The following is a 57,671-nucleotide window of genomic DNA, read 5'->3' as shown; positions in this document are numbered from 1 at the left end:
CAGCCGCTGCGCGAGTACGCTGAACGCGCCTATCTCGACTATTCCATGTATGTGGTGCTGGACCGCGCCCTGCCGTTCATCGGCGACGGGCTCAAGCCGGTGCAGCGCCGCATCATCTATTCGATGAGCGAACTGGGGCTCAGCGCCTCGGCCAAGCCCAAGAAATCCGCACGCACCGTCGGTGACGTGATCGGTAAGTACCACCCGCACGGCGACAGCGCCTGCTATGAAGCGCTGGTGCTGATGGCGCAGCCGTTCTCGTACCGCTATCCGCTGATCGAGGGCCAGGGCAACTTCGGCTCCAGCGACGACCCCAAGTCGTTCGCGGCCATGCGTTACACCGAATCCAAGCTCACCCCGATCGCCGAAGTGCTGCTGGGCGAGCTGGGCCAGGGCACCGTGGACTGGACGCCCAACTTCGACGGCACCCTGGAAGAACCCAGCTGGATGCCGGCGCGCCTGCCGCACCTGCTGCTCAACGGCACCACCGGCATCGCCGTGGGCATGGCCACCGACGTTCCGCCGCACAACCTCAATGAAATCGTCAGCGCGCTGCTGCACCTGATCGACGACCCGGACGCCACCATCGCCGAATTGTGCGAGCACGTGAAGGGCCCGGACTACCCGACCAGCGCCGAGATCATCACCCCGGCAGCGGACCTGCGGAACATCTACGAAACCGGCTACGGCAGCATCCGTGCCCGCGCTACCTTCATCAAGGAAGGCAGCAACATCGTGGTCACCGCGCTGCCGCACCAGGTCTCGCCATCCAAGGTGATCGAGCAGATCGCCGCACAGATGCGCGCCAAGAAGCTGCCGTGGCTGGAAGACATCCGCGACGAATCCGATCACGCCAACCCGGTGCGCGTGGTGTTGATGCCGCGCTCCAACCGCGTCGATGCCGACCAGTTGATGGGCCACCTGTTTGCCATCACCGACCTGGAGCGCAGCTTCCGCGTCAACCTCAACGTCATCGGCCTGGACGGGCGTCCGCAGGTCAAGAACCTGAAGATGCTGCTCAGCGAATGGCTGCGCTTCCGTCAGGACACCGTTACCCGTCGCCTCAACCATCGCCTGCAGAAGGTCGAGCGCCGCCTGCACCTGTTGGAAGGCTTGCTGGTGGCGTTCCTCAACCTGGATGAAGTGATCCGCATCATCCGCACCGAGGACGATGCCAAGGGTGCGTTGATCGCACGCTTCGAGCTGAGCGAAGACCAGGCCGATTACATCCTCGACACCAAGCTGAAACAGCTGGCGCGCCTGGAAGAAATGAAGATCCGTGGCGAGCAGGATGAGCTGGCCAAGGAGCGCGACAAGATTCTGTCTATCCTGCAGAGCACCGCCAAGTTGAAGAAGCTGGTCAGGGACGAGCTGCAGGCCGACGCCAAGAAGTTCGGCGACGAGCGCCGCTCGCCGCTGGTGCAGCGTGGCGCCGCACAGGCCATCGACGAAACCGAACTGGTCGCCAGCGAACCGATGACCGTGGTGTTGTCGGAGAAGGGTTGGGTGCGTGCCGCCAAGGGCCACGACGTGGACGGTTCCACCCTCTCCTACCGCGACGGCGACCGCCTGCTTGCGGCCACGCGTACCCGCAGCACGCAACAGGTCGCCTTCCTCGACAGTGACGGCCGCGCCTACTCCACGCCGGTGCACACGCTGCCCTCGGCGCGCGGCAACGGCGAACCGCTGACCGGCCGCTTCTCGCCGGCATCGGGCACGTCCTTCGTCACCATCGCCAGCGGCGACAACAACACCCGCTTCGTGCTGGCCTCGTCGCACGGCTACGGCTTCGTCACCCGCTTCGAGAACCTGGTGGGCCGCAACAAGGCCGGCAAGGCCATGCTCAACCTGTCCACCGGTTCGGCGGTGTTGTCGCCGTCCACGGTTGCCAATGTGGAAACCGACCGCATCGTCGCCGTCACCAGCGCCGGCAACATGCTGGCGATTCCGGCCAGCGACCTGCCCGAGCTGGACAAGGGCAAGGGCAACAAGATCATCGAGATCCCCAAGGCCAAGCTCTCCACCGAGCGCGTGGTGGCGGTGGTGGCGGTAAGCCCGGGCAACACCTTGCTGGTGCGCAGCGGTCAACGCACGATGAACCTGTCGTTCAAGGATCTGGAGACGTATCTGGGAACCAGGGCAACACGCGGGCATTTGTTGCCGCGCGGGTGGCAGAAAGTCGAAGGCCTGGAAGTTCAGTAAGACCGCAGGATACGGAAGGCCGGGCAAATGCCCGGCCTTCTATTTTTCGTAGGCTGGGATGAAATCCCAGCGCTGCATCGTCGATCCCCCCGCTGGGATTTCATCCCAGCCTACGAGACAACGGAGATTCCCCATGCACCCCGATTTCTGGCTTCAACGCTGGCAGGACGGACAGATCGGCTTCCATCGCAGCGAGGTGATGCCGCTGCTGCAGAAGCACTGGCCCTCGCTGGAACTACCGGCCGGTAGCCGCGTGCTGGTTCCGCTCTGCGGCAAGACGCTGGACATGCACTGGCTGGCCGCACAGGGCCACCGCGTGCTGGGGGTGGAATTGTCATCGCTGGCGGCGGAGCAGTTCTTCGCCGAAGCCGGCCTCATCCCGCAACGCCATCGCAGTGCGTTCGGTGAGCATTACAGCGCCGGCCCCATCGAAATCATCTGCGGCGATGCGTTTGCACTGGACGAAACCCTGCTGGCCGACATTGCCGGCGTCTACGACCGCGCCGCGTTGATCGCGTTGCCACCACCGTTGCGCCAGCAGTACCGCGACACCCTGTACGCACGGCTGCCAAGCGGCTGCCAGGGCGTATTGATCACCCTGGAATACCCGCAGGATGAAAAGCAGGGCCCACCGTTCTCGGTGGATCAGGCCGACGTCGAGCAACTGTTCACTGCACCGTGGCAGGCCGCGTTATTGGAACGACGCGACATCCTCGACCAGCAACCGGACTTCCGCGCGCAGGGCGTTAGCGCGTTGTCGACGGCGGTGTACAGGTTGAAGCACGGCTGAGAACCGCCTGAAGCCCAAAGCCTGCCCTCACCCCCAACCCCTCTCCCGCGTGCGGGAGAGGGGCTCAGAGTGCGTCGGCTCGTAGTGCGTTAGCCCCTCTCCCGTAAACGGGAGAGGGGTTGGGGTGAGGGCCGCTCTACCTGAGGGGTGAGGGCCGCTCTGGAGGGCCGCTCTGCGTGATCAGCAGTGAAAGCAGCTCCGATCCCTGGAAACAAAAACGTCTCCAACAAAGAAGGGCGGCTTTCGCCGCCCTTCTTCGCTCAAGCCTGCCAGGTCAATGCGCCGGGGTGCCTTTGGCATCCATCTTGCTGACTTGATACAGCTCCAAACCGATCCGCTTGATCAAGCTCAGCTGCTGCTCCAGCCACCAAGCATGGTCTTCTTCGGTGTCACGCAACTGCGCGATCAGGATGTCGCGGCTGACGTAATCGCCGTGCGTCTCGCACAGCTTCACACCGGCGGCCAGATTGGCACGCACCTGGTATTCCACCTGCAGATCCTTCTCCAGCATTTCCATCACCGTCACACCCGGCTCGAAGCCGTGCGGACGCATGTCCGGATTGCCACCCAGGAACAGGATGCGACGCAGCAGCGCATCGGCGTGCTCGGTCTCCTCTTCCATCTCGTGGCCAATGCGCTCGTACAGCGCCAGCAGGCCCTGATCTTCATAACGTCGGGAATGGATGAAGTACTGGTCACGCGCAGCCAACTCGCCGCGCAGCAGCTCTTTCAGGCATTCAATGACTTCGGGTTTGCCCTGCATGGGGGTGCTCCTGATGGTTCGAATGGGCATAGGGTGCCCCATCTGGCACAGCAATGATCTAATCGGAATCACTTTCACTTGCGATACCAGCTTCACCCAAGCGGCCCTTCCAACGCACCGCACCGGCTGCCACACGCCATCTTCACAACCTGTCTACAATCGGCCGCACTGACCGCTACCGGGGGTAGGCCTGTGCTGCGTTGGCTGCTGCGTGTGCTGGGAGTCGTGCTGGGACTGCTGTTGTTGTCGCTGCTTGTGGTCTGGATGCTGCTACGGGGCAGTCTGGCCCAGTTGGATGGGGAACTGGTTCTGCCGGGCTTGTCTGCGCCGGTCAGCATCGACCGCGACGCCAATGGCGTGCTCAGCGTCGAGGCCGCCAACGAAGCCGACATGGCGCGCGCGCTCGGGTATGTCCACGCGCAGGAACGCTTCTTTGAAATGGACCTGATGCGGCGCTCGGCCGCAGGCGAGTTGTCCGAGTTGTTCGGCCCCGATGCCCTGCCACTGGACCGCAGGATGCGCCTGCACCGGCTGCGCGCGCGTACTGTCGAAAACCTGGACGCCGCATTGGGCAGCAAGCGCGCCACCGTGCAGGCCTATCGCGACGGCGTCAACGCCGGGCTGGCCGCTTTGCCGGTACGCCCGTGGCCCTACTTGCTGCTGCGTCAGCAACCGCGCCCGTGGGAGCTGGAGGACTCGGTGCTGACCGGGCTGGCGATGTATGCCGATCTTCAAGACCCGAGCAACACCCGCGAACTTGCACTGGCGCGTATTCGCGACGTGGTTCCACCCGCTTTGTATGCGTTGCTGGCGCATGACGGCAGCGAGTGGGATGCGCCGTTGTTTGGGCAGCCCAGGGGGAATGCTGTTTTGCCGGATGCGGCCACGCTGGATCTGCGTGCATTGCTGAAAGACGCAGAAGCGGTCGACAAGTCCGCTGCCCTCACTCCACCACCTGCTTCGCAAGTGGTCCCCCTCTCTCCCGCTGAGCGGGAGAGAGGCATCGGTGGGCCGCCTACTGTTGGGGCCTCGTTTGCCCTCACTCCACCATCTGCTCTGCAGATGGTCCCCCTCTCTCCCGCTGGGCGGGAGAGAGGCATCGGTGGGCCGCCGGTGGCGGCCGAATACTTTGCAGGCAGCAACAACTTTGCGGTGGCTGGCGCACTCACCGCCGATGGTCGGGCGATCATCGCCGACGACATGCATCTGGGACTGCGTGCGCCGAACATCTGGTTCCGCGCGCGGTTGCGCTACACCGAGCCCACCGCACCGGAAGGCAAGGTCGATGTAACGGGCTTCACCCTGCCCGGCTTGCCGGCGGTGATTGTCGGCAGTAATACGCGCGTGGCCTGGGCCTTCACCAACAGCTACATCGATACCGCTGACTACGCGTGGCTGCCGGCCGGTACGCCGCTGCGCAGCCACAACGAAACCATCGCCGTGGCCGGCCAATCGCCGGAAACCCTTGTTGTGCGCGATAGCAACTGGGGCCCGGTGACCGAAGAAAACGCAGATGGCAGCCTGCTGGCGTTGCGTTGGGTGGGCCAGCTGCAAGGCGCGGTGAAGCTGGAGTTCGCCGACATGGCCAAAGCGGCCGATCTCGACGCAGCGTTGGCCGTTGCCGATCGCTCCGGCATTCCCGCGCAGAACCTGCTGGTGGGTGACCGCAAAGGGCGCATTGCCTGGCGGCTGATCGGCGCTCGCCCGGATCGCAGCGGCAACTGCAATGTGGGTGGCATCGCCAATGCACCAGACGCTGCTCCCGTTGAAGGCGCCAGCGCGCCCTGCCAGCCGTGGACGCTGCGCACCGATCACGCGCCCGCGTTGATCGACCCAACCGACCACCGCCTGTGGACCGCCAACACCCGCGTGCTCGATGGCGAAGCCCTCTCCGTTGCCGGCGATGGCGGCTATGACTTCGGCGCGCGTGCCAAGCAGATTCGCGATGGTCTGTTCGCGCGCGAACGCTTCACCGAACGCGACCTGCTGGCGATCCAGCTCGATGACCGCGCCCTGTTGATGGAGCGCTGGTGGAAGCTGATGCGACAGACACTGGAGCACAGCGACGATCCCGCATTGAAGCGTCTGGAAGCTGTCAGCCGCGAATGGCAGGGCCACGCCAGTGTCGATTCGGTGAGCTACCGCATGGCACGCGGCTTCCGTGGCATCACGTTGGATACGCTGCAGACTGCACTGCTGGAACCGGCCAAGCAGGCGCTCGGCGAGCCGTTTGTCGCCCCCAATCTGCCGCAGTTGGAAGGTGTGGTCTGGCCGCTGTTGAACGAACGCCCCGCCCATCTGCTGCCACCGCAGTTCGATAGCTGGGATGCCTTGCTGGCGGACAGTGCCTTGCAACTGGAACGTGATCTCGCCGAGCAAGGACCGGACTTGAGCCAACGCAGCTGGGGCGAGCGCAACACCGCCGCCATCTGCCATCCGGTTTCGCGCGCCTTGCCGGTGCTGTTCAAACGTTGGCTGTGCATGCCGCGCGAGCCCTTGCCCGGCGACAACAATATGCCGCGCGTGCAAGGGCCATCATTCGGCGCATCCGAACGCATGGTGGTATCACCCGGCCACGAAGCCGACGGCATCGTGCACATGCCCGGTGGCCAGAGCGGTCATCCCTTGTCACCGTTCTGGGGCGCAGGCCATGACGATTGGGTGCAAGGCAAACCCACACCGTTCCTGCCGGGCGCAGCCAAACACAAGCTCACCTTGCAGCCGAGATAATGCCGCGGTTGTAGAGCGGAGCCATGCTCCGCTGAGGCGCTACCCGTAAAGCTTCTGCCGAGCATGGCTCGGCACTACAGGCCACTTGCTCAGAACGCGTCGCCCGGCACGCGCACCCAGCCTTCCATCAGAATGCGGGCACTGCGGCTCATCACCGCCTTGGTGACCGTCCACTGTCCATCAACCAGTGCGACCGCAGCACCAACGCCCAAGGTGCCGGACGGATGACCGAAACGCACCGCATCGCGCCGACCGCCGCCAGCAGCGAGGTTGACCAGCGTGCCCGGCACTGCGGCTGCCGTAGCGATGGCGACCGAGGCGGTGCCCATCATCGCGTGGTGCAGCTTGCCCATCGACATGGCGCGCGCGTTGAGGTCGATATCGGCGGCGTGGATCTGCTTGTTGGCGCTGGACACATAGTCCTGTGGTGGCGCGACAAAGGCCACTTTAGGCGTGTGCTGGCGCTTGAGTGCTTCTTCCGGCGCCTTGATCAAGCCCATCCGCAACGCACCGGCAACGCGGATGGCCTCCAGCGTCGTCAATGCCGCCTTGTCTTCATTGATTGCCGGTTGCAGCTCGCAACCGGTGTAGCCGATGTCGGCGGCGTTGACGAACACCGTGGGAATGCCGGCCGTGATCATGGTCGCCTTCAACGTGCCAACGCCGGGCACTTCAAGATCGTCCACCAGATTGCCGGTGGGGAACATCGCACCGCCGCCCTCGCCTTCGCCGTCATCGGCGGGGTCGATGAACTCCAGCACGATTTCCGCCGCCGGAAACGTCACGCCATCCAGCTCGAAATCACCGGTCTCCTGCACCTGACCATTGCTGACCGGTACATGCGCAATGATGGTTTTGTTGATGTTGGCCTGCCAGATGCGCACCACGCAGATGCCGTTCTCCGGCACGCGCGACGCATCCACATAACCGGCATGCAGGGCGAACGCACCTGCGCCAGTGGAAAGGTTGCCGCAGTTGCCGGACCAGTCGACGAAATCGGTGTCGATCGACACCTGCCCGTAGAGATAGTCCACGTCGTGATCGGGCTTGCTGCTCGGCGAGATGATCACGCACTTGCTGGTGCTGGACGTGGCACCGCCCATGCCATCTGTGTGCTTGGCGTAGGGATCGGGTGAGCCGATCACGCGCTGCAGCAGGCGATCACGTGCGACGCCGGGTTGTTGTGCGCTGGCCGGCAGATCTTCCAGGCGGAAGAACACGCCTTTGGACGTACCGCCGCGCAGGTAGGTTGCCGGAATTTTGATCTGGGGGATGTGGGACATGGGTGGATTCCCTTGGGTTGTTGGTTTTGGAGATGGGCGCTAAGAGCTACCCCCTCTCCCCAACCCCTCTCCCGCGTGGGGGAGAGGGGCTTTGGTCTGCGTGAGTGCCGGCATCGCTGCCGACGTCATGATCTGCTCTTGCTCCCCTCTCCCTTCACGGGAGAGGGGTTGGGGGAGAGGGCGCTGACCGTCGCAAGAATCACTTCAAGCACCGCATCACCATTCCCCAGAATTTCGTTATTCCAGAACCGCAGGATCTTGAATCCCTGACTCTCCAACCACGCGTCACGTTTGAAGTCATGCACGCTCTCGTTGTGCTGCCCGCCATCCGCTTCAACAATCAACCGGACGCCGAAATGCACGAAGTCCACTACATACGGCCCAATGGGTTGTTGGCGACGAAACTTCTGCCCCAACAATCGGCGTGCCCGAAGGTGGCGCCAAAGCAGGTGCTCGGCATCGGTCATGTTGCTGCGCAGCTGCTTTGCGAATTTGAGTTGCTGCATGATCAGGGCCTCCTTTGCCCCCTCTCCCCAACCCCTCTCCCGCGAGGGGAGAAGGGCTAGAGCTCATGCAGTCTCATAAATCTCGTGATGCAGTTGGATCACCACTCCCCTCTCCCTTTACGGGAGAGGGGTCGGGGGAGAGGGTAGCTTTCCCCCTCAGCCCACCGAGCCTTCCAAAAAGTCCTGCGCGAACCGCTGCAACACACCACCGGCCTCGTAGATCGCAACTTCTTCATCCGAATCCAGACGGCAGGTCACCGGCACCTTCAGCACCTCACCGTTGCGGCGGTTGATCACCAGCGACAGCTCCGCGCGCGGGGTGCGCAAGCCCTGCACGTCATAGGTTTCCGTGCCGTCGAGCTGCAGGGTGTTGCGGTCGGTGCCCGGTTTGAATTCCAGCGGCAGCACGCCCATGCCGATCAGGTTGGTGCGGTGGATGCGCTCGAAACCTTCGGCGGCAATCGCTTCCACACCCGCCAGACGCACGCCCTTGGCGGCCCAGTCACGCGAGCTGCCCTGGCCGTAGTCGGCGCCGGCAATGATGATCAGCGGCTGCTTGCGCTCCATGTAGGTTTCAATCGCTTCCCACATGCGCATGACCTTGCCTTCCGGCTCGACGCGCGCCAGCGAACCCTGCTTCACGCTGCCGTCGTCGTTGCGCACCATCTCGTTGAACAACTTCGGGTTGGCAAACGTGGCGCGCTGCGCGGTGAGGTGGTCGCCGCGATGCGTTGCATAGGAGTTGAAGTCTTCTTCCGGCAGGCCCATTTTCGCCAGGTATTCACCCGCGGCGCTGGACAGCAGAATCGCGTTGGACGGCGACAGGTGGTCGGTGGTGATGTTGTCCGGCAACACCGCCAGTGGACGCATGCCCTTGAGCGTGCGCTCACCCGCCAATGCACCCTCCCAATACGGCGGACGGCGGATATAGGTGCTCTGCGGGCGCCAGTTGTACAGCGGGCTGACTTTTTCGCCATGCTCCACGCGCACCTTGAACATCGGGTTGTAAACGCTGCGGAACTGCTCCGGCTTCACCGATGCCTTCACCACTGCATCAATCTCGGCGTCGCTTGGCCAGATGTCCTTCAGGCGCACGTCGTTGCCATCGGCATCGACGCCCAGCACGTCTTTTTCGATATCAAAACGCATGGTGCCTGCGATGGCGTAGGCAATCACCAACGGCGGCGAAGCCAGGAACGCCTGCTTGGCATACGGATGGATGCGGCCGTCGAAATTGCGGTTGCCCGACAACACGGCGGTCGAATACAGATCGCGGTCGATGATCTCCTGCTGGATCGCCGGATCCAACGCGCCGCTCATGCCGTTGCAGGTGGTGCAGGCAAACGCAACGATGCCGAAGCCCAGCTTCTCCAGCTCCGGCAGCAGGCCCGCTTCTTCCAGATACAACTGCACCGCTTTGGAGCCGGGCGCCAGCGATGATTTCACCCACGGTTTGCGCAGCAGGCCGCGTGCGTTGGCGTTGCGTGCCAGCAAGCCGGCAGCAATGACGTTGCGCGGGTTGGAGGTATTGGTGCAGCTGGTGATCGCGGCAATGATCACCGCGCCATCGGGCATCAAGCCCTTGGCTTCTTCGGCCTTGCCCGATGCGAGCTTGGCTTCGTCAGCAATGCCCCGCTCCACCAGATCCGACACCGGCAAGCGCTTGTGCGGATTGCTGGGGCCGGCCATGTTGCGGACCACGCTGGACAGATCAAATTCCAACACACGCTCGTACTGCGCCGTGGCCAATGCATCGGCCCACAACCCGGTGCTGCGCGCGTAGTTTTCGACCAGCGCCAGCTGCGATTCCTCGCGGCCGGTCAGGCGCAGGTAATCAATGGTCTGCTCGTCGATGTAGAACATCGCTGCGGTTGCGCCGTACTCCGGGCACATATTGGAAATCGTGGCGCGGTCACCGATGGTCAGCGCCGACGCGCCTTCACCGAAGAACTCCAGCCAGGCACCAACCACACGTTCCTTGCGCAGGAATTCTGTCAGCGCCAGCACCACGTCGGTGGCGGTGATGTTGGGCTGCGGCTTGCCGGTGAGCTTGACGCCGATGATGTCGGGCAGGCGCATCCACGACGCGCGGCCCAGCATCACGTTCTCGGCTTCCAACCCGCCAACGCCAATGGCGATGACGCCGAGCGCATCGACGTGCGGGGTGTGGCTGTCGGTGCCGACGCAGGTATCCGGGAACGCGACGCCGTCCTGCACATAGATCACCGGCGACATTTTCTCCAGGTTGATCTGATGCATGATCCCGTTGCCCGGCGGGATCACATCCACGTTCTCGAAGGCCAGTTTGGTCCAGTCGATGAAGTGGAAACGGTCTTCGTTGCGGCGGTCTTCGATGGCGCGGTTCTTGGTGAACGCATCCGGATCGAAGCCACCGCATTCCACGGCCAGCGAGTGGTCGACGATCAACTGCACCGGCACCACCGGGTTGACCTTGGCCGGGTCGCCGCCCTTTTCGGCAATGGCATCACGCAGACCGGCCAGATCGACCAGCGCGGTCTGGCCAAGGATGTCGTGGCAGACCACACGCGCCGGGAACCACGGGAAATCGAGGTCACGCTTGCGCTCGATCAACTGCGTGAGCGAATCGGTGAGCGTGGACGGCGAGCAACGGCGCACCAGGTTTTCAGCCAGCACGCGCGAGGTGTACGGCAGCGTGGCGTAGGCACCGGGCTGGATGGCATCGACGGCGGCGCGCGCGTCGAAGTAGTCCAGAGTGCTGCCGGGAAGATGCTTGCGGTAATCGGTGTTCATGGCTGGCCTGTAAGGGTCTGGGCTTGCTGGTGTTGCCGTGGCTTGCGAGCGTATTGCTGAGACTGCAGCAAACCCACAACAACACATGGAATCTGGCAACTCCCCTTCGCCCGCCTGCGGGGGAAGGTGCCCGAAGGGCGGATGGGGGGAGCTTTGGCTTTGGCTTTGGCTTCGCTTCTTTCTACGGGCTTGAAGCTTGCTCCACGTGCTGGAAGCTTCCCCTCACTCCAACCCCTCTCCCGCAGGCGGGAGAGGGGCTTTATCTCGCTTGTGGCGAAGATGGCTTTGAGGTTTTAAGCGCGCTTGTCGATCGGCACAAACGCCTGATCTTCCGGGCCGGTGTAGTTGGCGCTCGGGCGGATGATCTTGCCGTCGATGCGCTGCTCGATGATGTGCGCGCTCCAACCAGCTGTGCGGGCAATCACGAACAACGGCGTGAACATCGCGGTCGGCACGCCCATCATGTGGTAGCTGACGGCGCTGAACCAATCCAGGTTCGGGAACATTTTCTTGATGTCCCACATCACCGTTTCAAGACGCTCGGCGATGTCGTACATCTTCATGTTTTCCTGCTCGGCCGACAGCGCGCGCGAGACGTCCTTGATCACCTGGTTGCGCGGATCGGACACGGTGTAGACCGGGTGACCAAAACCGATCACCACTTCCTTGCGCTCCACGCGCGCCTTGATGTCCGCCTCGGCTTCGTCCGGCGTTTCGTAACGCTTCTGCACCTCGAAGGCGACTTCATTGGCGCCGCCATGCTTGGGGCCGCGCAATGCACCGATACCGCCGGCGATGGCGCTGTACATGTCGCTGCCGGTGCCGGCGATGACGCGGCAGGCAAAGGTCGAGGCGTTGAATTCGTGTTCTGCGTACAGGATCAGGCTGGTGTGCATGGCCTTGACCCACGACTCGCGCGGCTGCTCGCCGTGCAGCAGGTGCAGGAAGTGGCCGCCGATGGAGTCATCGTCGGTTTCCACGTCGATGACGCGGCCGTTGTGGCTCCAGTGGTACCAGTACAGCAGCATCGAGCCGAGGCAAGCCATCAGCTTGTCGGCGATGTCGCGCGCGCCCGGGTGATTGTGGTCGTCCTTCTCCGGCGACACGCAGCCCAACACGGAAACACCGGTGCGCATCACGTCCATCGGGTGCGCCGACGGCGGCAGTTCTTCCAACGCCGCCTTGACCGATGCCGGAATGCCACGCAGCGCCTTCAGCTTGGCCTTGTAGGCGCGCAGCTCAGCCTTGTTGGGCAGCTTGCCGTGCACCAGCAGATGCGCGATTTCCTCGAACTCGCTGGTGTTGGCCAGATCCAGGATGTCGTAACCGCGGTAGTGCAGATCGTTGCCGCTACGGCCGACCGTACACAGCGCGGTGTTGCCTGCGGCGGTGCCGGACAGGGCGACAGATTTCTTCGGCTTGAACGCCGGTGCGGCAGTGGATTCAGACATGGTGTGAACCTCGATCAGTTGCGGGATATGGAAGCCCCTCTCCCACCGGGAGAGGGGTTGGGGTGAGGGTCGGACGTACTGATGCATTCAGCAGTACAAGCAGCACCACCCTCATCCGGCGCTACGCGCCACCTTCTCCCAACGGGAGAAGGGAGCAATGCTTACTTCTTCGCAGCAAACGTCTTGTCCAGGCTGCGCTCGAATTCGTGATAACCAATGCGGTCATACAGCTCCTCGCGGGTCTGCATGCTGTCCACCACATTACGCTGGTGGCCGTCACGACGAATGGCTTCGTAAACGTTCTCGGCCGCCTTGTTGGCCGCACGGAACGCCGACAGCGGGAACAACTGGATCGCCACGCCGGACGCAGCCAGCTCGTCGCGACTGAACAGCGGCGTCGCGCCGAATTCGGTGATATTGGCCAGCAGCGGAACCTTCACCGCGTCGGCGAAACGCTTGTAGGTTTCCAGGTCGTAGGCGGCTTCGGCAAAGATGCCGTCGGCGCCGGCTTCCACACAGGCGATGGCGCGTTCGATGGCGGCGTCCACGCCTTCCATCTGGATAGCGTCGGTGCGCGCGATCAGGAAGAAGTCCGGATCGGTCTTGGCATCGGCCGCCGCTTTCACGCGATCGACCATCTCCGACTGGGTCACGATTTCCTTGCCCGGGCGGTGGCCGCAGCGCTTGGCGCCGACCTGGTCTTCAATGTGGCAGGCGCCGGCACCGGCCTTGATCAGCGACTTCACCGTGCGGGCGATGTTGAACGCACTCGGGCCGAAGCCGGTGTCGATGTCCACCATCAGCGGCAGGTCGCAGACGTCGGAGATGCGACGCACGTCGATCAGCACATCTTCCAGCGTGTTGATGCCCAGGTCCGGCAGACCCAGCGAGCCCGCGGCGACGCCGCCACCGGACAGGTAAATGGCGCGGTAGCCGGCACGTTTGGCCAGCAGGGCGTGGTTGGCGTTGATCGCACCGATCACCTGCAGCGGCGATTCGGCAGCCAGTGCGGCGCGGAAGGCGGCGCCTGCGGAAGAGAGACTCATGGTGGCTCCTGTCTTGGCGGCGGCGGTGGTGCCATTCCGCGATGGCCGACAATCTGGCACCATCCAACGCATTGATCAATCTTGATTCAACCAATCAACCTATTGAGCCACCATGTCTGACCGCCCCGATCCAGAGCTGATCCCCGCCAGCGATGCCTGTGCCCTGCTCGGCATCAGCCCCGCCACGCTGTACGCCTATGTCAGCCGTGGCCAGCTCAGTTCGCGGCCGGGCGCGGATTCGCGCAGCCGCGTGTATCTGCGCGCCGAAGTTGAACGGCTGGCACACCGCAAACAGGCCGGGCGCGGTGCAGCGCGTGGCGCGGCGCAGAGCTTGGATCGCGGCCTGCCGGTGCTGGAAACCCGCATCTCACTGATCCGCCCCGACGCGCCCTACTACCGCGGCCGCTCGGCGGTGGCTGCAGCGCAGGCCGGCGCAACGCTCGAAGACATCGCGCGATTGCTGTGGGAGGGCGAGGAGCAGGACCCGTTCGCAACGTCCGCTCCTTCACCGTGGCCGCAACGCGTAGCGACGCTGGCGCTGGATACCGTGCTGCCCCCGCTGGAACGCACCATGGCCTGCATCCCATTGCTGGCGTTGGAGCAGCGGCAATCGCTCAACGCCGCCGCGCCGGTCCGCCGTGAAGTAGCGGCGATGTTGCTGCGACAGAACGCTGCCTTGCTGGTCGGCATCCAACCCGATGCGCGCCCAGTGCATCGCCTGCTCGCTGACGCATGGCGGCCGGGCAATGCCGGTTTTTCCGAGGTGGTGCGCTCGGCCTTGGTGTTGTGCGCCGATCACGAACTGAACGCATCGGCATTTGCCGCACGCGTGGTCGCCTCCACCGGCGCGCATCTGCACGCGACGGTGAGCGCCGGCCTGGCCGCGTTGTCGGGCCCACGCCACGGCGGCGCCACCGCGCGTGCGCATGCGCTGCTGCTCGATGCACAAGCCAGCGGCGCACCTGCCAGCTTCATCGCTGAACGCTGGCGACGCGGCGACGAGCTGCCCGGCTTCAATCACCTGCTCTACCCCGACGGCGACCCGCGCGGTGCCGAAGTGCTGCGCCTGCTGCGCGAACTGTCCGACGACAACGCGCGAATGCAGCAGGTCGAAACGGTGATTGCCGCCACGCTCGAAAACAGCGGCCAGCATCCAAACATCGATGGTCTGCTCGCAGCGATCTGCTACGTGTACGACCTACCGGCAAGCCATGCATTGGTGATGTTCGCCACCGCCCGCCTGGTCGGCTGGCTGGCGCATGCACTTGAGCAACAGGCACTCGGCACCTTGATCCGCCCGCGCGCGCGCTACACCGGCGTGGTGCCCGGCAAATCCCTGTAGGAGCGGCCTAGGCCGCTCCTACAGCACTGTTCGCAGTTACTGCCGCTTCCGACTCCACGCCTGGATGATCGCCGCCATCGCCTGCACGCCATCGGTCAATGCCGCCGGGCCGGGCTGGAGGATCAGCGGCGATTTGATCTCGTGCAGCTCACCGTCGCGCACGGCATTGATCGCCTCCCAGCCGGGGCGTTCCGCCACGCGCTCGGGACGGAATTTCTTGCCACACCACGAACCGATGATGATGTCCGGGTTGCGCGCAATCACCGGATCACCGTTAGCGAGAATCCGCGCCTTGGCCAGCGGCTCACATGACAGTTCCGGGAACACGTCATCGCCGCCGGCAATCGTCACCAACTCCGCGCCCCACTGGATGCCGGTGATGATGGGCTCGTCCCATTCTTCGACATACACACGCGGCCGCTGCGGCAGCATCGCGGCCTGCGCGGCAATGGCGTCCAGCCCGCGCTGCAGTTCATCGGCATAGGCATTGGCACGTTCGGCCACGCCGACCAACCCGCCAAGCCGGCGGATGTAATCGAGGATGCCGGCCACGCTGCGATGGTTGGCGATCCACACTTCCACGCCGTTGCGAATCAGCTCGGCGGCAATGTCGGCCTGGATATCGGAAAAGCCAATCGCAAGGTCCGGCTTCAACTTCAGAATTTCATCCACCTTGGCACTGGTGAACGCGCTGACCTTGGGCTTTTCTCGTCGCGCCTGTGGCGGCCGCACGGTGAAGCCGCTGATGCCGACGATGCGGTCCTGCTCACCCAAGGCGTACAGCGTTTCGGTGGGCTCTTCGGTCAAGCAGACAATGCGACGCGGTCCAATCATGTTGCGGCAAACTCCGTGCTATCGACGAACACCGCCGGGCTGTTCCAGGGATGATGCGCAGCGATGCCGAGTTCAAGCACGCGCTGCAAACGCACCGCATCGCGCGGAATACAAAACTCCAGGCGCACGCTGGGCTCGCGCACCAGCTCCCCGGCATCACCGCAAGCACTCACGGTGCCTGCCTGTACGCGGAACTGTTCATGCCCCGGCGCCGACTCCCACATGCCATGCGAATAGCCACCGGCCGCCAGATCATCGACGGCCAGAATGCCGGCCTTCAACGCCTGCAGATGCGCCGGCGGCACGAACACGGTGATGCGATAGACCGGATGCAGTTTCATCAACGCATCTCGCCGCCCAACCACCGCACGCAGCCGTGGCGACTCATGGATACAACAGCTGCTTGCTCCAGCTGCCTGCGGCATCGGCTTCGTAGCTCCAGCGCTCATGCAGACGGAAGTTGGCGCCGTACCAGAACTCGATACGCTTGGGCACCACACGCACGCCGCTCCAGCCTTCCGGTCGCGGTACATCGCGACCTTCAAAACGTGCTTCAAAACTGGCCAATCGCTGCTCGAATTCCTCGCGCGAAGCCAACGGCTGCGACTGCGCCGATGCCCACGCGCCGATCTGGCTCATGCGCGGACGCGAGGCGAAGTACGCATCGGCTTCAGCCGCCGATACCAACTGCGCCTCACCTTCCACCCGCACCTGGATACCGGCTTCACGCAGGCTGCGCCACAGGAACAACAACGCCACCTGGCGATTGGCGTGCAGCTCACGGCCTTTGCGGCTGTCCAGATGCGTGTAGAAGACAAAACCGCGCTCGTCGAATGCCTTGAGCAGCACGGTGCGTGCCGACGGCCGACCGTCAAGGTCAACGGTGGCCACGGTCATCGCCGTGGCGTCGATTTCGTTACCTGCCTTGGCCTCTTCAAACAATGAGGCGAATGTCGAAAGCGCTTCTGCGTAAAGATCGGTCATGGTTCCAGTTCGGACAGCATGGGATTGGGCTATTGTGGCGCCATGTCCCCCGTTCCGCACCGTTTTTCCCCCCGCCGTTTTTCGCAGACGCTGGTCACGCAGGCGTTGGACGATGCGCTGGCAAGCAGTGCATCCACGCCGGTGTTGGCGATCAGTGGCGTGCAGGGCAGCGGCAAATCCACGCTGGCCGCGCAGGTGGTCGAGCTGGCGCGCTCACGCGGATTGTGTGCCGCGGCGTTATCCATTGACGACACCTACCTCACCCGCGCGCAGCGCCAGCGTCTGGCCGACCGCATCCATCCACTGCTGGCCACACGCGGCCCGCCGGGCACGCACGACCTGCCGCTGGCATTGTCCACGCTGGATGCGGCCAAGGCCGGCCACGCATTCCCGCTGCCACGTTTTGACAAGCTCGCCGACGAGCGCGTGCCCGAGCTGCAATGGAGCCAGATCCAACAGCCGCTGGACCTGCTGGTGTTTGAAGGCTGGTTCCTGGGCACGCCGGCCGAATCCGACGCTGCGCTGGAAGCGCCGCTGAATGCACTGGAACGCGAAGCCGATGCCGATGGCACCTGGCGGCGCTGGTGCAATCAGGCACTGGCCGATGATTATCCAGCGCTCTGGCAACGTTTCGACCGTTTGTGGTTCCTGCAGCCCCCCAGCTTCGCCGTGGTGCCGCAGTGGCGCTGGCAGCAGGAACAGGCGCTGCAGCAGGCCTCGCCCGGCCGTACCAGCATGAGCCGGCCGCAGGTCGAACGCTTCGTGCAGTTCTACGAACGCATCAGCCGGCAGGCGCTACGCACGCTGCCGGACATTGCCGACCGCACCATCGCGCTGGATGCACAACGGCGACCGCTTTAGCCGCGAGAGGTTGCTGCAGGCGCGGCCCTTGCCGCACCCACAGCACGCCGCCGTTACTGGACCAGGAACGTGATCCGCAGGTTGACCCGCCATTCGGTGATGTTGCCGTCACCGTCGGTCACCACCTTGGTTTCGTTGACCCAGGCACCCTGGATGCCTTTGACGGTCCCGGCCACTTTCTTCAACCCGGTACGCACCGCATCCTCGACACTGGTTTTGGACGACGCGCTGACTTCAATGATTTTCGCCACTGACATGTCTGACTCCTTGGTTGCACCACGAACCATTTCGTGGAGCTTGGGAGCTTGGCTGCTACCGTGTTAAGGCACTGACACGAGTGCTAGCATCACCTGACGATGAATCCCGCCCCCAATCTCATCCTCGTCGGCCCCATGGGCGCCGGTAAAACCTGCATCGGCCGTCGCCTGGCCGAGCGCTTTGGGCTGGCATTTGTCGATGCCGACCAAGCAATCGTTGATGACGTCGGTTCCAGCATCTCCAGCATTTTCGAGAACGTCGGCGAAGCCGGCTTCCGCGTGCATGAGAAGCGCGTATTGGCCCAACTGCTGGCACGGCACGGGCAGTTGATCTCGACCGGTGGCGGCACGGTGCTGGATGCCGACAACCGGCAACGTCTGGGCGAGCGTGGCTTCGTGGTCTACCTGCGGGTCAGCGTGCACTCTCAGCTGGAGCGCCTGCACCGCGACAAGACCCGCCCGCTGCTGCAGCGCGCGGATCGCGAAGACGTGCTGCATGCCATGGCCGCGCTGCGCGATCCGCTGTACCGCTCGGTGGCTGACCTGACCATCGACACCGACCTTTATTCCCCCGCCGAAGCCACCGCGCAACTGGTGGTGCGGCTTGCCGCGCAATGGCAGATTCCGGACCTTCCCGCATGACCGCTTCCCCCCGCACTGTCGCCGTTGGCGGCGAACTCCCCTATCAAATCCACATCGGCCCGGGCCTGTTGTCCGAGGCCGGACTGCTGACCGGCGCCATCCGCGGCCGCCACGTTCTGCTGGCCAGCGATGACACCGTCGCGCCGTTGTATCTGGCACGCGTGCGCCAGGCGCTGCAGGCCGCGCGCCCCGAGCTGAAGATCGGCGAATACATCATCCCCGCCGGCGAGGCCTCCAAAACGCTGGACAACTTCGGCGGCGCCATCAACGCGCTGGCTGCACTGGGCGCCACCCGCGATGCCTGCGTGCTGGCCCTGGGCGGCGGCGTGGTCGGCGACCTGGCCGGTTTTGCCGCCGCCTGCTGGATGCGCGGCGTGGACTGCGTACAACTGCCGACCACGTTGTTGGCGATGGTGGATTCCTCGGTCGGCGGCAAGACGGCAGTGGATATCGCGCAGGGCAAAAATCTGGTCGGCGCCTTCCATCCGCCGCGTGCGGTAATTGCCGACACCAGCGCATTGCGCACCCTTCCCGTGCGCGAACTGCGTGCCGGGCTGGCCGAAGTGATCAAGTACGGCGCCATCCGCGACCCGTTGTTCTTCCAATGGCTGCAGGCCGAGCGCGAGACCTTGCTGGCCGGCGACGACGGCGCCCTGGCACAGGCCATCGCCCGCAGCTGCGAGCACAAGGCCGAGATCGTCGAACGCGATCCGCTGGAGAAAGGCGAACGCGCCCTGCTCAACCTGGGCCACACCTTCGGCCACGCCATCGAGACCGCGCAGGGCTACGGCGCACCGGGCAACGACAACCTCAATCACGGTGAAGCCGTGGCCGTGGGCATGGTGCTGGCAGCGCGTTTGTCGGCCGCCTTGGGCATGGCCACGGCGGCCGACACCGACACGCTGCGCGAGTTGCTGCTGGCCTACGGCCTGCCGGTGACCATCCCGGCCGGGCTGGAACCGGAAGCCCTGCTGGCACACATGCGCCTGGACAAGAAGAACATCGCCGGCCGCCTGCGCCTGGTGCTGTGGCGCGGCATCGGCAAGGCTGAAGTGGTGCCGGATGTGGATGAGGCGGCGGTATTGGCTGTATTGCGGGAAGGCTGAGCGGTAACGCAGCAAGCAGGCTTCACAAGCCCCTCTCCCGGCGGGAGAGGGTTGGGGTGAGGGGCCGGGCGACACCCTTCCGTGTCCAGCGGCATGGATTTAGCCGCACCCTCATCCGCCCTTTGGGCACCATCTCCCGCAGGGAGAAGGACGTCGCTGACTTCTTCCAGCGGTCTCAGACCAGCCCAAAACCCGCGCAACGGCTACAATCGCCACCATGCGCGTCCTACTGCAACAGCCGCCCAGCGGCAACGAAGCCCCCCGCTATGTACAGCTCACTCTGGTGCCGGATCTGCTCGGCGGCTGGGAGCTGCAACGTGAAAGTGGCCAGATCGGCGGCCGCGTGCAATTGCGCCGGGAGCTGTTCCTGCAGCAGGAAGAAGCCCAGCAGGCCTTCGAGAAAGGCCGTGACGCACAGATCAAACGCGGCTTCCAGGTGATGTTCACCAGCGGCCTGCAACAACCCTGATCGGCCCCTCCCCTAGCCGCACGTCGCGGCCGGTGCCGTTCCCTGTCCAGGAGTTTCTTCGTGACCAGCCCACTTCGCAACGACCGCTTCCTGCGCGCCCTACGCCGCGAGCCCGTGGACTGCACCCCCGTCTGGCTGATGCGCCAGGCCGGCCGCTATCTGCCGGAATACCGCGCCACCCGCGCCCGCGCCGGCAGCTTTCTGGGCATGGCCAAGCACCCGGAAGTTGCCTGCGAAGTGACCCTGCAGCCGCTGGAGCGCTTTGATCTGGATGCCGCCATCCTGTTCTCGGACATCCTCACCGTGCCCGACGCGATGGGCCTGGGCCTGTACTTCGTCGATGGCGAAGGCCCCAAGTTCAAGCACCCGATCCGTGACGTTGCCGCCGTCGACAAGCTCGCCGTGCCGGACATGGAAACCGAGCTGGGCTACGTGATGGACGCGGTGCGCCTGATCCGTCGCGAGCTGGACGGCAAGGTGCCGCTGATCGGTTTTTCCGGCAGCCCGTGGACGCTGGCCTGCTACATGATCGAAGGCGGCGGCAGCAAGGATTTCGCCCGCACCAAGGCCATGGCGCTGAACGAGCCCAAGGCGCTGCACAAGTTGCTGAGCGTGGTGACCGATGCGGTCATCGCCTACCTGTCGGCGCAGCGCGCGGCCGGTGCGCAGGCGCTGCAGGTGTTCGACACCTGGGGCGGCGTGCTCGGCCCGGCGATGTACCGCGAATTCTCGCTGCGTTACCTCAACCGCATCGCCGCCGAGCTGAAGCGTGGCGAAGGCGCTGAGCGCACGCCGTTGATCCTGTTCGGCAAGGGCACCGGCCAATATGTGTCCGAGCTGGCCGCCAGTGGCGCCGAAGGCGTTGGCGTGGATTGGACCATCTCGCTGGAAGACGCCGCGCGTGCCGCTGGCGGCAAGGTCGCGCTGCAGGGCAACCTGGACCCGACCACGCTGTACGGCTCGCCCGACGCCATCACCCGCGAAGTCGGCAAGGTGCTGGAAAGCTACGCGGCCGGCAACAACGGTTCGCGCGAAGGCCACATCTTCAACCTGGGCCACGGCATGTCGCCGGATATGAACCCAGACCATGTCTCCGTGCTGGTGGACGCAGTGCACCGCCTCAGCCGCCGCTGAGCCCACGCTGCCGGGCGAGTGACCTGTCCTCGCCCGGCAGTGCCGCGTTCAAGGACCGAAACATGCGATCACTTCGCGCCGTATTGCTGGCCGCCATTTCGATTGTGTTGAGCGGCGTGGCACCTGCATACGCCAACGACGCGGCGACCAAGCCGCTGAAATTGCAGCGCAATGATTTCCCGACGCTGGCAGCGAATCAAAACATCCAGCGCCTGGTGATGTTCAATGCCGGGACGGAAGATTTCCCCCGCCGCTGCGACCAGCTGAGCATCGTCAAACTGCACGACTTGTCGCCGCGCTGGCAGCCGCGTATCGAGCGGCTCGCATTGAAGACCTGTGACATCGACGTCTTCAACGATGGCGAAACCTATCTGACCTACGAAGCCCAGGCCACGTTCAAACCCGGCGCGGCCACGCTGGAAGGACTGCCGGTGCTCCGTTACGACGAAGCCATGGGCGAAATGCATATCCGCCAGCGCTACCTCGTGGACGCACCCATCGCTGCGTTGCTCAACGCGTTGCGGCCGCTGATCGAACACGATTGCCAGCCAATGCTGGAACTCAATCCAATGACCGTGCGCACCTGCGACATGAGCGACGACGGCGAAGCCTGGTCGGTGGTCGTCGGTGAGTTGAACCACACCGTGTGGCTGCGCGCGGACCCGGACAATCCTGCGCGCTCGCAGTACGAAGTCAGCGGCGGCGACTGATCTACGCAGCGCCTGCACACGCGCAGGCGGACAATGGCGGTCTGCCCACACGCGACCGCCCTGATGCCCAGCTCCGTTTCCAGCCCGCTGCCTGCCAGCACTACCCACAAGCCGCTGCTCTGGCTGGTGTCGTTGGCCATTTTCATGCAGATGCTGGATTCGACCATCGTCAACACCGCCTTGCCGGCGATGGCGCGCAGCCTCGGCGAAAGTCCGTTGCAGATGCAGTCGGTGGTGTTCAGTTACGCGCTGGCGGTGGCGACCTTCATTCCCGCCTCCGGCTGGATCGCCGATCGCTTCGGCACACGCCGCACCTTCTTCGCGGCAATCGTTTTATTCACGCTTGGCTCGCTGGCCTGCGCCTTGTCACCGACGCTGCAATGGCTGGTGGCGTCGCGCGTACTGCAGGGCATTGGTGGCGCGATGCTGTTGCCGGTCGGGCGACTGGCGGTGATGCGCACCGTGCCGCGCGATCAGTTTCTGGCAGCGATGAGCTTCATCGCCATCCCCGCGTTGATCGGCCCACTGCTCGGCCCGACGCTGGGCGGCTGGCTGGTGGAAGTGGCGTCGTGGCACTGGATCTTCCTGATCAACCTGCCGATTGGCTTGATGGGTTTGATCGCCGCGGTGCGGATCATGCCCGATCACTACGCGCAGCGGAAACACCGCTTCGACCTGGCCGGCTACCTGATGTTGGCGTTCGGCATGGTGGCGTTGTCCCTGGCGCTTGATGGTGTGTCGGTCATCGGTTCGGCACAGGCCTTGGTGATGCTGCTGGCGGTGATCGGCATTGCCGCACTGGTCGGCTATTGGTTGCACGCGGCCAACAGCCGCGAGCCCTTGTTCTCGCTGACGCTGTTCCACATTGCCAGCTTCCGCATCGGCATTCTCGGCAACCTGTTCTCGCGCATCGGCAGCGGCGCGATGCCGTTGTTGATTCCCTTGCTGCTGCAGGTGGGCATGGGCATGAGCCCGATGCGCGCCGGCATGATGATGATTCCCGTCGCCTTGGCCGGCATGGCCGCCAAGCGCGCGGCGGTATCGCTGGTGCAGCGCTTTGGCTACCGCCGCATTCTGATGATCAACACCGTCCTGGTTGGCCTGGCGATGGCCAGCTTCGCGCTGATCAACGTGCAGCAACCGCTGTGGCTGCACGTGGTGCAGCTGGCGATCTTCGGCGCGGTGAACTCGATGCAGTTCACCGTGATGAATACCGTGACCTTGCGCGACCTGGACATGGAGCAGGCCAGCAGCGGCAACAGCCTGTTGTCGATGGTGATGATGCTGGCCACCGGCTTTGGCGCCGCCGCGGCCGGCAGTCTGCTGGCGACGTTCGGCACGCATCTGACGGGCCACGGCGCGACGGCCGCATTGCATGCCACCTTCGTCTGCGTCGGCGCGATTACGTTGAGCTCGACGTTGGTGTTCTGGCAGTTGCCCGACAGCCGCCCGCATCCGCGCGCCGTGGAAGAAGTGGCCGAGTAAGCGCGCTGCGGAACCGCGTGGCCCGGGCCTGCATGGCGCTCCCGGGCTGAAACCTCAACTGCGCGGCGCCAGCCCCTGCTCGCGCCTGCGCTGCGCATCCAGCACACCGGCGATGGCCTCCAACAGCATCTGCGCGGTCACCGGCTTGCGCAGGAAGTCATCGAAACCCGCTTGGCGGGCCTGTGGTTCGGCGTCGCTGTCCGAGCGTGCGGTCACTGCGATCAACGGCATGTCGTAGCCCATCGTGCGCAGCTGCACTGCCAGGCCAAAGCCGTCGATCCCCGGCAGATCGAGATCCAACAAGGCGACGTCGAAGCGGGTGTTCGATACCTCGGCCAACGCCGCCAGACCGTGCGCGGCATGCACCACGGAGTGGCCGTGCACTTCGAGCAGGCCACGGATCACCGCAGCGATGGTGGCGTCGTCCTCCACCAGCAATACCTGCTGCGGCGACAGCGCGCTCCATGAGCCGGGGCCGCTGCCGTCGGTACTCGCCTCGGGCGCCAACTCCCACGCCAGCGGCAGCTTGACGTTGAAGCAGCTGCCCTTGCCCGGCGTGCTGTCCACATCGATGTCGCCGCCCATCGCCACCGCAAGTTCGTGACAGATGGCCAGACCCAGACCGCTGCCGCCATAACGCGCGGCGGTGCGTGCGCCGTCGGCCTGTTCAAAGCGGCGGAACAAGCGCTTGCGCTGCTCGATGCTGATGCCCGGGCCGGTGTCGCAGACATCAAAGCCAATGCCGGTGCCGCCGTCATCGACGAATACATGCAACCCCACTGCGCCATCGCTGGTGAACTTGACGGCGTTGCCGACCAGGTTGAGCAGAATCTGCCGCAGCCGCAGCACGTCGCCATTGACGCGTGTGCGCAGCGGCGCGGTGTTGTCCAGATTGAATTCCAGACCACGGCGCTGCGCCAGCGGCTCCATCAGATCGCGCACATCGTCCAGCAGTTGTTGCAGGTCGAATGGCTGCACCTGCAGCTCCAGGCGCCCCGCTTCGATGCGCGCCAGATCCAATGCGTCGTTGACCAACCGCAACAGGTGTTCACCCGCGCGACGAATGGCCTGCGTGTAGCCACGCTGGCGCTCGTCCAGATCCGATGCCAGCAACAACTCGCTCATGCCGAGCACGCCGGTCATCGGCGTACGCACTTCGTGGCCCAGCGTCGCCAGGAAACGGGTTTTGGCCAGCGACGCCTGTTCGGCCAGCTCCTGTTTGTGACGCGCCAGCTGCCATTCACTGCGGCGACGCAGGCGACGCCGATACACCCAAGCGCCCCACAGCACCAAAGCCGCACCCAGCACGATGAACACCACCAGGCCGCCTGCGCTGCGCCACCACGGCGGCTGTACGCGGAAGCTGAGAATCTTGCCGCGCGACCAGACGTTGTCCGACGTCGCCGCCTGCACTTCCAGTTGATAACGCCCGGCCGCCAATCGCGAAAACACACGTTCGCCGGCCGCGCCCACTTCCACCCAGTCGGTGTCGTAACCGGCCAGACGGAAGCGATAGGTGTTGGTCGCCGAGTCGGCAAAGGACAGCAGTCGCGCGACGATGCGCAGGTCGCGGTCACCTTCCAGAATCACCAATGCCGCTTCATGGGTGAGGTCCTGCTCACGGTCACCACGGCGCACGCTGACCCGCTCGATCACCAGTGGCGGCTGCCGTGTGGACGGCTTGACCAGGGCCGGCTCGAACAACACCACGCCGTCCGGCGTACCGCCCGCCAACTGGCCGCTGCGCGCCTGCACCAGCGTGCGGCGGCGGAACTCCTGGCCGGGCAAACCATCGTGCACGCCATACAGGCGCACTGAACGACTGGCCGGATCGATGCGGATCAGGCCACGCGGACTGATCGCCCAGACCACACCCTCCGCATCCACCACCACGCCACTGGGCACCAGCATCGGGAAGCCGCGATTGGCGCCCACGCTGTCCAGCAAGGCCATGCGTTGCCCGTCCCACAGATAGCTTTCCATCCGCCCCAGCGTGCCGATCCAGGCCACGCCGCTGTCGGTAACGCTGAAGGTGGACACGCGCCCGGTCGGGGCGCCCGGCACCGGTAAAAAGCGCGCCAGTTTAGGTTGCCACGCCAACAACCCGGAACCGGTGGCCAGCCACAGGTTGTCGTGCGGACCACACTGCATGTCTTCCACCGGCGCGGCCGGCAACCCGGCCTGCCCTTGCAGCACCTGCAGCAGCACATGCCCGTCGGCATCGCGCTGCTGCATGCCACCGTCTTCCGAATAGACCCAGATGCGGCCGCCATCACAACTGCGGATGATGTCGGCATCGCCCAACATCGCCGCATCGCGGGAATCGTCGCGTCGCCAGCGGCGCACACTGTTGTCCTGCGGGTTGTAACGCACCAGCTCGTCCAGACTGCCGACCCACACCTGGCCCCGCGGATCTTCGGCCAAGGATTGCGGCCAGTTGTTGCCGTTCACTCGTTCAAGGTGATGCCGCACTTCGCCGGTGGCCGGATCAAACCAATCCAGCGCACCGCGCGTGCCCACCACCCAGATGCCACCGGACGCCGATGCCGCCAGCGCCATCGGATACGGATTGCGCAACGAGTTGGGATCGTCCTGGTGCCGCGACAACACCGAGAATTGGCGCCAGCTCGGCGGCAGATGCCACAAGCCGGCATTGGTGCTGGCAAACCACAGCCCGCCTTCGCGGTCTTCATGGGCGCTGGTCCAATTCGGCTTGACCAGCCCGCGCTCCTGCATGCTGTACAGCGGCACGTTGCGCACCGCCCCGTGGCGGATGCGGCCCAGGCCATCCAGCGTGTCCAGCCAATAGCTGCCGTCGGCGGAGAACGCCAGCATGTTGAACACGTTCTGCGCGTCAGTACCCTGCCACGATGGACGCTCGAAACGGCCATCCGGTTGGCGCACCACCAAGCCGGCGTTGGTCGCAACCCACAGCCGCTCCTGGCGATCCACCTTCAGCCCGTTGATGCGATCTGAGGGCAGCACGCCTTCGGCAATGCGCTCGAAACCGGTGCCGGTCCAGCGCGCCAGACCGCCCTTTGTGCCCACCCACAAACTGCCGTCGGCCATCGTCACCAGGTAGGTCACGGCGGCGGCGGGCAGGCTCGTGGGATCGCCCTGCACCGGCATGAAGCGATGGATGTCGCCATCGGCATCCAACCGGTACAAGCCGGCCGTCGAGGTCCCAAACCACACGCTGCCATCGGGCGTGGAGGTGATTGCCCAGACCGTGTTGCTGTTGATCTGCGGGAAGCGCTGTTTGTCGTAGAAGCGGAAGCTGCGGCGGTCGGCGCTGAACATCACCAGCCCGGCGCTCTGGGTACCGATCCACAGGCGGTTGGCCGCATCCACATGCAGGCTCCACACCTGGTTGTCGCGCAACCCGTCCTCAGCCCGCCAGATGCGGTAATTGCGGCCGTCGTAGCGGGCCAGGCCGTCGCGGCTGCCCAGCCACAGGTAGCCGGTCTGGTCCTCGGCAAAGGCATTGATGTTGCTCGACGGCAAACCGTCGGCCACCGTGAGCTGACGCGGTTGCGGCGTCGCCGGCACTTCGGCACGCGCGCCCGGTGCGAACAGCAGCAGGCAGGCCAATACGCTGCCGACAAACCCCTTGATCAAGCATCACTCCCGTCTGCACTGGAACCGGCGTCCGCCCGGGCCTGGGCAGTGCGGTTGCGCGCAAGTATGTGGGCAATGGCGCTCATCAACATCACACCCGTCAACGGTTTACGCAGAAAACCGTCCATGCCCGCTTCCAGCGCCAGCCGCTCGGCTTCGCCATCAGAACGCGCAGTCACCGCAATCAGCGCAAATGCATGGCCGGAGCTGCGCAGTTGCCGGGCCAGGGCCAAGCCGTCGAGCGCTGGCAGATCCAGGTCCAGCAGGCCGACATCGAAGGCATGCGTCGCCACTTCGGTCAGCGCTGCCAACCCGTGCGGGGCATGCACCACGTTGTGGCCCCGCGCACTCAGCAAGCCACTGATGACCTGCGCCACGGTCACGTCATCCTCCACCAGCAACACATTCAAGGCGTGACCAATGGCCGGCTCGGCGCCCTCGTTGGTCGCGTCCTGCTCGGCCATGGTTTCCCACGGCAGCGGCAGCTCAACGAAGAAGCGCGCGCCGGCACCCAACCGGCTTTCCAGGGTGATGCCGCCGCCCATCGCAATGGCCAGCTCCTGGCAGATCGCCAAACCCAACCCGCTGCCGCCGTAACGCGATGCGGTGCGCGGGCCTTCGGCCTGCTCAAAGCGATGGAACAAACGCTCCTGCTGTTCTTCGTTGATGCCCGGGCCGGTATCGCTGACCACCAACTGGATGCCGCTGTGGTCAGGCCGCAATGTCACCGACAAGCCGACCTTGCCCTGCTCGGTGAATTTGATGGCGTTGCCGAGCAGGTTCATCAGAATCTGCCGCAGCCGCATCGCATCGCCGCGCACGCGCACCGGCGTTGCGAACGGCTCGCTACGCTCGAACATCAGACCCCGGCGTTCGGCCATCGGCGCCATCAGCGAGATCACGTCTTCCAGTACGCGGCCCAGGTCGAACGGTTGGTTCTCCAGCTCAAGTTTGCCGGACTCGATGCGCGCCAGATCCAGCGCGTCGTTGACCAGCCGCAGCAGGTGCGTGCCGGCCTGTTGAATGGCGCCGGCATACCGCTGCTGACGTGCATCCAGCTCGGTATCCAGCAGCAGCTCGCTCATGCCCAGCACACCGGTCATCGGCGTGCGCACTTCATGGCCGAGCGTGGCCAGGAAGCGGGTCTTGGCCAAGGATGCCTGCTCGGCCAGTTCGTGTTTGTGGATGGCCAGTTCCCACTCGCTGCGGCGCTGCACGCGGCGGCGATAGGCTCGCACCACCGCGGTCGTCAACAACAACGCCAACAACACATACGCAACGATGGCCCAGCCACTGCGCCACCACGGCGGCGCGACTTCGATTACCAGCGATTGCGACGGCGTCCACGCGCCTTCGGCCACAGCGCCCTGAATTTCCAGAAGATGGCTGCCCGACGGCAGCCGCGACAGAATGCGCTCGCCCTCGCTGCCCAGCTCGACCCAATTCTGGTCATAGCCATCAATGCGGAAACGGAAGCGATGCCGCTTGGGTTCGGCATACGACAGCAGCCGCGCGGTGATGCGCAGGTCGCGATCATCCGGACCAAGATGAATCACATCACCGACCAGGCTCTGCTCCTGCACCGCGTCATCGCGCCGCACATGCACCTCGTCGATCACCAGTTGCGATATCGCAGTCGTCGCAGCCGCCGCATCCGGGTTGAATCCCACCAACCCGGTTGCGGATACCGCCAGCGCGTTGCCACAGCCAGCGTGTGCGGGCGGACGACTGGTGAACTCCACATCCGGCAGCCCGTCACCTTCATCGAGCACCTGCAGCCGCTCGCCCTGCGGCTGCCACCACACCAGACCGCGCGGCGTGGTCGCCCACAACTGGCCCGAACAGCCCAACACCAGCCCGCCCATCGACACCGACGGTACGCCTTCCGCGGCACCGAGGCTGCGTTGCAGCGCATAGCCGTTGCCCTGCGGCCGGTAGAACTCCAGCAGGCCTTCGCGGCCGAGCCACACGCTGCCATCGGCGGCAAAGGCGATGTCGTACACCATGCCGCCAGCAAACCCCGGCACCGACACAAAGCGGCCGTTCTCGAAACGCCGCACACCGCTACCGCCGGTTATCCAGACCCGGCCTGCCGCATCCACGCGCAGTTGCTCGACCAGGCTTTCCGGCAGGCCCGGTGCAACACCGGCCGGGTAATCGGCCAGCAGCTTGCCGTCAGCCGCGCGATGCTGCAGGCCGTGATTGATGATCGACAACCACACGCTGCCATCGGCCGCCAGGCGCATCAGGTCGGCGCGGCGCTGCGGGTCATCGCCCACGCCCAGATCCACCCGCGTGAAGTGCCCATCGGCCGGCCGGTACAGCCCGACACTGCCGGCACGCCCAACCCACACCACGCCATCGCTCCCGCGCAGCACCGACCAATTACTGCCCTTGCCCAATTGCTTGTCGCTGAGCAGCAACGACAGATGGCCGTCGCGATCAAGCCGATGCACGCCGTGGCCGCCGGCAATCAGGAAGCCATCGCCGTCCACGGCGGCGTTGAGCAGATACAGGCTTTCCAGCGACTGCCCGTCCAACTGGTAATGCGTGGAAAAGCGGGTCCAGTCCGGCCGCAGATAGGCCAGTCCCTGGGTCAGCATCGCCATCCACACGCCGCCCTCGTGATCCTGCAGCAGATCCAGCACGCCACTGCGCGCGGTAAGGAAGCTGCTACCCAGGTCACCGTCCAGCAGCCGCAGCGTCTTGGCATCGCCGCGATACATACCGCTGGAAGTCCCCATCCAATAACCGCCATCGCGGTCATGCAGCACCATCGCCGCGCGCGTCTGTGCGGCCTCGGGCCACGGCGCCGGCTGCACCGAACCGTCGTCCATGACCCGGAACAGGCCATCCTCGGTGCCGGCCCAGATGCCACCGGCGCGGTCGCCGCTGAGGCGGATCACATCCTTGCCCTGCAGCAGCGGCGAGGTGATGCGGGTGAAGCGGTCATCGGCCGCATCCCAACGCGCCAGCCCGGACGCTGTTCCCACCCAGACCACCTTGCCGCCGTTGCCCGCCAGCAAGGAATAAATGGTGTCGTCCGGCAGGCTGCGCGGATCATCGGCTTGGTGCTGGTAGTGGCTGACGCTGCCATCGGCGTGCAGCCGGCAGATGCCGGTGCCGCTGGTGCCGACCAGCAGGTCGGCGCCACTGCTGGCCAGTGCCCAGACCTGCTGCGGGCAGGTTGCCTCCAGCCGGGCGAAACGACGGAACTGCTGCCGGTCGGCATCCAGCATCGCCAGACCGGCGCCATTGGCACCCACCCAAATGCGGTCCTGGGCATCAATGGCCATGATTTCCAGCGCGTTGCCCGGCAGCGAGCCCGGCCGCTGCGGATCGTTGCGCCAGACCCGCAGCTCCTTGCCGTCATAACGGGCCAGACCATCGTCGGTGGCTGCCCAGACATAACCTTGCCGATCCTGCGCCAACGACAGCACCATTCGTGACGGCAAGCCTTCGGCCACACCCAGACGACGCAGCCGGGGCGTTTCAGTCAGGTCCGAGGCCATGCTCCAGCTCGGCCACGCGGCCAGCAGCGACACCACCGCCAGACGGGCAAACTGCACAATCCATTTCATCAACGTCCGGCGCTCCTTGCGCTGCCGTTTCACTTCCCGGGTTGGCGCGAAATACGTGGCAAACCCCTCGCAGGGGCCGACTTTAGCGCCCACCGGAACACGGGGCAAAGCGCGAAGGCCACTGCTGCCAACAGCCATGTAACAAACCGTTGCGCAATCCGGCCACAAACCCGGCGCCGCATCCGCCTAGAATCCCTTGCATTCCAACCCCGGTCCGGAACCTTGCTACGACTCCTCCTGCTGTTGAGCTGTGCCCTGCTGCCGCTGGCCACCAGCGCCGCCCCAGACCGCTATCGGCTGGACCCGGTCCATACGCGGGTGCTGTTTGCCATCGAACATGCCGGCTTCTCGCAGGCATTGGGCACGGTGTCCGGCAGCGAAGGGGTGCTGCAGTTCGACCCGGACGATTGGACCAGCGCACAGTTGGACGTGACCGTGCCGATCAGCCGGCTGGATCTGGGCGACGCCAAATGGAACCAGGCCACGCTGGCGCGCAATCTGCTCGATGCCGAACGCTTCCCGCAGGCGCGCTTTGTGTCCGAACGGGTCGAAGCGATCGACGCCGAGCATGCGCGTGTATTTGGCCAGCTGAGCTTGCGCGGCGTTACCCGCGAGGTGGTGCTGGAGGTCACCCTCAATGCACTCAAGCGCCACCCGCTGCCGCCATTCCGGCGCACCGCGGGATTCTCCGCCACCGCCATGTTGAGCCGCGCCGACTTCGGCATCGACGCCTGGAAGTCGGTCATCGGCGACCGGGTTGAGCTGCGCATCGAAGCCGAAGCGGTGCGCGACAACAACGCCGAGGCCCCGGCCGCGCCTTCCGACATTCCTTCCACACCGCCCGACCCCACACTGCAGGACGCGGCCGATGCCGCCCTGAAACTTCAAGAAGGAAATCACCCATGAGCCTGAAAAACACCCGTGAGCGCTGGGGCGGCGTCAGCAAGTCCCTGCATTGGCTGATCGCCCTGCTGATCCTGGCACTGGGCATTGTTGGCCTGACCATGGGCGAGTTCCCCAAGACGCCGAAGTATTTCTGGATCTACACCATGCACAAATCCATCGGCATCACCGTGCTGGTGCTGGTGGTGACCCGTTTGCTGTGGCGCGTGTACGCCGGTGCGCCGGACACGATTCCGGGCACGCCCAGTTGGCAACAGCGCGTCGCCTCGGCCACGCATTGGCTGCTGTACGTGATGATGTTCGCCATGCCGCTGTCCGGCTGGCTGTACGACTCGGCCAGCGGCCTGCGCCCGTTCAAGCTGTTTGGCCTGTTCGACATGCCCAAGCTGGTCGCGCCCAGCGATTCGATCAGCCAGGTGACCCACGCCATCCACGAATGGGGCTTCTGGGCCTTGATCCTGATGGTGCTGGCACATGCTGGCGCTGCGTTCTATCACCACATTCACCAACGCGATGCCACGCTTGTGCGCATGCTGCCGCAAGGCTGGCTCACTACCCCACAGAAGGAATCGGCATGAACATCAAACTCACCTCCCCGGCCGCCGTGGCCGCCGCCCTCGCCGGCATGCTGGCTACCGCGCCGGTGCTGGCCGCTGATTATGTGCAGGCGCCGGGCGCCGGCTCGATCCTGGTGTTTGCCACCAAGTACGACGGCGAAGTGTTCACCGGCACCTTCCCTGACTTCAAGACGCAGCTGAGCTTTGACCCGGCTGACCCGGCCGCCGCCAAGCTCGACGTCACCATTCCGCTGGCCAGCGCCAAGAGCGGCAACAGCGACCGTGACTCCACCCTGCAAGGCGCGGACTTCTTCAACGTCGCCTCCTTCGCACAGGCGCGTTACACCGCCAACGGTTTCCGTGCGCTGGGCAATAACCAGTTCGCGGCCGACGGCACGCTGGAACTGCACGGCGTCAGCAAGCCGGTCAGCTTCACCTTCACCTGGGCACCGGGCGCGCAACCGGTGCTGACCGGCAAGGCCACGGTGAAGCGTCTGGATTTCGGCGTGGGCGGCGGCGATTGGGCCGACACCAAGACCATCCCCAACGAAACGGCGATCAGCACCATCGTCAAGTTCAACACCAAGTAAGCGCACGCCCGGTCATCCACCGATAGCCGGGCAATGCGAACAGCAGTGCCGAGCCATGCTCGGCACTGGTCGCACCAATAAAGCCCCAGCGCAGCATGGCTGCGCGCTATAGAAGCAGCTTCCCGGTCAAAAGACCTGCTGCCTCGCGTTGTCACTCAACGCCCGCGCAACAACCGGTGCAGCAGCATGCCGCCGATCATCGCCGGCACAAACCACAGCGTTTCAGGCGACAGCACACCCAATCCGACCAACGCCGGGCCGGGGCAGTAGCCCGCCAATCCCCAGCCGATGCCGAACAAGGCCGCGCCCAGCAGCAAGGGTCGATCGATGCTGCGCAGGTCCGACATCTGAAAGCGCTCGGCAAACACTGGCGACGGCCGCCGCAACACGAAGCGGAACAGCAACATCGTGGTCAACACCGCGCCACCCAACACAAACAGCAACGCCGGGTCGAAGTCGCCAAAGACGTCCAGGAAGCCGAGGATGCGCAGCGGATCGGTCATCCCCGACACCGCCAATCCCAGCCCGAACAAAGCGCCGGCAGCCAATGCCGCCAAGGTGATGCGCGTGTTGTTCATGCGAGGTGCCTCACCACAAAAGTGGTCACGATGGCGGTCGCCATGAAGGTCAGCACCGCCGCCAATGAACGCGGTGACAAGCGGCCCAAACCGCACACGCCGTGGCCGCTGGTGCAGCCATTACCCATGCGCGTGCCGAAGCCAACCAACAAGCCTGCGATCACCAGCAACAGCGGCGGAAATCCCTGTCGCGGCGCATACGCGCCCGGCACCCAGCACAGCCACGCGGCACCCGCACCGATCAGGCCCAATAGAAACGCCACGCGCCACACGACTTCACCCCGCTGCGGCATCACCACGCCGCCAACGATGCCGCTGATGCCGGCAATGCGACCGGTCAACCACAACAACAGCGTCGCGCCGAGCCCGATCAGCACGCCACCAGCCAACGCACTCAACCAGCTGTTCATTGCCCGCGCCCCATTTGATCCAGCGGCAAGCGGAAATAACGGATGCCATTGGCATCTGCCTCCGGCAAACGGCCGCCGCGAATGTTGACCTGCAACGCCGGCAGGATCAGCCGTGGCACCGGCAGGGTTGCATCGCGTTGCAGCCGCATCTGCATGAAAGCAGCTTCGTCGGTGCCGTCCTTCAAATGCACGTTGTCCAGCTTCTGCGCAGCAATGCTGGTCTGCGGCTGGGGCTCGCGCTTGCCGCCCGGATAGTCATGGCACAGGAAGATACGCGTGGTTTCGGGCAGCGCAAGAATCTTCTGGATCGAGGCGAACAAGCATTGCGCATCGCCACCGGGGAAGTCACAGCGCGCGGTGCCGGTGTCGGTCGCAAACACGGTGTCGCCGATAAACGCGGCATCGCCGATCACATAGGTCAGGCTGTCGTCGGTATGCCCCGGCGTGGCGATCACCCGCGCCTGCAAGGTGCCGATGCTGAACTGCTCGCCATCCACAAACAGGTGGTCGAACTGACGGCCATCGGCAATGAATTCATCGCCCAACCCGAACAGCGTCTTGAAGCGTTGTTGCACCTGGATGATGCCGCGCCCGATCGCGACCGGTGCGTGCAATGTGTCGGCCAGATAACCCGCTGCGCTGAGGTGATCGGCATGCGCGTGGGTTTCCAGAATCCACTCCACCTTCAGCCGCCGCTCGCGCACGAAGGTCAACACCGCATCGGCCGAAGTCGTGGCGATGCGCGCACCGGCCGCTTCGTAATCCAGCACCGGGTCGATGATCGCCGCCGAGCCGTCCACCTGGTCATACACAACGTAGGTGAAGGTGCCGGTGTCCTTGTCGAAGAATGCTTCGACATGCGGCGCGGGATGCGGAATCTGGCTCATGAAAGCCCTCGCGTTTTGTAATTTAGATTTTTCTAAATTATATTGACCGTCATCGAATCACAAGCCCCCGGTCGGCACCTGCGCATGAATGCGAGCGACATCGACGTTGAGCAGATGCAGGTGCACGCCGAACAGGCGGCTCAGCTGCTGAAATCGCTCGCCCATCCTGCGCGTCTTCGCGTGCTGTGCCAACTGGTGGAGGGCGAAGCCTCGGTCGGCGAACTGCAGGCACGCGCAGGCTTGTCGATGTCTGCACTGTCCCAGCACCTTGCAGTGCTGCGCGAAGCGGTATTGGTCAGCACTCGCCGTGAAGGCCAGACCATCTTCTACGCACTGACCGAGAGCCCCGCACTGGGCGTGATGCATGCGCTGCACGAAGCGTACTGCGGCAAATCGCAGCCAAAGGGCCGCAGCAAACGCAAAGCGTAGTTGGGATGCACTCCGGCGCCCCGTCTGGAAACCTCCGCCCGCAACACCGGCAGGCACAACACAACCGTCATGCGTTCAGCCGAGCGTCTCTGCGCGCAGTGACTTGCACCGCTACTACTGCGTCTGTGCCACCGATCGCGCGGCCAGCAAGCGATCCAGAATCGACTTCAACGCCAACGGACGCACCGGCTTCTGCAGCAAGGTCAGCCCCTGCTCCAGCACTTCGCGGCGCGTGGCCAGGCTGTCATCGGCGCTCAGGATCAAGGTCGGTCGCGCGCCAAAGCGCTCGCCCAATCGCAGTTGCAAGGCAGTGCCGGTGTCGCCGTCATCGAGGTTGTAATCAAACAACCACAGCATTGCAGGCTGTCGTTCCATTGCCGCAAAGGCCTCGGCGTCACCGGATGCTTCGACCACCGCATAGCCCCAGCCTCGCAGCAGTCCGGCCAATGCGGTCAGCGCCGAAGGATCGTTGTCCACCACCAACACCGTCACCGCATCGCCAGCGACACCGGCGGGTGTGTTGATCGCAGTGAGCGTTACCGGCACAGCCGCCGATACGACCGACACCGAAAACACCGTACCCCGGCCTTTGTCGCTGCGCAGGGCCAGCGGTGCATGCAGCAGCCCAGCGATACGGTCGGCGATCGCCAGCCCCAAACCCAGTCCCTGCCCGCTGCTGTCCTCACCGCGCCGGAATTCCTCGAAGATCCGCCGCTGCTCACTCTTGGCAATTCCCGGGCCGGTGTCGTGCACTTCGATCCGCACACGGCCGCCATCACGGCGTACACCAAACAACACGCCACCGCGCGCGGTATAGCGCACCGCATTGGCGAGGAAGTTCTGCAGCACCCGTCGTAGCAGCTGCGGATCGCTGTTCACCCACACGCGGGTCGGCACGTAGTGGAAATCCAAACCGCGTGCCGTGGCCAAGGCACGGAATTCCGAAGCGAGCGGATCCAGCACTTCGGCCAACGGCAGGTCGCGCGGCTGCGACACCAACCCGCCTGCTTCCAACCGCGACATATCGAACAAGCCGGTCAACAGATCCGTGGTCGAATCCAGGGCGCCGCGTATCTGCGCGATGGCCTGTTGCTGCGGCGTGGATTCCACCTGCTGCGCCAGTGTGTCGGTGAACAGATGCGCGGCATGCAAGGGCTGCAGCAGGTCATGGCCAACCGCCGCAAGGAATCGACTCTTGGCGTCGTTGGCCCGTTCGGCCTCACGCTTGGCCGACTCCAGCAATGCGGTCCGTTCGCCGACGCGTTGTTCCAGCGTCTCGTTGCTGCGCTTGAGTGCACGCTCGCTGCGACGGAACGCGGTGACATCGGTGAAGGTCGCCACAAAGCCACCGCCGGGCATTGGATTGCCACGAATCTCGACGATGTTTCCATCCGGGAAAACCCGCTCGGTGAGGTGTGGCGTACCCGCACGCATGAACGCCAAGCGCCGATCCACCGCGCGCTCGTCACCGCCACGTTGTGGCATGGCCTGCAGCGCCCAGCGGGTCAGGTCCATGATCGGCCGCCCCACCTGCAACAACGCATCCGGGAAACCGAACATGCGCGCGTACGGGCCATTCCATGCCACCAGCCGCTGATCACGATCAATCACGCTGATGCCCTGACTCATGTTCTGCAACGCCGCCTGCAGGACCTGCTGACTGAAACGCAGGTCCTGCGACGCTTCACTGACGATAGCCGCCACCGTCGCCAACTCACTGCTTTCGCGTCGCGCCGCATCCAGCAGCAAGCGTGCAGACGCCGCACCCAGCACAGCGGAAAGTTCGCGCTCCACCTGTGCTTCGATCACGCTCGGCACCGCGCCGTGACGCGGCGCGTCGGCCAACAGGTGCTGCACTTTTTCCGGCGTCAGGAAGCGACGCCCGGCATCGCGCAACGTGTCCGCATCGAGGTTGCGACTGGTGCGATCCGGGGTATCGCGGCGCCACACCATCGCCAGCAACGTCACCGCCGTGCCAACAAACAAACTTGCGCCGACTGCACGACCAAGCGGCGTCCAGCCGGTCAGGCCGAACAAACCCTGCGGCGCCAACCACTGCCAACCGAACGGGCCATTCAACACCCAATCCGGCATGCGCCCGCCACTTTCCAGCAGCGACGGCAGCAGCAACACCCACGCCCAGGTGACAAAGCCGGCCAGCACCCCTGCAACTGCCGCACGCGGCGGCGTCTGTGGCCGCCATATCGCAAACGCCAACACCGGCAGCAAGGTGCCCAACGCAGAGAACGACACCGCACCGACATCGGCCAGCACATTGCTGCTGCCGATCAAGCGGCTGTACGCCCACGCCAGCAGCATGATCACGCAGATGCCCGCGCGCCGCAGCCACACCAGTTCGCGTCGGTGATCGCCGCCGCCCGCGCGCGCCCACGCACCGCGCAGCAAGCCCGGGGCAAACCAGTGATTGCCGATCATCAAACTCAAGGTCAGCGTGCTCACCACCACCATGCCGGTGGCGGCGCTCAAACCACCGAGAAAGGCGAACAGCGCGATGCCTTCGTGGCCGGCGGAAAATGGCAATGCCAGCGTGTACATGTCCGACGGCACGCCAGCGCCCAACAGCGCGGTACCCGCACGGGCCAGTGGCAGGATCGGCAGCGCGATCAACACCAGGTACAACGGAAACAACCAACGCGCGGTACGCACATCGGCGGGATCGCGACACTCCACCACACCGACGTGGAACTGATGCGGCAGCAGAAACATCGCCAGCCCGCCCAGCAACACCAGCGGCACGAAGCCACCTGCGGGCGCATCCACCGGCGGCGCCGGCGCAGCCGGCAGGCCATCCAAACCAAACCAGACAAACGCACCCAGCGCCAACATCGCGCACAGCTTGAACACCGACTCCACCGCCATCGCCAGCACCAACCCACGGTTGTGCTCGGACACATCGGCACGGCGCGCACCAAACAACATCGCAAACAGCGCCATCGCCAGCGCCACATACAAAGCGCTGTCATGCCATGGGGCGCCGCTTTGGCCGGCATCCACCGCGCGCGAGGTGATCATGCCGAAACTCATCGCCACCGCTTTGAGCTGCAGCGCGATGTACGGAATCAAACCCAAGGCGGCGACCAGCGTCACCGTAGCGGCCAGCCACGCATCGCGCCCCAGGCGTGCGGCGATCAGATCGGCCAGCGACGTTGCATTGGTTTCGCGCGCCAGCCGCACCAACCGCACCATCACGCCCATCGCCAATGCGTAGAACAGGATCGCACCGACAAAGGTCGGCGGCATCGGCCAACCGTAGCGCGCGGCTTGGGTGACCGTTCCATAGAAAGTCCATGACGTGCAGTGCACGGCCAGCGACAGCGCGTAGACATGCCGCCAATGCCGGGCAAACGCCGTCGGCCGGCGTTCGCCGTAGAGCGCCGCGCCGAACATCAAGGCAAGCCAGGCCAAGCTGGCCAGCGCCACGGTCACCAGACTCAACATGCAGTTACGTTCCCCAGAGGCTGTTCCTCAGGATACGGAGTAAGTGCCGTGCGATGAAGGGTTGTTCGAGATTGCCAGCCTGCCCTCACCCCAACCCCTCTCCCGCATGCGGGAGAGGGGCTCAGGTCGTTGCGAGCCGATGCATTGCCAGCCCCTCTCCCGCACGCGGGAGAGGCTCAGGTCGTTGCGAGCCGATGCATTGCCAGCCCCTCTCCCGCACGCGGGAGAGGCTCAGGTCGTTGCGAGCCGATGCATTGCCAACCCCTCTCCCGCACGCGGGAGGGGCTCAGATCGCTGCAAGCCGATGCATTGCCAGCCCCTCTCCCGTACGCGGGAGAGGCTCAGGTCGCTGCGAGCCGATGCATTGCCAGCCCCTCTCCCGCACGCGGGAGAGGGGTTGGGGTGAGGGCAGCTCGTAAACAAAGAAAGCCCTCCCCGCCTGAAGCGAGAAGGGCTTTCATCAACTTCCCTGAATCAGGCGCTGTTACCAGCACCCAATCCCCACATCAGAAGTTGTAACGCACCGACACATACCAGTTGCGCGGCAAGCCGTAGTACGCGGTCTGGATATTGGCCACGCTGGCAAATTCCTGACCTTCGGTTTTGTACTGCTTGTCGGTCAGGTTGCGCACACCGGCGCGCACCTGCCAGAACAACTGCGGCGAATCCCATACGCCGTAAGCACCCAGCAAGGCATAAGCGTCCTGACTCAGCACCTCGCGGTTGTCCACCGACAGCCAAGTATCACCGCGATAGGAAACATCACCACCCAAGGTCAGGCCACCGTTGTCACCCAGCGAGAACACATGCTGCAGGGCCACGCGTGCAGTCCAATCCGGCGAGAACGGAACGTGATTGTGGTTCACGTTCGGATCGAAGCCCGGGTAGCTCGGGTCCAGACGGAAGTCCTCGAAGCTGTCGTACTTGGCATCCATCCAGCCCAGCTGTGCGCTCAACGTGGTCGCCTCGCCCAGCAGCGCACTGCCTTCCAGTTCGATGCCCTTGATGTTGAGCTTGGCCGCATTCAACACCGGGAAGGTGCCCACGTCCTGCGACACGCGCGCCTGGAAGTCACTGTAGTTGCTGTAGAACGCCGCCGCGCTGCCACGGAAACGGCGGTCTGCCGAGCTGCCCTTCAGGCCCAGCTCGTAGGTCCACACGTATTCCGGATCGAACTTGGCATTGGCCACGTCAAACGCGGAGTTGGCGCGGCCGTTGAAACCACCGGATTTGAAGCCACGGTTAGCTGACACATACCCCATCAGATTGTCGCTGAAGGCCTTCTGCACGCTGACCGACGGCGTCACCGCCGTCCACGATGCAGATGTGCGCGGGAACGGCACCGTGCCGTTGAGTGCTGATGCCGGCAGGAACCCGAGGAACAAGCCTTCCGACGTCCAGAACGTGCTGGTGGTGCGTTCGTAGTCCTTCTCGTCCTTGGTCCAGCGCACGCCTGCAGCCAAGGTCCAGCTGGGCGCGAATTCCCAGTTCGCATGCGCGAATGCAGCCTTGCTGGTGGTGGTCAGGTCATCGGCGATGGTGCGCAGGAAACCTGCCGGCTTGCCGCCGATGAGGTAAATGTCATCACCATAGGCTTCCTGGTACGAAGGCACATGCTCCTTCATGTAGTACGCGCCGAAGGTCAGATGCAGATTGCTGCCGTTGTCGTAATGCAGCTGGAATTCCTGGCTCTTCTGGTTCTGATCCAGCGCCACCAGCACGTCACCCAGTTCGTACTCGGACGCATCGATGTCGATGTACGACTTGGTCTTGAGCTTGCGGTACGAGCTGATGCTCTTCAGCGTGAACTGCTCGTTGATGTCCCAATCCATCGCCAGCGAAGCGCCGGAGTGCTTCAGGTACTGGCCCTGGCCGTCATCGAACGAGGTGCGCGCACGACGGTTCCACTCGCCCTTCCCGCCCGGTTCAAGAATGGAAACCACCGTATTGGTGTTCAACTCGCGCTGCTGCAGGTCCGCCATCGGCCGGCCCATCGTCAGGCCCGCGTCCTGCTTGGTGGTATCCAGCGACAGCACCGCGCTGAAGTTGTCCGTCGGTTTGAACGCCAGCTTGGCACGCAGCGCCTCGGTGTCGTCATCGTTGTAATGCTTGCCGGTGACGGCATCTTTGACGTAACCGTCGTTGGTGATCTTGGCACCGGCAATGCTGGCGGCCAACGTGTCGGTCAACTTGCCCGACACATAGAAGCGACCTTCCAGACGGCCGTAGTCACCGGCGGTGACTTCAACTGCGCCACCTTCGTTATCGAACGGATTCTTGGTGGTCAGCTTGATCGCGCCGCCGGTGGAATTCTTGCCGTACAGCGTGCCCTGCGGGCCGCGCAGCACTTCCAGCTGCTGGATGTCGAACAGCGAGAACAGCGCACCGTTGATGCGCGAGTAATACACATCGTCCACATACATGCCCACGCCCGGATCGAACGTCTGCAGTGCATCCGGCTGGCCGATGCCGCGGATGAAGACGTTGACGCTGTTGGCCGAGCCACGGCCCTGCGCGATGTTCATGTTCGGCACTGCGCCCTGCAGGCCTTCCACGGTCGAGGCCTGCAGATCCTTGATCTGCTCTTCACCGAAGGCACTCACCGCCACCGGCACGTCCTGGATGGACTCGCTGCGACGACGTGCGGTGACCGTGACTTCATCCAACTGCGTGGCCTGCGTGCCGGCCGGCACTGCCTGCTGCTCCTGTGCCTGCACGAATGCGGCCGGTGCCAGCAGAATGCCACCGATGGCGATACTCAAATACTTGCGCTTCATTGGTCTCCCTCCTCCCGGGTATGACGTAGCGGCACACGAATGCCGCCATGGAGCGCACGTTAACGGGGCGTTAGTCGGTCGCGTATCGTCCCTTCGTACAGTGGGCCGCCTGCCTCGGCATCCCGATACTCCCCGGCAACGTATTGGCTGGGAGCCGTGAATGTCGTTCTTGATCGTATTGGCGGCCCTGTGCTTCCTGATGTTCGTGGCCTATCGCGGCTACAGCGTCATCCTGTTCGCACCGGTAGCCGCGCTGGGCGCGGTGCTGCTGACCGATCCCACCTTGGTGCAGCCGATGTTCACCGGCCTGTTCATGGACAAGATGGTCGGCTTCCTCAAGCTCTACTTCCCGGTGTTCGTGCTGGGCGCGGTGTTCGGCAAGCTGATCGAGATTTCGGGTTTTTCGAAATCCATCGTCAGCGCCACCATCAAACTGGTCGGTGCCAAGCGCGCGATGTTATCCATCGTGCTGGTCTGCGCATTGCTCACTTACGGCGGCGTGTCGCTGTTCGTGGTGGTGTTCGCGGTCTACCCATTCGCTGCCGAGTTGTTCCGCCAGAGCAACATTCCCAAGCGTTTGATCCCCGGCACCATCGCGTTGGGCGCCTTCACCTTCACCATGGATGCGCTGCCGGGTACGCCGCAGATCCAGAACATCATTCCGTCCTCGTTCTTCGGCACCACCGGCTGGGCCGCCCCGTGGCTGGGCGTGATCGGCACGGTGGTGATCCTGGTACTGGGCATGAGCTACCTGGAATGGCGCCGCCGCGCGGCTGCCGCCAAGGGCGAAGGCTATGCCGGCATCGGCGAAGAACTTCGCAACGAGCCGGAGCTCTTTCAAGGCGACAAGCTCGCGCACCCGCTGGTGGCGATCCTGCCGTTGCTGCTGGTCGGCGTATCCAACTTCCTGCTGACCCGCTGGATTCCCGGTTTCTACGGTGAAACCCAGTCATTCGTACCGGCGGTCATCGGCAACCCGGCGCCCGTCGTGCAGGAAGTCTCCAAGCTCGCCGCCATCTGGGCCGTACAGGGCGCGCTGCTGATCGGCATTCTCAGTGTCATCGCCTTCGCATGGAAGCCGGTGATCGGCGCCTTCGCGGAGGGCACCAAATCGGCCATCGGCGGCGCCATGCTGGCCTCAATGAACACCGCTTCGGAATACGGTTTCGGCGCGGTCATCGCCGCCCTGCCCGGCTTTCTGGTCGTCGCCAATGCGCTGGGCTCCATCCCGAATCCGCTGATCAACGAAGCCGTTTCGGTCACCGCGATGGCAGGCATCACCGGCTCCGCGTCCGGCGGCATGAGCATCGCACTGGCCGCGATGGCCGACAGCTTCATCGTCAACGCAAACGCCGCCGGCATCCCGATGGAAGTGCTGCATCGCGTCGCCTCAATGGCTTCCGGCGGCATGGATACCTTGCCGCACAACGGCGCCGTGATCACCGTACTGGCCGTCACCGGACTCACCCATCGCCAGTCCTACAAGGACATCTTCGCCATCACCATCATCAAGACCCTGGCGGTGTTCGCGATCATCGGCGTGTACTACGCAACCGGCCTGGTCTGAGCCTTCCAGAGCCGACTTCTGGATATGTATCTGAATCCGGGTCTGGATCTGGATCTGGATCTGGGTCTGGGTCTGGATCTGGGTCTGGGTCTGGGTCTGGGTCTGGATCTGGATCTGGGTCTGGGTCTGGGTCTGGGTCTGGGTCTGGATCTGGATCTGGATCTGGGTCTGGGTCTGGGTCTGGGTCTGGATCTGGGTCTGGGTCTGGGTCTGGGTCTGGGTCTGGGTCTGGGTCTGGGTCTGGGTCTGGGTCTGGGTCTGGGTCTGGGTCTGGGTCTGGGTCCAAGTCGGGATCGGAGTCAACGCCAACACAAGCTGCAGACGCACAAAGGCCCGGGTTCCCCCGGGCCTTTGTGCGTCTCCGCATTCCAGCGGGAGACAAAAATCACCCGCCAGCACGTCAATGTGCTGGCGGGTGACCGTACTTCCTTGTTGGCATCCTGCCAGTCCCCAGCATCCTGCTCTGGTTGGGTTCCTTGTGTGCTCCGCCATCCTGGCGGTTCACCAATCTCGATTCCTTCCGCTCAACGCCTTTCGACCGGCTTGGGCGCCACCGTCCCGGTGGCTCTCTTGGCGGGGGCTGATCCTGCCCTCACTTCGATATGGTCACGATTCCGTTCGACCGTGTTCAATCCGATTCCTTTCACCAGTGCCAGTTCCTCGACACTCTTGAACGGCCCGTTTGCCTGTCGGTGAGCGATGATTGCCTGCGCCTTCGATGGCCCGACATTCACCATCACCCGATCCAGCTCCGCCGCGGAGGCGGTGTTGATATCGACCTTGTCCGTGGCATACGCCGTAACGGTCAACACCAACGCCAGAACCAATGACTTCAGCGTCACGGTGAAAAGCTTCATCTACGCTCCTTGTGACTTGGACTGTGGTTAGCCAGCTTCCTCGCCGGTCAAACCAGTGTTCCGCGCCACATGAACCCAGACTATCCGTCACGCGTCGCTCACACAGCCAGCAAACACCCCTACCCTCTGTAGGGAAATTCCTACACGGGTCGTTTTCGGGGGGAGCGGCGTAGAATGGTTACACCTGACATTGCTACCGGAGATCCAGATGGACAGCGCCAAGATCGGCCAATTTCTCAGCGACAAGTGGGACAACGACATCGTCCCGCAACTGGTCGATTACATCCGTATCCCCAACAAGTCGCCGATGTTCGACACCAATTGGGTTGCAAACGGCTACATGGATCAGGCCGTCAGCCTGATGGAAACCTGGGCCAAGGCGCAGAAGATCCCCGGCCTGCTGGTTGACGTGGTGCGTTTGGAAGGCCGCACGCCGCTGATTTTCCTGGAAATCCCGGCGACCGGCCCGGAAACCGGCAGCGACACCGTGCTGCTCTATGGCCACCTGGACAAGCAGCCGGAAATGACTGGCTGGGACGATGACCTCGGCCCGTGGATTCCGGTGCTGCGCGACGAAAAGCTCTACGGCCGCGGTGGCGCCGATGACGGCTACGCGATCTTCGGCTCGCTGGCTGCCGTCCTGGCACTGCAGGAACAGGGCCTGCCGCATGCGCGCTGCGTGATCCTGATCGAAGCCTGCGAAGAATCCGGCTCCTACGATCTACCTGCCTATGTCGACCATCTGGCCGACCGCATCGGTCAGCCGTCGCTGGTGGTGTGCCTGGATTCGGGCTGCGCCAACTACGACCAGCTCTGGTGCACCACTTCGCTGCGCGGCCTGACTGGCGGCAACTTCACCGTCAAGGTGCTCAATGAAGGCGTGCACTCCGGTGACGCCTCCGGCGTGGTGCCGTCCAGCTTCCGCCTGCTGCGCCAGCTGCTGTCGCGCATCGAAGACCAGGATACCGGCCGCATTTTGATCGACGGCATGAACGTGGAAGTCCCGGCCGAGCGCCTGGATCAAGCCAAACGCGCTGCCGAAGTGGTTGATACCGCCATCTTCGACAAGTTCCCGCTGGTCGATGGCCTGCAGCCGATGAACGCTGATCTGACCGAGCTGGTGCTCAACCGCACCTGGCGTCCGGCGTTGTCGGTGACCGGCATCGGTGGCATGCCGCCGCTGGAATCGGCCGGCAATGTGCTGCGCCCGGAAACCTCGGTGAAGCTGTCGCTGCGCCTGCCGCCGACCGCCAATGGCAAGGCCTGCGGCGAGTTGCTGAAGGAAGCGCTGCTGCGTGATCCGCCGAACGGCGCGCAGGTCACGCTGGATCTGGAAAAGGCCTCCACCGGCTGGAATGCACCGGCCATGGCGCCGTGGCTGGAGAAATCCATCGACGACGCCAGCCAGGCGTTCTTCGGCAAGCCGGCGATGTACATGGGCGAAGGCGGCTCGATCCCGTTCATGGGCATGCTGGGTGAAAAGTTCCCGGGTGCGCAGTTCATGATCACCGGCGTGCTCGGCCCGCACTCCAACGCGCACGGCCCGAACGAGTTCCTGCACATTCCGATGGGCAAGCGCGTCACATCCTGCGTGTCCAAGGTGCTGTTCGACCATCACGCGGCCAGCTTGCGCGGTGAAACCAGTGGTTCGCCGGTGGCTGCCGACAGTGGCACCCGCCACGGTGGGCATGGCTGCTGCTGATCGCCCGGCGCGCGCACCGCTGCATGCCGCAGCGGTTCGCGATCCAACGGCGTTGAGCCTTTAATGACGGACGCAGCCTGGCCTTGCTAGGCTGCGTCTTTCTTTATGGCGGACGAACACATGAGCGGACTGTTTGGCAGCGACAGCTGGCTGTACATCATCCTGATCGGTTTCTTCGTTGGCCTGCTGGGGCGGTTCTTCATGCCCGGCAACAACCGCATGGGCTGCCTGCTGACCATCGTGCTCGGCATTGTCGGCGCCCTGTTTGCCGGTTGGTTCGGGCGCGAGATGGGCTGGTATGCCGCAGGTGAACCGGCCGGCTTCATCGGCGCCATCATCGGTGCGATTGTCATTCTCGGTTTGTTGCGATTGGTCAGCGGCGGCAAGCGCTGAACCGTTTTCCATTCTTTCCATGCGCTTTGCGGCGCGGCTTTGACGTACCCGTCCATGAATGATCCTGCTTCCGATCCGCTGCGCGCCGAACAACGCCGCCAGTGGGCCTGCACCGCACTCGGCGACGCCGCCGCCCAGTTGGACCGCGCGTCGATAGACGCTGGCTTCCGCAGTTACTGGCGCAGCACCAGCACGCGTGGCAGTCACATCGTGATGGACTCCCCGCCCGGGCTGGAAGATGTGCGGCCGTGGCTGCGCATGCACGATCTGCTCGAACCCAACGGCGTGCGCGTGCCGCAGGTGCTGGCGCGCGATACCGACAATGGCTTCCTGCTGCTGGAAGACCTCGGCGGCCCAACGCTGGCCCGGCATATCAATGACGACAATGCCGATGCGTGGTTCGATGCGGCGTTCGCGCAGTTGATCCAACTGCAGTCGATTCCGGTGCCGGAAGGCATGGGCGCATTTGGCGAAGCCCTGCTGCAGCGTGATGCAGGCTTGTTCGATGAATGGTTCCTGCAGCATCACCTTGGTTTGACGTTGGATTGTGGCGAACTGGAAGGCCTGCAGCTGGTACATCGCCGACTGATGGACAACGCACTGAATCAGCCGCAGGTGCTGACGCATCGCGACTTCATGCCGCGCAATCTGATGCCGGTTGAAGGCGGCCCGGCGGTGCTGGATTTCCAGGATCTGGTGCGTGGCCCGATTGCCTACGACCCGGTGAGTCTGTTCAAGGACGCATTTCTGAGTTGGCCGTTGGAACGCGTCGATCGCTGGTTGGCGCGCTATCACGCACTAGCATTGGCGGCCGGCTTGCCGGTGCGTCCGTGGCCACAATTTCTGCGCGACGCCGACTGGATGGGCGTGCAACGCCACCTCAAGATTCTCGGCATCTTCGTGCGCCTGCGTGACCGCGACGGCAAGGGCCACTACTTCGCTGATGCGCCGCGTTTCATTCGTTATCTGGATGAGGTGCTGCCACGTTATCCGGAGCTGGCACCGCTGCTGGAATTGCTTGAACTGCGCATCAAACCGGCGATGGCTGCAAAGGGTGACGCATGAAAGCGTTGATCTTCGCTGCCGGCCTGGGCGAGCGCATGCGCCCGCTCACCGACCACACGCCCAAGCCGCTGTTGCCGGTCGCCGGCAAGCCGTTGATTGAATGGCACCTGCAGCGTTTGGCTGCGCTCGGTGTCGATGACGTGGTGATCAACACCAGTTGGTTGGCCGACCAGTTTCCGCAACAGTTGGGCGACGGTAGCCGCTGGGGCCTGCGCCTGCACTTCATCCATGAAGGTGCGGTGCCGCTGGAAACCGGCGGTGGCATGTTCAATGCGTTGTCGCTGCTGGGCGATGCGCCGTTCATCGCGGTCAATGGCGATATCTGGAGTGATTTCGATTTCACCCAGCTTCCCACCGAGCCGGTTGGCCACGCGCATCTGGTGATGGTGGACAACCCGGAACATCACCCGCGCGGTGATTTCATTCTTGGCCGCGATGGCCAGCTGCAGGACGACGGCGATGCGCCGCGCCTGACCTTCTCCGGCATCGGTGTTTATCACCCGGCGCTGCTGCAAGGCTGGAAAGCCGTGATCGGCGACGCCGAGGGCAGCACACAGACGCCGCCGCGCTTCAAATTGGCGCCGTTGCTACGTGCCGCGATGACGCGCAACGCGGTCAGTGGCCAGCATCACAACGGGCGCTGGACCGACGTGGGCACGCCGCAGCGGTTGCAGCAGTTGGATGCGCAGTTGCGTGGGATCGGCAGCTGAGTCCGCAAGCTGGGATGAAGCAACGCGCAATCCCGGTATTGCCGATAACGAACGCGCACCCCTGAGGGGATTGCATCCCAGCCTACGTTTGGCCGAGACAACACACCGCGCGGATCTTCGCGCGCTCAGCCACCAAGCTCGCCGCTTTCCAGCACGCGCTTGAGAAACGGCACGGTGATACGGCGTTTAGCGGCAAGTGATTCGCGGTCCAGCCGCTCCAGCAGCGCAACCAACCCGCTCAGATCACGACCGGTACGGGTCAGCAGCCAGTCCAGCGTGACTTCGTCCATCACCAGTCCGCGACGCACGGCGCGTTCGCGCAGGACTGCACCACGACCTTCATCGTCGAGCGGGTCCAGCATGATCCGGCCGCATTGCGACAAGCGCGAACGCAGGTCTGGCAGCACCAGGCCGAGCGCGTCGGGCGTGCAGCGCGCGGTGTAGAGCAAGGTCACATCGGCGGCGCGTGCGCGGTTGTGGAATTCAAACAGGGTGACTTCCTGCTCGCGACGCCCGGCCACATATTCCAGCCCGTCGAGCGCGACCATGTCATGGCCCTCCAGCGCTTCCAACGCTTCGCTCAGACGTAAGCCGGCCGCTTGCAGCGGCAAGTACGCCGGCCGGCGACCGGCCTGCAATGCCGCCGCGCAGGTAGCCAGCGACAAATGCGTCTTGCCCGTACCGCCGGCACCGGCAAGAAAGATCCAGTCGTGGCTGCTGCCGACGGCGAGCGCGCGCAACTGGGCCAGCGCGCCATCCGGCGCGCCGATAAAGGTTTCAAATCGTTGGTCTGGCGGATAACGCAAGGCCAAGGGCAACTGCGGCACACTCACTTCGGTTCAACGTCCTTCAATACAATCGCCATGTCTGCGGGGGGCTGGTTGCGCGCATCCAGCACGATCGTCGGCCCGTGGCCCGCATACAACTCACTCTGCCGGTAACGCTCGTGCGCATAACGCAGCAGTACGTTGATCACCGCAGCTGCCGGCAACGCCAGCAACATCCCCAGAAAACCAAACAACTGGCCGCCCGCCATCACCGCAAAAATCACCGCCACCGGGTGCAGGCCGATCTTGTCACCGACGATGCGTGGCGTGAGCACGTAGCTCTCCAGCAACTGTCCCACAGTGAACACCACGCCGACCAACACCAACAGCTTCAAGTCGAAGCCTTGCGACTGCACCAGTGCCGCCAACACCGCCAACACCACACCGGTGGTCGCGCCCAGATACGGAATGAAGCTGATCAAGCCGGCGATCAGGCCGATCAACAAGCCAAGGTTGAGGCCAACCATCGTCAAGCCCGCCGCGTAGACCACGCCCAGCGCGATCATCACTACGATCTGGCCACGGATGAAGGCACCAAGCACGTCGTTGGATTCGCGCGCCAGCCGCGACACGGTGGTGATGTGGTTACGCGGAATCATCGCCGCAACGCGCTCGACCAACTTGTCCCAGTCGCGCAGGAAGTAGTAAGCAAGGATCGGCAGCAGCGCCAGGTTGACCACCCAACCCACCATCGCAAAGCCCGAGCGCGACACATAACCGAAGAACGTGGTCGCCACGCCGCCAGCCTGCTGCCAATGGCTGCGCACCCAGTCGATCAGTCGTTCCGGCTCCAGCCAGCTCATCAATTCAAAGCCGCTCTTCTGCTCGATCCACGGAATCGCCGTACCCAGCAACCATTGCTGGGCCTGCGGCAGCGCCGCAACCAGCGTGGTGATCTGGCGCTCGATCATCGGCACCAGAATCAGCAACGCCAACGTCAACAGCAGCGACATCAACAAGAACACCAGCACCACAGCAGTGTTGCGCGAGCGGCCGCGGGCTTCCAGCCAATCCACTACCGGGTCGCCCAGCCACGCCAGCATCAATGCAACCACGAACGGCGTCAGGATCGGCGCCAACAGCCACGTCACCCACATGCCGAATGCCACCAGCACCACCCACTTCAGGCGGCGCAGGAACAGCGCGATTTCCGTTTCCGGCGCGACGGTGCTCATCGGATGCGGTACTCGGCGCGCTTGCTTTCCACTACTTCGGTGGTGACGTCATCGTCGATGGCGCCCACTGGCTGCAGCGCGCTGCTCGAGCCCAGCATGCGATTGAAGCCCGGCAGGCCAGTCATCAATTCCACGTCCAATTCCAGGCGATCCGTCGTGGCCTGTACCGGCACCATCGACTTCACCACCGGGTTGCTCTGTAGGGTAGCGGCCAGACGCAGGTAGTCGTCAGCACCGTTGATGCCGCTGACCACGATGCGGTACGTGCCCGCAGCGCCGCTGACCGGCACCTTGGCGTAACGGCGCACCAGTGCATCGGCAGCGCCATCGGCACCGGCCGCCATCGCGCGGCGTGCGTCGCCGTCCTGGGTCGTCCACTTGGAGAGTTCGCGGCCGTTGTCGACAAACACCCAATCGGCCTGCCAGCCACCGGCCTTGCCGCGATACAGCTTGCCAACCAGCTGCATCGGCGGCGAATAACGGGCCGAGGCGCGGGCGACGGCGGCGGTGTCCTGGCGCCAGATCGCACCAGCCATCGCTTGTTCTGCGGCGCCACCGGACGGCAGGCCCAGGCGGAAACCGCGCTCGATGGCCCGATCCAGCAGCGGACGAGCGGCGTTGGACTGCTGGACGCTGACCAGACGCGGGCCGCTGCCATCGTCGATGGCCAGCCACACGACCGGCTTGGGACGCGGCTGCGGCCAGACCGGCAGGCCCAGCGCGGCGGCCAGGCCGTCCACGTCGTCCTGGCGGAAACGCGCCACCAGCACGGTCCGGTAGCTCGGTGCGCCACTGGCGCCCACGCTTTGGTCCTGGCGGTAGTCGTAGCCGGCCACCATGTCCTTGGCCCCGCGCAGCGCCTGCGCCACGCCCGGCCGGCCCACCGCGCCGCGGTCGCCGGACAGCTTGCCCAGCACCGTGCCCAGCGCGCGGGCCAAGGCCCCGGGGCGATCGGCATCGCTCTGGCTGTTGACAGGAACTTCGGCCTCGTAGGTGCCACTGGCGCTGGCGACATCGCCTTCAGTGCGTACGCCGGACTGCGCCTGTGCCAGAGAAACGGGCACGCAAAGCGCCAAAAACAGGATTGTGGCCAGGCTGCGACGCATTGAAAATTCCATTGCTCGGTGGTTCCAGAGGGAATTGTTGCCCGAATGGGGCCTTCGCGCCAACGTGGCCTGTTAAAATGCCGCGTTCACCCCGCCAGTGCAGCCGCCCGTGACCAGCTCCCCGACCTCTGCGAACTCTCCCCTGACCTACCGTGACGCCGGTGTCGACATCGACGCGGGCAACGAACTGGTCGAGCGTATCAAGCCGCTGGTAAAGCGCAGCTTCCGTCCTGAAGTCATGGGCGGGCTGGGTGGCTTCGGCGCTTTGTTTGACCTCTCCAACAAGTACCGCGAGCCGGTGCTGGTGTCCGGCACCGACGGCGTCGGCACCAAGCTGAAGCTCGCACAACAGCTGGGCCGCCACGACACCATCGGCATCGATCTGGTCGCCATGTGCGTCAACGACGTGCTGGTTCAGGGCGCCGAACCGCTGTTCTTCCTGGATTATTTCGCCACCGGCAAGCTCGACATCGACACCGCTGCGGCCGTGGTTGGCGGCATTGCCAACGGCTGCACCGAGGCCGGTTGCGCGCTGATCGGCGGTGAAACCGCTGAAATGCCCGACATGTATGCCCCGGGCGAATACGACCTGGCCGGCTTCACTGTCGCCGGCGTGGAAAAGAGCGAACTGAAGGACGGCTCGGCCGTGCAGCAGGGCGACGTGCTGATCGGCATCGCCTCCTCCGGCCCGCACTCCAACGGTTACTCGCTGGTGCGCCGCATCTATGAGCGTGCCGGCAGCCCGGCCGATCTGGTGCTGGACGACGGCGTGAAGCTGGTGGACGCGCTGATGGCGCCGACCCGCCTGTACGTCAAGCCGATCCTGTCGCTGCTCAAGTCGCACGGTGCCGCCGTGCACGGCATGGCCCACATCACCGGTGGCGGCCTGACCGAAAACATCATCCGCGTCGTGCCGGAAGGCCTGGGCCTGACCATCGACGCCAGCAGCTGGACGCAGCCATTGGTGTTCCAGTGGCTGCAGCGCGAAGGCAATGTCGCCAACAGCGAGATGTGGCGCACCTTCAACTGCGGCATCGGCTTTGTGCTGGTGGTGCCGGCCGACCAGGTCGCCACCATCAACACCGCGCTGGATGCCCTGCAGCTGGCGCATTGGCAGATCGGCGAAGTGGTGCCGGCTGCAGGTGACGAACGCGTCCACATCGGCTGAGTACCTCCAGCCCCATGTCGACCGTAAAGAAGGCCGCCTTCATCGGCGTGCTTGCCGTGTTCGCGGCCACATGGATCAACCCCCTGTGGCCGCTTGAACAGGCACTGCACAGTTCACTGACCGTGATTGGTTTGGCCGCGCTGTGGTGGGTGGATCGCCGCTGGCGGCTGGGCAATGGCGCCTTTGCTGCCATCTGCGGGTTTATCGCCATCCATTGCATCGCTGCGCGCTGGCTGTATTCCAACGTCCCGTATGACGCTTGGTTGCAGGCCACGGTCGGCTGGTCGCCGGATGCGGCGTTTGGCTGGAAGCGCAATCACTTCGACCGGCTGATCCACTTTCTGTACGGCGTCTGCTTCACCCCCGCACTCACCCAGCTGACGCGGCATGCGTGGCCAACGCTGCGCATCGGTCACGCCTTCACCTTGGCGGTGATGGTGGTGATGTGCTCCAGCCTGGTCTACGAATGGTTTGAGTGGGGCATCGCGCTGCTGCTCTCGCCCGACGCGGCCGAGGCCTACAACGGCCAACAGGGTGATATGTGGGACGCGCATGCCGACATGCTGCTGGCCACGCTGGGCAGCCTGTTGGTGTGGCCGCTGACACGCCGGATCGCCACGCGATGAACGCGCCCGCCCGCATCGCCGTCCTGGCTTCGGGGCGCGGCAGCAATCTGCAGTGCCTGCTGGATGGCATCACCGCCGGCCAGCTCGCTGCCGAAATCGTCGGCGTGTTCTCCGACAAGCCTGCCGCCGCGGCGCTGGACAAGGTTCCCGCTGCCCTGCGCTGGGCACGTTCGCCCAAGGATTTCGACAGCCGCGACGCCTTTGACTCGGCGCTGGGCGATGCGGTGGCCGCCTGCGCGCCGGACTGGATCATCTGCGCCGGCTACATGCGCATCCTCGGCGCGGGCTTCGTGCAACGCTTCAGCGGCCGGCTGGTCAACATTCATCCCTCGCTGTTGCCACTGCACAAGGGCCTGCACACGCATGCCCGCGCCATTGAAGCCGGCCATGCCGAACACGGCGCCAGCGTGCACTTCGTCGTGCCTGAGCTGGATGCCGGCGCGGTAATCGCCCAGGCACGCGTCCCCGTGCTCCCCAGCGACACCGCCGAAACGCTGGCCGAGCGCGTGCTGGGTATCGAACACCCGTTGTTGCTGGCCAGCGTGCAGCTGCTGGTCTCCGGGCGCGTAGCTGAACAGGACGGCACGATCCTGCTGGATGGTCAGTCCCTGCTCAGCCCGCTGCGCCTAGATTCCGCCGGGACGCTATCCGGCTGACCTGTATATGCCGTTGACCGGCGTGCTGGCATCATCCCCCTTCCTTTCAGTCGCCCTCACGCATGACTTACGCGCCTTTCAAATTGCTGGTGCTGACCACCCTGCTGACCACCGCGGGCTCTCATGCACAGGAAGCAGCCGCACCGGCTCCAGCAACCGTGGCCTTGCCGGCCATGGAGTGGACGCCGCCGGCACTGGAGCCCTTCGTCGCCACCTACGAAGCCTCCTACAAAGGCAAGCTTGCCGGCGATGCCACCATGCGCGTCGTTCACAACGAAGGCGCGCAATGGCGGGTGGACATGGCCGTGCGCGGCAAGCATGGCTTTGCCAGCGTGCTGGGTTTGAACATCGAACAAAGCACGGTCTTCAACAACGAAGGCAGCGTTTACACGCCGCTGAGCCAGAGCACGGTCAAAAAAGCCCTGTTCATGGGCAAGAAGGTCACCGGCGTCTACGACTGGCAAGCCGGCACCGCGCAGTGGCAGGGCGACCTCAAGAAGGAACGACGTCGACCCATTCCCCTGCAACGCGGCGACCAGAGCGCGTTGCTGCTCAATCTGTCGCTGATGCGCGACGCCCGCCCCGGCCAGACCATGACCTACCGCTATGTCGATGTCGGCCGCGTGCGTCAGTACGAATACCGCGCCGCCGATGCCACCGAGAGCGTGCAGGTCGGCGACCTGAGTTACGACGCGCTGCGCGTGCATCGGATCAACGGCGGCAATGACGAAATGATTCTGTGGATCGCAAATGGCGTGCCCACCCCCGTGCGCATCCTGCAACGCAAGGACGGTGAGGACGAAATCGACCTGCGCCTGATGGAATACCAAGGAGCCTGACCATGAAGCCTTTCTTCTCCCCTCTTCGCCTTGTCGCGACCGCCGCACTGGCGCTGGCCAGCCTGCCGGCGCTGGCGCTGCAACCGTTCACCGCCAATTACCAGGCCAGTTACATGGGCATGCAGGCCAATGGCGTGATGACGCTGGCCAATGAAGGCGCCGACCGCTGGCGCTACAGCATGCAGATCAAAAACCCGATGGCCGACCTGAGCCAGAGCACCGTGTTCGACGAGCACCAGGGCAACCTGCGCCCGCTCAGCAGTCACGACCGCTCGGTGCTGCTGATCAAGCGCAAGCAGGTGGACGCGCGTTACGACTGGGCCAACAACCAGGCCACCTGGACCGGCGATGTAAAGGCCGACCGCAGCGGTCCGATCCGCCTGCGCAACGGCGACCTGGACGCGCTGCTGCTCAACCTGGCCATCGCCCGTGATCTTGCTGCGGGCAAGCCACTGACCTATCGCATGGTCGACGACGGCCGCATCAAGCCGATGACCTACCGTGTGGTCGGCAAGGAAAACGTTACCTTTGCCGGAAAAACCGAGGAAGCCACCAAGGTCTCGCGCGTGGATGGCAACAAGGAACAGATTGCCTGGATCGTGCCCGGCATGCCGGTGCCGGCGCGGCTGCTGCAGCGTGAAAACGGCCAGGACGCGCTGGATCTGACCTTGAAGTCGCTCAATTAAGAAATCACCTGTAGAGCGCAGCCATGCTGCGCTGGAGCTCGCCCGGTGACGCTTCTGCCGAGCATGGCTCGGCACTACATCGCGGTAGCTGCATCAACAAAAAGCCCGGCAATCGCCGGGCTTTTTGTTTGGCTCAGAACGAAGAACTACTTCGCCTCGGCCTCTTTCTTGAACACCGTCTTGCAGTCGCGGCGGAACTCTTCGCCGCTGCTGCGCCAGATGAAACTGCGGCACTGGCGATTGCCTTCCTCGATGTCGGCAACCTTCACCGCGTAGAACGCTTGGAACAGTTCCTCACGACTGACCTGGCCATCGCCATTCCAGTCCATCTGCTCCTTTTCCACGCCACGGGTGATCGCCACGCCGCTGTACCAGCCCCAGCCCAGCCAGCCCATTGCCAGCAGCACCAGGACCAGCAACGCCCTGCGACGCGGGGTGAAACGGCCCTTGAGGATCATGCTTCGCGCCGGATGCTGGCACCGAGCGCACTGAGCTTTTCTTCAATGTTCTCGTAGCCACGGTCAAGGTGATAAATGCGGTCGATGACGGTGTCACCTTCCGCTACCAGCCCCGCCAGGATCAGCGACGCCGATGCGCGCAGATCGGTCGCCATTACCGGGGCGCCGCTCAGACGATCATTGCCACGGCAGATCGCCGTGCGGCCCTCGATCTGCACATCCGCGCCCAGGCGCTGCAGCTCCTGCACATGCATGAAGCGGTTTTCAAAGATGGTCTCGTTGATCACGCCCACGCCCTCGGCCATACAGTTCAACGCCATGAATTGCGCCTGCATGTCGGTGGGGAATGCCGGGTACGGCGCGGTGGTCAGGTTGACCGCCTTCGGCCGCTTGCCCTGCATGTCCACGGTGATGGTGTCTTCGGTGGTTTCGACCGTCGCGCCGGCTTCGACCAGCTTGGCCAGCACCGCGTCCATCGTGTCCGGGCGCGCGTTGCGTGCCACGACGCGGCCGCCGGTCATCGCTGCCGCCACCAGGAAAGTGCCGGTTTCAATGCGATCAGCCAACACCGCATGACGACCACCGTTCAGGCGCTCAACGCCTTCGATCACCAGACGCGCGGTGCCGATGCCTTCGATCTTGGCGCCCAGTGCGATCAGGCAATGCGCCAGATCCGACACCTCCGGCTCCATCGCGGCGTTGTCCAGGACAGTGGTGCCCTCGGCCAGCACCGCCGCCATCAGCACGTTCTCGGTGCCGGTGACGCTGACCATGTCAAAGGTGAAATGACCGCCCTTCAAGCGGCCGTCGACATGTGCCTTGATGAAGCCGTTTTCGACGGTGATATGCGCACCCAGCGCCTGCAGGCCCTTGATGTGCTGGTCCACCGGACGCGAGCCGATCGCGCAACCGCCGGGCAGCGACACTTCCGCCTTGCCGTACTTGGCCAGCAACGGGCCCAGCACCAGGATCGAGGCGCGCATGGTCTTGACCAGTTCATACGGCGCGACGTGCTGATTGACGCTGCGCGGGTCGACCACGATGGCGCTGCCACGGGACAGCGTGCCCTGGTCGATGGTGACCTTGGCGCCCAGCTCACCGAGCAGCTTCACGGTGGTGATCACGTCGTGCAGGTGCGGCACGTTGGTGATTTCCACCGGCGCATCGGCCAGCAAGGTGGCGCACAGGATCGGCAGGACGGCATTCTTGGCGCCGGAGATATACACCTCACCGTTCAGCGTTTTGCCGCCGGTGACTACAATTTTTGCCATGGAAAAATGCCGGATATTGGGAGGGATTGCGGTGCGCCGGCTCAGCCAGCTTCACCCGGAGTAACGGTTTTCAGCGCCAGCGCGTGGATCGCGCCGCCCATCAGGTCGCCCAGCGTCGCATAGACCATACGGTGGCGGGCCAGCGGCATCTTGCCGGCGAACGCATCGCAAACGACCGTCGCCTCGAAATGCACACCGTCTTCACCCTGCACGTCGGCACGGGCACCGGGCAGACCGGTTTCGATCAGATTTCGGATGGTTTCGGCGTCCAAAGCGCTTTCCTAATAAAATGAACGCCCATTCTACTATTCCGAGTGGCGCCCGCATGGCTGCTTCTTCGCTTTCCCTGGATACGCTCCGTGATGCCGACCTGGTGTCCAGCGGTCACCGCGTGTTCCAGATCGAGTCCGCCGAGCTGGACCGGGTGGGCAACCGCATCGGCACCGAGTTCGCCGCCGCCTGCCGTTTGGTGCTGGCTTCGCGCGGCCGCGTGGTCACCACCGGCATGGGCAAATCCGGCCATATCGCGCGCAAGATCGCCGCAACGCTGGCCTCCACCGGCACTCCGTCGTTCTACGTGCACCCGGGCGAAGCCGGCCACGGCGACCTGGGCATGATCACCGAGGATGACGTGGTGCTGGCACTGTCCTACTCCGGCGAGTCGGACGAAGTATTGATGCTGCTGCCGGTGTTCAAGCGCCAGGGCAACCTGCTGATCTCGATGACCGGCAAGCCGGAATCCAGCCTGGCCAAAGCCGCCGACGTGCACCTGGACGTGAACGTCGATCACGAAGCCTGCCCGCTGGCGCTGGCCCCCACTTCCAGCACCACTGCCTCGCTGGCGATGGGCGACGCGCTGGCCGTGGCCCTGCTCGACGCGCGCGGTTTCACCGCCGACGACTTCGCCCGTTCGCACCCGGCCGGCAGCCTGGGCCGGCGCCTGCTGCTGCACATCACCGACGTGATGCATGGCGGCGACGACCTGCCCGCCGTGCGTGAAGATGCCAGCCTAAGCCAGGCGCTGATGGAAATGAGCCGCAAGCGCCTGGGCATGACCTCGGTGGTCGATGCCGACGGCCGCCTAGTCGGGCTGTTCACCGATGGCGACCTGCGCCGCGCGCTGGACACCGACATCGACGTGCGCACCGCCGGCATCGCCGAGGTGATGACCCACAAGCCGCGCACCATCGGCGCCGACCAATTGGCCGTGGAAGCCGCGCGATTGCTGGAGAAACACCAGATCAACGGCCTGATCGTGGTCGATGCCGACCATCGCCCGGTCGGCGCCCTGAACATTCATGACCTGTTGCGGGCAAAAGTGGTCTAAAGCCCGCACAATCACTGTCCCGTCTCCTCCCCGGCCCGCAACGGATACTGCCCGCAGATGCCCTATTCACCGCTCGACCACT

51 protein-coding genes (2 of these 51 running past the window's edge) are annotated in these 57,671 nt (G+C 64.4%); 27 read left to right on the top strand and 24 right to left on the bottom strand.

All coding sequences use genetic code 11. The annotated features are described in order from the left end of the window. On the top strand, positions 1-2,202 hold the 3' portion of the coding sequence (gene parC / locus ACREP4_RS05865; protein ID WP_431595220.1) for a DNA topoisomerase IV subunit A. The gene continues 42 nt to the left of window position 1, outside the view; only the last 2,202 of its 2,244 coding nucleotides appear in the window; the start codon falls outside the window, past its left edge; it ends in the stop codon at positions 2,200-2,202. 133 nt (positions 2,203-2,335) lie between these two features. Further along, entirely contained in the window at positions 2,336-2,992 is a 657-nt protein-coding gene (locus ACREP4_RS05860) for a thiopurine S-methyltransferase (protein WP_431595219.1), read from the top strand. 274 nt (positions 2,993-3,266) lie between these two features. Here ACREP4_RS05860 and bfr read toward each other — a convergent pair whose 3' ends face one another. Further along, entirely contained in the window at positions 3,267-3,755 is a 489-nt protein-coding gene (gene bfr, locus ACREP4_RS05855) for a bacterioferritin (protein WP_431595218.1), read from the bottom strand. A gap of 192 nt (positions 3,756-3,947) precedes the next feature. On the opposite strand from bfr, the gene ACREP4_RS05850 reads away from it, so the two are divergent. Further along, complete coding sequence (locus ACREP4_RS05850) at positions 3,948-6,485, top strand: penicillin acylase family protein (RefSeq protein WP_431595217.1); 2,538 nt, start codon at positions 3,948-3,950, stop codon at positions 6,483-6,485. A gap of 89 nt (positions 6,486-6,574) precedes the next feature. Here the strand turns inward: ACREP4_RS05850 and prpF are convergent, their stop codons facing one another. The 5 genes from prpF to prpB all read right to left on the bottom strand — a co-directional run bounded on the left by prpF (position 6,575) and on the right by prpB (position 13,543). After that, positions 6,575-7,768 carry a 2-methylaconitate cis-trans isomerase PrpF gene (gene prpF, locus ACREP4_RS05845; protein ID WP_431595216.1) on the bottom strand — a complete coding sequence of 398 codons (1,194 nt, stop codon included), beginning with the start codon at positions 7,766-7,768 and terminating at the stop codon, positions 6,575-6,577. A gap of 125 nt (positions 7,769-7,893) precedes the next feature. After that, on the bottom strand, positions 7,894-8,274 hold the full coding sequence (locus ACREP4_RS05840) for an endonuclease domain-containing protein (protein WP_431595215.1): 381 nt from the start codon (positions 8,272-8,274) through the stop codon (positions 7,894-7,896). A 156-nt stretch (positions 8,275-8,430) separates the two neighbouring features. Next, entirely contained in the window at positions 8,431-11,046 is a 2,616-nt protein-coding gene (gene acnD, locus ACREP4_RS05835; protein WP_431595214.1) for a Fe/S-dependent 2-methylisocitrate dehydratase AcnD, read from the bottom strand. Between the two features lie 293 nt (positions 11,047-11,339). Then, positions 11,340-12,497 carry a bifunctional 2-methylcitrate synthase/citrate synthase gene (gene prpC / locus ACREP4_RS05830; RefSeq protein WP_431595213.1) on the bottom strand — a complete coding sequence of 386 codons (1,158 nt, stop codon included), beginning with the start codon at positions 12,495-12,497 and terminating at the stop codon, positions 11,340-11,342. A gap of 161 nt (positions 12,498-12,658) precedes the next feature. Beyond that, entirely contained in the window at positions 12,659-13,543 is an 885-nt protein-coding gene (gene prpB / locus ACREP4_RS05825; protein ID WP_431595212.1) for a methylisocitrate lyase, read from the bottom strand. A gap of 112 nt (positions 13,544-13,655) precedes the next feature. Here prpB and ACREP4_RS05820 point away from each other — a divergent pair, with 112 nt between their 5' ends. Further along, the gene (locus ACREP4_RS05820; protein WP_431595211.1) at positions 13,656-14,885 is read left to right on the top strand and encodes a citrate/2-methylcitrate synthase; all 1,230 of its coding nucleotides are present in this window, start codon (positions 13,656-13,658) and stop codon (positions 14,883-14,885) included. Positions 14,886-14,921: 36 nt separating this feature from the next. Here ACREP4_RS05820 and ACREP4_RS05815 read toward each other — a convergent pair whose 3' ends face one another. From ACREP4_RS05815 to pdxH, 3 genes are read right to left on the bottom strand one after another with little or no spacing between them, the layout of a single operon-like run. Next, the gene (locus ACREP4_RS05815; RefSeq protein WP_431595329.1) at positions 14,922-15,716 is read right to left on the bottom strand and encodes a cobalamin-binding protein; all 795 of its coding nucleotides are present in this window, start codon (positions 15,714-15,716) and stop codon (positions 14,922-14,924) included. Further along, positions 15,716-16,060 carry a hypothetical protein gene (locus ACREP4_RS05810; RefSeq protein ID WP_431595210.1) on the bottom strand — a complete coding sequence of 115 codons (345 nt, stop codon included), beginning with the start codon at positions 16,058-16,060 and terminating at the stop codon, positions 15,716-15,718. Before ACREP4_RS05810 ends, ACREP4_RS05815 begins: the two co-directional genes overlap by 1 nt. A gap of 43 nt (positions 16,061-16,103) precedes the next feature. Beyond that, positions 16,104-16,703 (bottom strand): pyridoxamine 5'-phosphate oxidase, encoded by a 600-nt coding sequence (gene pdxH / locus ACREP4_RS05805; RefSeq protein WP_431595209.1) that lies wholly within the window; start codon positions 16,701-16,703, stop codon positions 16,104-16,106. A gap of 42 nt (positions 16,704-16,745) precedes the next feature. Here pdxH and ACREP4_RS05800 point away from each other — a divergent pair, with 42 nt between their 5' ends. Further along, a complete protein-coding gene (locus ACREP4_RS05800; protein WP_431595208.1) occupies positions 16,746-17,564 on the top strand; it encodes a kinase in 819 nt (272 codons plus the stop codon). Positions 17,565-17,617: 53 nt separating this feature from the next. Here the strand turns inward: ACREP4_RS05800 and ACREP4_RS05795 are convergent, their stop codons facing one another. Continuing rightward, positions 17,618-17,821, bottom strand: coding sequence for a dodecin family protein (locus tag ACREP4_RS05795; protein WP_431595207.1), 204 nt, complete (start codon positions 17,819-17,821; stop codon positions 17,618-17,620). A 99-nt stretch (positions 17,822-17,920) separates the two neighbouring features. On the opposite strand from ACREP4_RS05795, the gene ACREP4_RS05790 reads away from it, so the two are divergent. The 6 genes from ACREP4_RS05790 to mdtD all read left to right on the top strand — a co-directional run bounded on the left by ACREP4_RS05790 (position 17,921) and on the right by mdtD (position 23,367). Beyond that, on the top strand, positions 17,921-18,463 hold the full coding sequence (locus tag ACREP4_RS05790; RefSeq protein ID WP_431595206.1) for a shikimate kinase: 543 nt from the start codon (positions 17,921-17,923) through the stop codon (positions 18,461-18,463). Continuing rightward, positions 18,460-19,569, top strand: a complete 1,110-nt coding sequence (gene aroB, locus ACREP4_RS05785; protein WP_431595205.1) for a 3-dehydroquinate synthase — start codon at positions 18,460-18,462, stop codon at positions 19,567-19,569. The genes ACREP4_RS05790 and aroB overlap by 4 nt, the downstream gene beginning before the upstream one ends. Positions 19,570-19,786: 217 nt before the next feature. Beyond that, positions 19,787-20,038: a WGR domain-containing protein gene (locus tag ACREP4_RS05780; RefSeq protein WP_431595204.1), complete on the top strand. Its 252-nt coding sequence runs from the start codon at positions 19,787-19,789 to the stop codon at positions 20,036-20,038. 60 nt (positions 20,039-20,098) lie between these two features. Continuing rightward, complete coding sequence (gene hemE / locus ACREP4_RS05775) at positions 20,099-21,172, top strand: uroporphyrinogen decarboxylase (protein ID WP_431595203.1); 1,074 nt, start codon at positions 20,099-20,101, stop codon at positions 21,170-21,172. Between the two features lie 62 nt (positions 21,173-21,234). After that, complete coding sequence (locus tag ACREP4_RS05770) at positions 21,235-21,882, top strand: hypothetical protein (protein ID WP_431595202.1); 648 nt, start codon at positions 21,235-21,237, stop codon at positions 21,880-21,882. Between the two features lie 63 nt (positions 21,883-21,945). Next, positions 21,946-23,367 carry a multidrug transporter subunit MdtD gene (gene mdtD / locus ACREP4_RS05765; protein ID WP_431595201.1) on the top strand — a complete coding sequence of 474 codons (1,422 nt, stop codon included), beginning with the start codon at positions 21,946-21,948 and terminating at the stop codon, positions 23,365-23,367. 54 nt (positions 23,368-23,421) lie between these two features. On the opposite strand, the gene ACREP4_RS05760 is transcribed toward mdtD, so the two are convergent. Then, entirely contained in the window at positions 23,422-26,985 is a 3,564-nt protein-coding gene (locus tag ACREP4_RS05760; RefSeq protein WP_431595200.1) for a two-component regulator propeller domain-containing protein, read from the bottom strand. Beyond that, positions 26,982-30,566 (bottom strand): ATP-binding protein, encoded by a 3,585-nt coding sequence (locus ACREP4_RS05755; RefSeq protein ID WP_431595199.1) that lies wholly within the window; start codon positions 30,564-30,566, stop codon positions 26,982-26,984. Before ACREP4_RS05755 ends, ACREP4_RS05760 begins: the two co-directional genes overlap by 4 nt. A gap of 222 nt (positions 30,567-30,788) precedes the next feature. Between ACREP4_RS05755 and ACREP4_RS05750 the strand changes: the two genes are divergently transcribed. From ACREP4_RS05750 to ACREP4_RS05740, 3 genes are read left to right on the top strand one after another with little or no spacing between them, the layout of a single operon-like run. Next, positions 30,789-31,472, top strand: coding sequence for a YceI family protein (locus tag ACREP4_RS05750; protein ID WP_431595198.1), 684 nt, complete (start codon positions 30,789-30,791; stop codon positions 31,470-31,472). Further along, positions 31,469-32,047: a cytochrome b gene (locus tag ACREP4_RS05745; protein WP_431595197.1), complete on the top strand. Its 579-nt coding sequence runs from the start codon at positions 31,469-31,471 to the stop codon at positions 32,045-32,047. Before ACREP4_RS05750 ends, ACREP4_RS05745 begins: the two co-directional genes overlap by 4 nt. Continuing rightward, positions 32,044-32,616, top strand: coding sequence for a YceI family protein (locus ACREP4_RS05740; RefSeq protein WP_431595196.1), 573 nt, complete (start codon positions 32,044-32,046; stop codon positions 32,614-32,616). Before ACREP4_RS05745 ends, ACREP4_RS05740 begins: the two co-directional genes overlap by 4 nt. Positions 32,617-32,771: 155 nt before the next feature. Here the strand turns inward: ACREP4_RS05740 and ACREP4_RS05735 are convergent, their stop codons facing one another. Genes ACREP4_RS05735 through ACREP4_RS05725 form a run of 3 tightly spaced genes read right to left on the bottom strand, consistent with a single transcriptional unit; the run spans position 32,772 to position 34,491 of the window. Beyond that, complete coding sequence (locus ACREP4_RS05735; RefSeq protein ID WP_431595195.1) at positions 32,772-33,194, bottom strand: DUF6691 family protein; 423 nt, start codon at positions 33,192-33,194, stop codon at positions 32,772-32,774. Next, a complete protein-coding gene (locus ACREP4_RS05730; RefSeq protein ID WP_431595194.1) occupies positions 33,191-33,604 on the bottom strand; it encodes a YeeE/YedE family protein in 414 nt (137 codons plus the stop codon). The genes ACREP4_RS05735 and ACREP4_RS05730 overlap by 4 nt, the downstream gene beginning before the upstream one ends. Next, complete coding sequence (locus tag ACREP4_RS05725) at positions 33,601-34,491, bottom strand: MBL fold metallo-hydrolase (RefSeq protein ID WP_431595193.1); 891 nt, start codon at positions 34,489-34,491, stop codon at positions 33,601-33,603. The genes ACREP4_RS05730 and ACREP4_RS05725 overlap by 4 nt, the downstream gene beginning before the upstream one ends. 84 nt (positions 34,492-34,575) lie before the next feature. On the opposite strand from ACREP4_RS05725, the gene ACREP4_RS05720 reads away from it, so the two are divergent. Continuing rightward, positions 34,576-34,920, top strand: a complete 345-nt coding sequence (locus ACREP4_RS05720) for an ArsR/SmtB family transcription factor (protein WP_431595192.1) — start codon at positions 34,576-34,578, stop codon at positions 34,918-34,920. A gap of 114 nt (positions 34,921-35,034) precedes the next feature. Here the strand turns inward: ACREP4_RS05720 and ACREP4_RS05715 are convergent, their stop codons facing one another. Beyond that, positions 35,035-38,379: a hybrid sensor histidine kinase/response regulator gene (locus ACREP4_RS05715; protein ID WP_431595191.1), complete on the bottom strand. Its 3,345-nt coding sequence runs from the start codon at positions 38,377-38,379 to the stop codon at positions 35,035-35,037. Between the two features lie 506 nt (positions 38,380-38,885). Beyond that, the gene (locus ACREP4_RS05710; RefSeq protein ID WP_431595190.1) at positions 38,886-41,156 is read right to left on the bottom strand and encodes a TonB-dependent receptor; all 2,271 of its coding nucleotides are present in this window, start codon (positions 41,154-41,156) and stop codon (positions 38,886-38,888) included. 160 nt (positions 41,157-41,316) lie between these two features. Here ACREP4_RS05710 and ACREP4_RS05705 point away from each other — a divergent pair, with 160 nt between their 5' ends. Next, positions 41,317-42,723: a GntP family permease gene (locus tag ACREP4_RS05705; RefSeq protein ID WP_431595189.1), complete on the top strand. Its 1,407-nt coding sequence runs from the start codon at positions 41,317-41,319 to the stop codon at positions 42,721-42,723. A gap of 524 nt (positions 42,724-43,247) precedes the next feature. On the opposite strand, the gene ACREP4_RS05700 is transcribed toward ACREP4_RS05705, so the two are convergent. Continuing rightward, positions 43,248-43,580 (bottom strand): ComEA family DNA-binding protein, encoded by a 333-nt coding sequence (locus ACREP4_RS05700; RefSeq protein WP_431595188.1) that lies wholly within the window; start codon positions 43,578-43,580, stop codon positions 43,248-43,250. Between the two features lie 208 nt (positions 43,581-43,788). Between ACREP4_RS05700 and ACREP4_RS05695 the strand changes: the two genes are divergently transcribed. From ACREP4_RS05695 to murU, 4 genes are all read left to right on the top strand, one after another. After that, on the top strand, positions 43,789-45,282 hold the full coding sequence (locus ACREP4_RS05695) for a M20 family metallopeptidase (protein WP_431595187.1): 1,494 nt from the start codon (positions 43,789-43,791) through the stop codon (positions 45,280-45,282). 120 nt (positions 45,283-45,402) lie between these two features. After that, complete coding sequence (locus tag ACREP4_RS05690; RefSeq protein ID WP_431595186.1) at positions 45,403-45,675, top strand: GlsB/YeaQ/YmgE family stress response membrane protein; 273 nt, start codon at positions 45,403-45,405, stop codon at positions 45,673-45,675. Positions 45,676-45,729: 54 nt separating this feature from the next. Then, positions 45,730-46,740 (top strand): aminoglycoside phosphotransferase family protein, encoded by a 1,011-nt coding sequence (locus ACREP4_RS05685; protein WP_431595185.1) that lies wholly within the window; start codon positions 45,730-45,732, stop codon positions 46,738-46,740. Further along, positions 46,737-47,450 (top strand): N-acetylmuramate alpha-1-phosphate uridylyltransferase MurU, encoded by a 714-nt coding sequence (gene murU / locus ACREP4_RS05680; RefSeq protein ID WP_431595184.1) that lies wholly within the window; start codon positions 46,737-46,739, stop codon positions 47,448-47,450. Before ACREP4_RS05685 ends, murU begins: the two co-directional genes overlap by 4 nt. Positions 47,451-47,575: 125 nt before the next feature. On the opposite strand, the gene hda is transcribed toward murU, so the two are convergent. From hda to ACREP4_RS05665, 3 genes are read right to left on the bottom strand one after another with little or no spacing between them, the layout of a single operon-like run. Then, on the bottom strand, positions 47,576-48,283 hold the full coding sequence (gene hda, locus ACREP4_RS05675) for a DnaA regulatory inactivator Hda (protein ID WP_431595183.1): 708 nt from the start codon (positions 48,281-48,283) through the stop codon (positions 47,576-47,578). After that, the gene (locus ACREP4_RS05670; protein ID WP_431595182.1) at positions 48,280-49,452 is read right to left on the bottom strand and encodes an AI-2E family transporter; all 1,173 of its coding nucleotides are present in this window, start codon (positions 49,450-49,452) and stop codon (positions 48,280-48,282) included. The genes hda and ACREP4_RS05670 overlap by 4 nt, the downstream gene beginning before the upstream one ends. After that, entirely contained in the window at positions 49,449-50,570 is a 1,122-nt protein-coding gene (locus ACREP4_RS05665) for a DUF2066 domain-containing protein (RefSeq protein WP_431595181.1), read from the bottom strand. Before ACREP4_RS05665 ends, ACREP4_RS05670 begins: the two co-directional genes overlap by 4 nt. A gap of 130 nt (positions 50,571-50,700) precedes the next feature. Here ACREP4_RS05665 and purM point away from each other — a divergent pair, with 130 nt between their 5' ends. The 5 genes from purM to ACREP4_RS05640 all read left to right on the top strand — a co-directional run bounded on the left by purM (position 50,701) and on the right by ACREP4_RS05640 (position 54,533). Beyond that, on the top strand, positions 50,701-51,726 hold the full coding sequence (gene purM / locus ACREP4_RS05660) for a phosphoribosylformylglycinamidine cyclo-ligase (protein WP_431595328.1): 1,026 nt from the start codon (positions 50,701-50,703) through the stop codon (positions 51,724-51,726). A gap of 14 nt (positions 51,727-51,740) precedes the next feature. Beyond that, positions 51,741-52,352, top strand: coding sequence for a DUF2238 domain-containing protein (locus ACREP4_RS05655; RefSeq protein ID WP_431595180.1), 612 nt, complete (start codon positions 51,741-51,743; stop codon positions 52,350-52,352). Next, entirely contained in the window at positions 52,349-53,008 is a 660-nt protein-coding gene (gene purN, locus ACREP4_RS05650; RefSeq protein ID WP_431595179.1) for a phosphoribosylglycinamide formyltransferase, read from the top strand. The genes ACREP4_RS05655 and purN overlap by 4 nt, the downstream gene beginning before the upstream one ends. A 62-nt stretch (positions 53,009-53,070) precedes the next feature. Beyond that, on the top strand, positions 53,071-53,847 hold the full coding sequence (locus tag ACREP4_RS05645; RefSeq protein WP_431595178.1) for a DUF3108 domain-containing protein: 777 nt from the start codon (positions 53,071-53,073) through the stop codon (positions 53,845-53,847). Between the two features lie 2 nt (positions 53,848-53,849). Beyond that, positions 53,850-54,533: a DUF3108 domain-containing protein gene (locus tag ACREP4_RS05640; protein WP_431595177.1), complete on the top strand. Its 684-nt coding sequence runs from the start codon at positions 53,850-53,852 to the stop codon at positions 54,531-54,533. 146 nt (positions 54,534-54,679) lie between these two features. Here ACREP4_RS05640 and ACREP4_RS05635 read toward each other — a convergent pair whose 3' ends face one another. Genes ACREP4_RS05635 through ACREP4_RS05625 form a run of 3 tightly spaced genes read right to left on the bottom strand, consistent with a single transcriptional unit; the run spans position 54,680 to position 56,534 of the window. Beyond that, entirely contained in the window at positions 54,680-54,991 is a 312-nt protein-coding gene (locus ACREP4_RS05635) for an EF-hand domain-containing protein (protein ID WP_431595176.1), read from the bottom strand. Next, a complete protein-coding gene (gene murA, locus ACREP4_RS05630; RefSeq protein ID WP_431595175.1) occupies positions 54,988-56,262 on the bottom strand; it encodes a UDP-N-acetylglucosamine 1-carboxyvinyltransferase in 1,275 nt (424 codons plus the stop codon). The genes ACREP4_RS05635 and murA overlap by 4 nt, the downstream gene beginning before the upstream one ends. 41 nt (positions 56,263-56,303) lie before the next feature. Beyond that, on the bottom strand, positions 56,304-56,534 hold the full coding sequence (locus ACREP4_RS05625) for a BolA family protein (RefSeq protein WP_269790402.1): 231 nt from the start codon (positions 56,532-56,534) through the stop codon (positions 56,304-56,306). Positions 56,535-56,587: 53 nt separating this feature from the next. On the opposite strand from ACREP4_RS05625, the gene ACREP4_RS05620 reads away from it, so the two are divergent. Together ACREP4_RS05620 and ACREP4_RS05615 are read left to right on the top strand one after the other, a co-directional pair. After that, complete coding sequence (locus ACREP4_RS05620) at positions 56,588-57,589, top strand: KpsF/GutQ family sugar-phosphate isomerase (RefSeq protein ID WP_431595174.1); 1,002 nt, start codon at positions 56,588-56,590, stop codon at positions 57,587-57,589. Positions 57,590-57,646: 57 nt separating this feature from the next. Next, on the top strand, positions 57,647-57,671 hold the 5' portion of the coding sequence (locus ACREP4_RS05615) for a KdsC family phosphatase (RefSeq protein ID WP_431595173.1). It continues 524 nt past the right edge of the window; 25 of the gene's 549 nt are visible here — the first part of the coding sequence; it begins with the start codon at positions 57,647-57,649; the stop codon falls past the right edge of the window.

The sequence above is a fragment of the Stenotrophomonas sp. genome, assembly GCF_050737575.1.
Classification (GTDB): Bacteria; Pseudomonadota; Gammaproteobacteria; order Xanthomonadales; family Xanthomonadaceae; genus Stenotrophomonas.
Note: the sequence above shows the minus strand (reverse complement) of the source record. Positions and strands in the feature narration are given on the sequence as shown.

Bases quoted from the DNA above. Each gene is read 5' to 3' on its own strand.
- ACREP4_RS05770 (WP_431595202.1), top strand. From the start codon at position 21,235: ATGCGATCACTTCGCGCCGTATTGCTGGCCGCCATTTCGATTGTGTTG.
- aroB (WP_431595205.1), top strand. From the start codon at position 18,460: ATGACCGCTTCCCCCCGCACTGTCGCCGTTGGCGGCGAACTCCCCTAT.
- ACREP4_RS05620 (WP_431595174.1), top strand. From the start codon at position 56,588: ATGGCTGCTTCTTCGCTTTCCCTGGATACGCTCCGTGATGCCGACCTG.
- ACREP4_RS05700 (WP_431595188.1), bottom strand. From the start codon at position 43,580: ATGAAGCTTTTCACCGTGACGCTGAAGTCATTGGTTCTGGCGTTGGTG.
- ACREP4_RS05730 (WP_431595194.1), bottom strand. From the start codon at position 33,604: ATGAACAGCTGGTTGAGTGCGTTGGCTGGTGGCGTGCTGATCGGGCTC.
- ACREP4_RS05705 (WP_431595189.1), top strand. From the start codon at position 41,317: ATGTCGTTCTTGATCGTATTGGCGGCCCTGTGCTTCCTGATGTTCGTG.
- ACREP4_RS05860 (WP_431595219.1), top strand. From the start codon at position 2,336: ATGCACCCCGATTTCTGGCTTCAACGCTGGCAGGACGGACAGATCGGC.
- ACREP4_RS05780 (WP_431595204.1), top strand. From the start codon at position 19,787: ATGCGCGTCCTACTGCAACAGCCGCCCAGCGGCAACGAAGCCCCCCGC.
- ACREP4_RS05715 (WP_431595191.1), bottom strand. From the start codon at position 38,379: ATGTTGAGTCTGGTGACCGTGGCGCTGGCCAGCTTGGCCTGGCTTGCC.
- ACREP4_RS05640 (WP_431595177.1), top strand. From the start codon at position 53,850: ATGAAGCCTTTCTTCTCCCCTCTTCGCCTTGTCGCGACCGCCGCACTG.
- ACREP4_RS05695 (WP_431595187.1), top strand. From the start codon at position 43,789: ATGGACAGCGCCAAGATCGGCCAATTTCTCAGCGACAAGTGGGACAAC.
- ACREP4_RS05645 (WP_431595178.1), top strand. From the start codon at position 53,071: ATGACTTACGCGCCTTTCAAATTGCTGGTGCTGACCACCCTGCTGACC.
- prpB (WP_431595212.1), bottom strand. From the start codon at position 13,543: ATGAGTCTCTCTTCCGCAGGCGCCGCCTTCCGCGCCGCACTGGCTGCC.
- ACREP4_RS05735 (WP_431595195.1), bottom strand. From the start codon at position 33,194: ATGAACAACACGCGCATCACCTTGGCGGCATTGGCTGCCGGCGCTTTG.
- ACREP4_RS05820 (WP_431595211.1), top strand. From the start codon at position 13,656: ATGTCTGACCGCCCCGATCCAGAGCTGATCCCCGCCAGCGATGCCTGT.
- bfr (WP_431595218.1), bottom strand. From the start codon at position 3,755: ATGCAGGGCAAACCCGAAGTCATTGAATGCCTGAAAGAGCTGCTGCGC.
- ACREP4_RS05725 (WP_431595193.1), bottom strand. From the start codon at position 34,491: ATGAGCCAGATTCCGCATCCCGCGCCGCATGTCGAAGCATTCTTCGAC.
- ACREP4_RS05800 (WP_431595208.1), top strand. From the start codon at position 16,746: ATGTCCCCCGTTCCGCACCGTTTTTCCCCCCGCCGTTTTTCGCAGACG.
- prpC (WP_431595213.1), bottom strand. From the start codon at position 12,497: ATGTCTGAATCCACTGCCGCACCGGCGTTCAAGCCGAAGAAATCTGTC.
- purN (WP_431595179.1), top strand. From the start codon at position 52,349: ATGAACGCGCCCGCCCGCATCGCCGTCCTGGCTTCGGGGCGCGGCAGC.
- ACREP4_RS05840 (WP_431595215.1), bottom strand. From the start codon at position 8,274: ATGCAGCAACTCAAATTCGCAAAGCAGCTGCGCAGCAACATGACCGAT.
- ACREP4_RS05685 (WP_431595185.1), top strand. From the start codon at position 45,730: ATGAATGATCCTGCTTCCGATCCGCTGCGCGCCGAACAACGCCGCCAG.
- ACREP4_RS05745 (WP_431595197.1), top strand. From the start codon at position 31,469: ATGAGCCTGAAAAACACCCGTGAGCGCTGGGGCGGCGTCAGCAAGTCC.
- ACREP4_RS05665 (WP_431595181.1), bottom strand. From the start codon at position 50,570: ATGGAATTTTCAATGCGTCGCAGCCTGGCCACAATCCTGTTTTTGGCG.
- ACREP4_RS05720 (WP_431595192.1), top strand. From the start codon at position 34,576: ATGAATGCGAGCGACATCGACGTTGAGCAGATGCAGGTGCACGCCGAA.
- ACREP4_RS05740 (WP_431595196.1), top strand. From the start codon at position 32,044: ATGAACATCAAACTCACCTCCCCGGCCGCCGTGGCCGCCGCCCTCGCC.
- ACREP4_RS05810 (WP_431595210.1), bottom strand. From the start codon at position 16,060: ATGAAACTGCATCCGGTCTATCGCATCACCGTGTTCGTGCCGCCGGCG.
- pdxH (WP_431595209.1), bottom strand. From the start codon at position 16,703: ATGACCGATCTTTACGCAGAAGCGCTTTCGACATTCGCCTCATTGTTT.
- ACREP4_RS05635 (WP_431595176.1), bottom strand. From the start codon at position 54,991: ATGATCCTCAAGGGCCGTTTCACCCCGCGTCGCAGGGCGTTGCTGGTC.
- murA (WP_431595175.1), bottom strand. From the start codon at position 56,262: ATGGCAAAAATTGTAGTCACCGGCGGCAAAACGCTGAACGGTGAGGTG.
- ACREP4_RS05795 (WP_431595207.1), bottom strand. From the start codon at position 17,821: ATGTCAGTGGCGAAAATCATTGAAGTCAGCGCGTCGTCCAAAACCAGT.
- ACREP4_RS05790 (WP_431595206.1), top strand. From the start codon at position 17,921: ATGAATCCCGCCCCCAATCTCATCCTCGTCGGCCCCATGGGCGCCGGT.
- ACREP4_RS05755 (WP_431595199.1), bottom strand. From the start codon at position 30,566: ATGAAATGGATTGTGCAGTTTGCCCGTCTGGCGGTGGTGTCGCTGCTG.
- ACREP4_RS05710 (WP_431595190.1), bottom strand. From the start codon at position 41,156: ATGAAGCGCAAGTATTTGAGTATCGCCATCGGTGGCATTCTGCTGGCA.
- murU (WP_431595184.1), top strand. From the start codon at position 46,737: ATGAAAGCGTTGATCTTCGCTGCCGGCCTGGGCGAGCGCATGCGCCCG.
- ACREP4_RS05690 (WP_431595186.1), top strand. From the start codon at position 45,403: ATGAGCGGACTGTTTGGCAGCGACAGCTGGCTGTACATCATCCTGATC.
- ACREP4_RS05655 (WP_431595180.1), top strand. From the start codon at position 51,741: ATGTCGACCGTAAAGAAGGCCGCCTTCATCGGCGTGCTTGCCGTGTTC.
- mdtD (WP_431595201.1), top strand. From the start codon at position 21,946: ATGCCCAGCTCCGTTTCCAGCCCGCTGCCTGCCAGCACTACCCACAAG.
- acnD (WP_431595214.1), bottom strand. From the start codon at position 11,046: ATGAACACCGATTACCGCAAGCATCTTCCCGGCAGCACTCTGGACTAC.
- prpF (WP_431595216.1), bottom strand. From the start codon at position 7,768: ATGTCCCACATCCCCCAGATCAAAATTCCGGCAACCTACCTGCGCGGC.
- ACREP4_RS05670 (WP_431595182.1), bottom strand. From the start codon at position 49,452: ATGAGCACCGTCGCGCCGGAAACGGAAATCGCGCTGTTCCTGCGCCGC.